At 64.7% G+C, this 55,336-nt stretch carries 58 protein-coding genes (1 of these 58 running past the window's edge); 28 read left to right on the top strand and 30 right to left on the bottom strand.

All coding sequences use genetic code 11. The features are described 5' to 3' along the window. The 3 genes from AB7M16_RS36950 to AB7M16_RS36940 form a co-directional block, all read right to left on the bottom strand. Window positions 1-293: the beginning of a substrate-binding domain-containing protein gene (locus AB7M16_RS36950; protein WP_453947054.1), read on the bottom strand. Its footprint begins 391 nt before the window's first position; 293 of the gene's 684 nt are visible here — the first part of the coding sequence; the start codon lies at window positions 291-293; the stop codon falls past the left edge of the window. 18 nt (window positions 294-311) lie between these two features. Continuing rightward, the gene (locus AB7M16_RS36945; RefSeq protein ID WP_172788564.1) at window positions 312-1,013 is read right to left on the bottom strand and encodes a GrlR family regulatory protein; all 702 of its coding nucleotides are present in this window, start codon (window positions 1,011-1,013) and stop codon (window positions 312-314) included. 195 nt (window positions 1,014-1,208) lie between these two features. After that, window positions 1,209-2,243 (bottom strand): glutamine synthetase beta-grasp domain-containing protein, encoded by a 1,035-nt coding sequence (locus tag AB7M16_RS36940; protein WP_172788501.1) that lies wholly within the window; start codon window positions 2,241-2,243, stop codon window positions 1,209-1,211. A 539-nt stretch (window positions 2,244-2,782) separates the two neighbouring features. On the opposite strand from AB7M16_RS36940, the gene AB7M16_RS36935 reads away from it, so the two are divergent. Beyond that, complete coding sequence (locus AB7M16_RS36935) at window positions 2,783-2,986, top strand: DUF2735 domain-containing protein (protein ID WP_172788500.1); 204 nt, start codon at window positions 2,783-2,785, stop codon at window positions 2,984-2,986. 111 nt (window positions 2,987-3,097) lie between these two features. Here AB7M16_RS36935 and AB7M16_RS36930 read toward each other — a convergent pair whose 3' ends face one another. Further along, window positions 3,098-3,424, bottom strand: coding sequence for an MliC family protein (locus AB7M16_RS36930; protein ID WP_439363228.1), 327 nt, complete (start codon window positions 3,422-3,424; stop codon window positions 3,098-3,100). A 70-nt stretch (window positions 3,425-3,494) separates the two neighbouring features. On the opposite strand from AB7M16_RS36930, the gene AB7M16_RS36925 reads away from it, so the two are divergent. Continuing rightward, a complete protein-coding gene (locus AB7M16_RS36925; protein ID WP_172788498.1) occupies window positions 3,495-4,253 on the top strand; it encodes a tyrosine-protein phosphatase in 759 nt (252 codons plus the stop codon). A gap of 15 nt (window positions 4,254-4,268) precedes the next feature. Here the strand turns inward: AB7M16_RS36925 and AB7M16_RS36920 are convergent, their stop codons facing one another. After that, window positions 4,269-4,988, bottom strand: a complete 720-nt coding sequence (locus AB7M16_RS36920) for an SGNH/GDSL hydrolase family protein (protein ID WP_453947052.1) — start codon at window positions 4,986-4,988, stop codon at window positions 4,269-4,271. A gap of 118 nt (window positions 4,989-5,106) precedes the next feature. Here AB7M16_RS36920 and AB7M16_RS36915 point away from each other — a divergent pair, with 118 nt between their 5' ends. The 3 genes from AB7M16_RS36915 to AB7M16_RS36905 all read left to right on the top strand — a co-directional run bounded on the left by AB7M16_RS36915 (window position 5,107) and on the right by AB7M16_RS36905 (window position 6,966). Continuing rightward, window positions 5,107-5,787 carry an SDR family oxidoreductase gene (locus AB7M16_RS36915; RefSeq protein WP_453947050.1) on the top strand — a complete coding sequence of 227 codons (681 nt, stop codon included), beginning with the start codon at window positions 5,107-5,109 and terminating at the stop codon, window positions 5,785-5,787. Between the two features lie 98 nt (window positions 5,788-5,885). Beyond that, on the top strand, window positions 5,886-6,572 hold the full coding sequence (locus tag AB7M16_RS36910) for a DUF2161 domain-containing phosphodiesterase (RefSeq protein ID WP_172788496.1): 687 nt from the start codon (window positions 5,886-5,888) through the stop codon (window positions 6,570-6,572). Window positions 6,573-6,666: 94 nt separating this feature from the next. Continuing rightward, a complete protein-coding gene (locus tag AB7M16_RS36905; protein ID WP_172788495.1) occupies window positions 6,667-6,966 on the top strand; it encodes a hypothetical protein in 300 nt (99 codons plus the stop codon). Window positions 6,967-7,051: 85 nt separating this feature from the next. On the opposite strand, the gene AB7M16_RS36900 is transcribed toward AB7M16_RS36905, so the two are convergent. From AB7M16_RS36900 to AB7M16_RS36870, 7 genes are all read right to left on the bottom strand, one after another. Next, window positions 7,052-7,657: a GNAT family N-acetyltransferase gene (locus AB7M16_RS36900; RefSeq protein ID WP_172788494.1), complete on the bottom strand. Its 606-nt coding sequence runs from the start codon at window positions 7,655-7,657 to the stop codon at window positions 7,052-7,054. 150 nt (window positions 7,658-7,807) lie between these two features. Further along, window positions 7,808-8,206, bottom strand: a complete 399-nt coding sequence (locus AB7M16_RS36895; protein WP_212257588.1) for a PaaI family thioesterase — start codon at window positions 8,204-8,206, stop codon at window positions 7,808-7,810. A 171-nt stretch (window positions 8,207-8,377) separates the two neighbouring features. Further along, window positions 8,378-9,580, bottom strand: coding sequence for a kynureninase (kynU, locus tag AB7M16_RS36890; RefSeq protein ID WP_453947046.1), 1,203 nt, complete (start codon window positions 9,578-9,580; stop codon window positions 8,378-8,380). Window positions 9,581-9,588: 8 nt separating this feature from the next. Next, entirely contained in the window at window positions 9,589-10,428 is an 840-nt protein-coding gene (gene kynA / locus AB7M16_RS36885) for a tryptophan 2,3-dioxygenase (protein ID WP_172788491.1), read from the bottom strand. A 34-nt stretch (window positions 10,429-10,462) separates the two neighbouring features. Continuing rightward, the gene (locus AB7M16_RS36880; RefSeq protein ID WP_453947044.1) at window positions 10,463-11,272 is read right to left on the bottom strand and encodes an alpha/beta hydrolase; all 810 of its coding nucleotides are present in this window, start codon (window positions 11,270-11,272) and stop codon (window positions 10,463-10,465) included. Window positions 11,273-11,618: 346 nt separating this feature from the next. Continuing rightward, window positions 11,619-12,896 (bottom strand): ArgE/DapE family deacylase, encoded by a 1,278-nt coding sequence (locus tag AB7M16_RS36875; protein ID WP_453947042.1) that lies wholly within the window; start codon window positions 12,894-12,896, stop codon window positions 11,619-11,621. 54 nt (window positions 12,897-12,950) lie between these two features. Further along, on the bottom strand, window positions 12,951-13,676 hold the full coding sequence (locus AB7M16_RS36870) for a pyridoxamine 5'-phosphate oxidase family protein (protein ID WP_453947040.1): 726 nt from the start codon (window positions 13,674-13,676) through the stop codon (window positions 12,951-12,953). 75 nt (window positions 13,677-13,751) lie between these two features. Here AB7M16_RS36870 and pdxR point away from each other — a divergent pair, with 75 nt between their 5' ends. Together pdxR and AB7M16_RS36860 are read left to right on the top strand one after the other, a co-directional pair. After that, window positions 13,752-15,221 carry a MocR-like pyridoxine biosynthesis transcription factor PdxR gene (gene pdxR, locus AB7M16_RS36865; protein WP_453947038.1) on the top strand — a complete coding sequence of 490 codons (1,470 nt, stop codon included), beginning with the start codon at window positions 13,752-13,754 and terminating at the stop codon, window positions 15,219-15,221. A 66-nt stretch (window positions 15,222-15,287) separates the two neighbouring features. Beyond that, window positions 15,288-15,533 (top strand): DUF6719 family protein, encoded by a 246-nt coding sequence (locus AB7M16_RS36860; protein WP_172788486.1) that lies wholly within the window; start codon window positions 15,288-15,290, stop codon window positions 15,531-15,533. Window positions 15,534-15,545: 12 nt separating this feature from the next. Here AB7M16_RS36860 and AB7M16_RS36855 read toward each other — a convergent pair whose 3' ends face one another. Beyond that, window positions 15,546-15,908, bottom strand: a complete 363-nt coding sequence (locus AB7M16_RS36855; protein WP_025035902.1) for a hypothetical protein — start codon at window positions 15,906-15,908, stop codon at window positions 15,546-15,548. A 31-nt stretch (window positions 15,909-15,939) separates the two neighbouring features. Further along, window positions 15,940-16,101, bottom strand: coding sequence for a hypothetical protein (locus tag AB7M16_RS36850; RefSeq protein WP_453947035.1), 162 nt, complete (start codon window positions 16,099-16,101; stop codon window positions 15,940-15,942). Between the two features lie 413 nt (window positions 16,102-16,514). Here AB7M16_RS36850 and AB7M16_RS36845 point away from each other — a divergent pair, with 413 nt between their 5' ends. Further along, entirely contained in the window at window positions 16,515-16,727 is a 213-nt protein-coding gene (locus AB7M16_RS36845; RefSeq protein WP_453947033.1) for a hypothetical protein, read from the top strand. Between the two features lie 10 nt (window positions 16,728-16,737). Here AB7M16_RS36845 and AB7M16_RS36840 read toward each other — a convergent pair whose 3' ends face one another. Then, window positions 16,738-17,286: a CreA family protein gene (locus AB7M16_RS36840; protein WP_172788483.1), complete on the bottom strand. Its 549-nt coding sequence runs from the start codon at window positions 17,284-17,286 to the stop codon at window positions 16,738-16,740. 209 nt (window positions 17,287-17,495) lie between these two features. Between AB7M16_RS36840 and AB7M16_RS36835 the strand changes: the two genes are divergently transcribed. The 4 genes from AB7M16_RS36835 to AB7M16_RS36820 all read left to right on the top strand — a co-directional run bounded on the left by AB7M16_RS36835 (window position 17,496) and on the right by AB7M16_RS36820 (window position 21,463). Beyond that, on the top strand, window positions 17,496-19,058 hold the full coding sequence (locus AB7M16_RS36835) for a L,D-transpeptidase (protein ID WP_453947031.1): 1,563 nt from the start codon (window positions 17,496-17,498) through the stop codon (window positions 19,056-19,058). Window positions 19,059-19,148: 90 nt separating this feature from the next. Next, window positions 19,149-19,718, top strand: coding sequence for a glutathione peroxidase (locus AB7M16_RS36830; RefSeq protein ID WP_453947029.1), 570 nt, complete (start codon window positions 19,149-19,151; stop codon window positions 19,716-19,718). A 166-nt stretch (window positions 19,719-19,884) separates the two neighbouring features. Beyond that, entirely contained in the window at window positions 19,885-20,904 is a 1,020-nt protein-coding gene (locus AB7M16_RS36825; RefSeq protein ID WP_453947027.1) for a polysaccharide deacetylase family protein, read from the top strand. A gap of 7 nt (window positions 20,905-20,911) precedes the next feature. Next, on the top strand, window positions 20,912-21,463 hold the full coding sequence (locus AB7M16_RS36820; protein WP_172788479.1) for a dihydrofolate reductase: 552 nt from the start codon (window positions 20,912-20,914) through the stop codon (window positions 21,461-21,463). 205 nt (window positions 21,464-21,668) lie between these two features. Here the strand turns inward: AB7M16_RS36820 and AB7M16_RS36815 are convergent, their stop codons facing one another. Together AB7M16_RS36815 and AB7M16_RS36810 are read right to left on the bottom strand one after the other, a co-directional pair. Continuing rightward, window positions 21,669-22,121, bottom strand: a complete 453-nt coding sequence (locus AB7M16_RS36815) for a DoxX family membrane protein (protein WP_271508241.1) — start codon at window positions 22,119-22,121, stop codon at window positions 21,669-21,671. 356 nt (window positions 22,122-22,477) lie between these two features. Further along, a complete protein-coding gene (locus AB7M16_RS36810; protein WP_172788477.1) occupies window positions 22,478-24,787 on the bottom strand; it encodes an NADP-dependent malic enzyme in 2,310 nt (769 codons plus the stop codon). 246 nt (window positions 24,788-25,033) lie between these two features. Here AB7M16_RS36810 and AB7M16_RS36805 point away from each other — a divergent pair, with 246 nt between their 5' ends. Further along, window positions 25,034-27,007, top strand: coding sequence for a hypothetical protein (locus tag AB7M16_RS36805; RefSeq protein ID WP_453947024.1), 1,974 nt, complete (start codon window positions 25,034-25,036; stop codon window positions 27,005-27,007). Window positions 27,008-27,187: 180 nt separating this feature from the next. On the opposite strand, the gene aspS is transcribed toward AB7M16_RS36805, so the two are convergent. Next, a complete protein-coding gene (aspS, locus tag AB7M16_RS36800; RefSeq protein ID WP_453947022.1) occupies window positions 27,188-28,960 on the bottom strand; it encodes an aspartate--tRNA ligase in 1,773 nt (590 codons plus the stop codon). A gap of 197 nt (window positions 28,961-29,157) precedes the next feature. On the opposite strand from aspS, the gene AB7M16_RS36795 reads away from it, so the two are divergent. Beyond that, window positions 29,158-30,630, top strand: coding sequence for a protein adenylyltransferase SelO (locus tag AB7M16_RS36795; RefSeq protein WP_453947021.1), 1,473 nt, complete (start codon window positions 29,158-29,160; stop codon window positions 30,628-30,630). 117 nt (window positions 30,631-30,747) lie between these two features. On the opposite strand, the gene AB7M16_RS36790 is transcribed toward AB7M16_RS36795, so the two are convergent. Beyond that, window positions 30,748-31,281 (bottom strand): REP-associated tyrosine transposase, encoded by a 534-nt coding sequence (locus AB7M16_RS36790; RefSeq protein ID WP_453947019.1) that lies wholly within the window; start codon window positions 31,279-31,281, stop codon window positions 30,748-30,750. A 191-nt stretch (window positions 31,282-31,472) separates the two neighbouring features. On the opposite strand from AB7M16_RS36790, the gene AB7M16_RS36785 reads away from it, so the two are divergent. The 4 genes from AB7M16_RS36785 to AB7M16_RS36770 are packed head-to-tail and all read left to right on the top strand — an operon-like array spanning window position 31,473 to window position 35,488. Then, a complete protein-coding gene (locus AB7M16_RS36785; protein ID WP_453947018.1) occupies window positions 31,473-32,324 on the top strand; it encodes a phosphodiesterase in 852 nt (283 codons plus the stop codon). Between the two features lies 1 nt (window position 32,325). Beyond that, complete coding sequence (locus AB7M16_RS36780) at window positions 32,326-33,276, top strand: carbohydrate ABC transporter permease (protein WP_453947016.1); 951 nt, start codon at window positions 32,326-32,328, stop codon at window positions 33,274-33,276. After that, window positions 33,273-34,142, top strand: a complete 870-nt coding sequence (locus AB7M16_RS36775; RefSeq protein WP_453947014.1) for a carbohydrate ABC transporter permease — start codon at window positions 33,273-33,275, stop codon at window positions 34,140-34,142. The genes AB7M16_RS36780 and AB7M16_RS36775 overlap by 4 nt, the downstream gene beginning before the upstream one ends. An 11-nt stretch (window positions 34,143-34,153) precedes the next feature. Beyond that, window positions 34,154-35,488, top strand: a complete 1,335-nt coding sequence (locus AB7M16_RS36770) for an ABC transporter substrate-binding protein (protein WP_453947012.1) — start codon at window positions 34,154-34,156, stop codon at window positions 35,486-35,488. A 131-nt stretch (window positions 35,489-35,619) separates the two neighbouring features. On the opposite strand, the gene AB7M16_RS36765 is transcribed toward AB7M16_RS36770, so the two are convergent. Further along, the gene (locus tag AB7M16_RS36765; protein ID WP_453947011.1) at window positions 35,620-36,609 is read right to left on the bottom strand and encodes a zinc-dependent alcohol dehydrogenase family protein; all 990 of its coding nucleotides are present in this window, start codon (window positions 36,607-36,609) and stop codon (window positions 35,620-35,622) included. Window positions 36,610-36,712: 103 nt separating this feature from the next. Here AB7M16_RS36765 and AB7M16_RS36760 point away from each other — a divergent pair, with 103 nt between their 5' ends. Together AB7M16_RS36760 and rnd are read left to right on the top strand one after the other, a co-directional pair. Continuing rightward, window positions 36,713-37,612 carry a LysR family transcriptional regulator gene (locus AB7M16_RS36760; protein ID WP_453947010.1) on the top strand — a complete coding sequence of 300 codons (900 nt, stop codon included), beginning with the start codon at window positions 36,713-36,715 and terminating at the stop codon, window positions 37,610-37,612. Between the two features lie 354 nt (window positions 37,613-37,966). Then, window positions 37,967-39,115 carry a ribonuclease D gene (rnd, locus tag AB7M16_RS36755; protein WP_439363244.1) on the top strand — a complete coding sequence of 383 codons (1,149 nt, stop codon included), beginning with the start codon at window positions 37,967-37,969 and terminating at the stop codon, window positions 39,113-39,115. A 118-nt stretch (window positions 39,116-39,233) separates the two neighbouring features. On the opposite strand, the gene AB7M16_RS36750 is transcribed toward rnd, so the two are convergent. The 5 genes from AB7M16_RS36750 to AB7M16_RS36730 form a co-directional block, all read right to left on the bottom strand. After that, the gene (locus AB7M16_RS36750; protein WP_453947007.1) at window positions 39,234-40,616 is read right to left on the bottom strand and encodes an aspartate aminotransferase family protein; all 1,383 of its coding nucleotides are present in this window, start codon (window positions 40,614-40,616) and stop codon (window positions 39,234-39,236) included. A gap of 197 nt (window positions 40,617-40,813) precedes the next feature. Next, window positions 40,814-40,984: a hypothetical protein gene (locus AB7M16_RS36745; protein WP_453947006.1), complete on the bottom strand. Its 171-nt coding sequence runs from the start codon at window positions 40,982-40,984 to the stop codon at window positions 40,814-40,816. A gap of 30 nt (window positions 40,985-41,014) precedes the next feature. Continuing rightward, a complete protein-coding gene (locus tag AB7M16_RS36740; RefSeq protein ID WP_453947003.1) occupies window positions 41,015-41,578 on the bottom strand; it encodes an isochorismatase family protein in 564 nt (187 codons plus the stop codon). A 25-nt stretch (window positions 41,579-41,603) separates the two neighbouring features. Beyond that, on the bottom strand, window positions 41,604-42,224 hold the full coding sequence (locus AB7M16_RS36735; protein WP_172786488.1) for a GNAT family N-acetyltransferase: 621 nt from the start codon (window positions 42,222-42,224) through the stop codon (window positions 41,604-41,606). Next, window positions 42,211-42,828, bottom strand: coding sequence for a hypothetical protein (locus tag AB7M16_RS36730; RefSeq protein ID WP_453947000.1), 618 nt, complete (start codon window positions 42,826-42,828; stop codon window positions 42,211-42,213). The genes AB7M16_RS36735 and AB7M16_RS36730 overlap by 14 nt, the downstream gene beginning before the upstream one ends. Window positions 42,829-42,899: 71 nt before the next feature. Between AB7M16_RS36730 and AB7M16_RS36725 the strand changes: the two genes are divergently transcribed. Continuing rightward, window positions 42,900-43,940: a LysR family transcriptional regulator gene (locus AB7M16_RS36725; protein WP_212257564.1), complete on the top strand. Its 1,041-nt coding sequence runs from the start codon at window positions 42,900-42,902 to the stop codon at window positions 43,938-43,940. An 18-nt stretch (window positions 43,941-43,958) separates the two neighbouring features. Here AB7M16_RS36725 and AB7M16_RS36720 read toward each other — a convergent pair whose 3' ends face one another. Beyond that, window positions 43,959-45,116 (bottom strand): autotransporter outer membrane beta-barrel domain-containing protein, encoded by a 1,158-nt coding sequence (locus AB7M16_RS36720; RefSeq protein ID WP_453946998.1) that lies wholly within the window; start codon window positions 45,114-45,116, stop codon window positions 43,959-43,961. 378 nt (window positions 45,117-45,494) lie between these two features. Here AB7M16_RS36720 and AB7M16_RS36715 point away from each other — a divergent pair, with 378 nt between their 5' ends. Next, window positions 45,495-45,701, top strand: a complete 207-nt coding sequence (locus AB7M16_RS36715) for a cold-shock protein (RefSeq protein ID WP_024338088.1) — start codon at window positions 45,495-45,497, stop codon at window positions 45,699-45,701. A 220-nt stretch (window positions 45,702-45,921) separates the two neighbouring features. On the opposite strand, the gene purN is transcribed toward AB7M16_RS36715, so the two are convergent. Further along, window positions 45,922-46,575, bottom strand: a complete 654-nt coding sequence (gene purN / locus AB7M16_RS36710) for a phosphoribosylglycinamide formyltransferase (protein ID WP_439363248.1) — start codon at window positions 46,573-46,575, stop codon at window positions 45,922-45,924. After that, the gene (gene purM / locus AB7M16_RS36705) at window positions 46,575-47,648 is read right to left on the bottom strand and encodes a phosphoribosylformylglycinamidine cyclo-ligase (RefSeq protein WP_172786483.1); all 1,074 of its coding nucleotides are present in this window, start codon (window positions 47,646-47,648) and stop codon (window positions 46,575-46,577) included. Before purM ends, purN begins: the two co-directional genes overlap by 1 nt. A gap of 155 nt (window positions 47,649-47,803) precedes the next feature. Here purM and AB7M16_RS36700 point away from each other — a divergent pair, with 155 nt between their 5' ends. From AB7M16_RS36700 to ppx, 4 genes are all read left to right on the top strand, one after another. Then, complete coding sequence (locus tag AB7M16_RS36700; protein WP_172786482.1) at window positions 47,804-48,346, top strand: CDP-alcohol phosphatidyltransferase family protein; 543 nt, start codon at window positions 47,804-47,806, stop codon at window positions 48,344-48,346. 91 nt (window positions 48,347-48,437) lie between these two features. Further along, the gene (locus tag AB7M16_RS36695) at window positions 48,438-49,115 is read left to right on the top strand and encodes a chromosomal replication initiator DnaA (protein ID WP_439400698.1); all 678 of its coding nucleotides are present in this window, start codon (window positions 48,438-48,440) and stop codon (window positions 49,113-49,115) included. A gap of 144 nt (window positions 49,116-49,259) precedes the next feature. Continuing rightward, window positions 49,260-51,449 (top strand): RNA degradosome polyphosphate kinase, encoded by a 2,190-nt coding sequence (locus AB7M16_RS36690; RefSeq protein WP_172786517.1) that lies wholly within the window; start codon window positions 49,260-49,262, stop codon window positions 51,447-51,449. Between the two features lie 15 nt (window positions 51,450-51,464). Continuing rightward, window positions 51,465-52,967 carry an exopolyphosphatase gene (gene ppx / locus AB7M16_RS36685; protein WP_172786480.1) on the top strand — a complete coding sequence of 501 codons (1,503 nt, stop codon included), beginning with the start codon at window positions 51,465-51,467 and terminating at the stop codon, window positions 52,965-52,967. 61 nt (window positions 52,968-53,028) lie between these two features. Here ppx and AB7M16_RS36680 read toward each other — a convergent pair whose 3' ends face one another. Together AB7M16_RS36680 and ndk are read right to left on the bottom strand one after the other, a co-directional pair. After that, window positions 53,029-53,889: a TerC family protein gene (locus AB7M16_RS36680; protein ID WP_453946995.1), complete on the bottom strand. Its 861-nt coding sequence runs from the start codon at window positions 53,887-53,889 to the stop codon at window positions 53,029-53,031. A gap of 41 nt (window positions 53,890-53,930) precedes the next feature. Continuing rightward, window positions 53,931-54,353 (bottom strand): nucleoside-diphosphate kinase, encoded by a 423-nt coding sequence (gene ndk / locus AB7M16_RS36675; RefSeq protein WP_025035862.1) that lies wholly within the window; start codon window positions 54,351-54,353, stop codon window positions 53,931-53,933. A gap of 315 nt (window positions 54,354-54,668) precedes the next feature. On the opposite strand from ndk, the gene AB7M16_RS36670 reads away from it, so the two are divergent. After that, entirely contained in the window at window positions 54,669-54,923 is a 255-nt protein-coding gene (locus tag AB7M16_RS36670; RefSeq protein ID WP_172786478.1) for a sulfur globule protein precursor, read from the top strand. 213 nt (window positions 54,924-55,136) lie between these two features. Beyond that, window positions 55,137-55,310, top strand: coding sequence for a hypothetical protein (locus tag AB7M16_RS36665; RefSeq protein ID WP_172786477.1), 174 nt, complete (start codon window positions 55,137-55,139; stop codon window positions 55,308-55,310). Window positions 55,311-55,336 lie beyond the last annotated feature (26 nt).

The following is a 55,336-nucleotide window of genomic DNA, read 5'->3' as shown; positions in this document are numbered from 1 at the left end:
TTGGCGACGTCGGGGTGCGCTTGCCCTGCCCGCACGGCGATGCCGACGAAGGAGCGCGCCAGATCCGCTGCGCTCGCGGCGACCACTTGGCCTTCGCCGATCATCTCGTCGAGGCCTTCGCGGGTGAGGATGACAAGGTCGGCGGCCTCGCCCGCGCGCAACCGCTTGAGCAGCGCCAGCGTCGGCGCGAAATCGGCATCGACATGGATGCCGCTGATGGCCTCGAAGGCGGTGGACAGGCTTCGCATCGCGCCCATCAGGCCGAGCGTCGAGAGCATGCGGACATTTTCCATTGATAGCTCCAGACGCGATCAGGCGCGATGCATCAGCTTGAGCGCAGCGGTCAGGCGCAAGGATCGCTTGCCGGCCAGCGCCGCTGCCTCCAGCACCGCCTGCTCGGCGTCGTAGCTGCCGGAGAAGCCGATGCCGACCTCGTGGCCGCCGAAGATCGGATCGTCCTTGGCCGGCGTGTGCTCCTGGTTGAGGATCTGGCCCTTCCAGCGGCCCTTCGCGGCGGTGTAGCTGCCGAGATAGTAGAAAGCCGCATCGCCGCCGAGGATGCGGCCCTGGTTGAGCAGCATCACCCCGGTGAGCCCGCCGTCGAGGCCGTCGAGCATGCGCAGGTGGATGGAGTAAAGACCGTCGCTGATGCCGGCTTCGCCGACGCCGCCCGCGATCGGCACCTCCTCCTCGGTGATCGGCGTCATCAGCGACTGGAACGGCACGCCCGGCAGCTCCTTGAGCTCGCCCTTGAAGCGATAGAGATCGCCGTCGGCCCAGCCCTTCGCGATCAGGGTCGCATCGTCGGTGCCGGCCATGGCGCGGTAGCTCGGATCGGGATTGTGGCGGACGGTCTTGATGACGACGTCGACGCCGCTGTCGGTCTTCTCGTAGCTGCCGATATGGGCGAAAGCCGAATTGCCGCCGAGCATCTTGCCGTTGCCGGCATGCATGACGCTGCGGCCGACGGAATCGCCGAGCTGAAATCTCACCTTGTAGAAGCCTTCAAACACCAGCCGTGTCCCCGGCTCTGCGCGCATCCGGACGCACTCTATCCCGCTTTCGGCGGCGATGGACAAGTTTCGCGGCGCCGGGGCCGACAGGCAGAGGAACAGCTGTCATCACAATGCAAAAATCCGCCGGAGCTTGTCGCTCCGGCGGATTGAATGCCAACCCGGGCCAGCCCCCCAGCCCGGGCCGGGAGGATCTTAGGCCGCGGCCTTTTTGTCGGTCGGCACGGACGAGATCGTCTTCAGGATCTGCGAAGCGATCTGGTAGGGGTCGCCTTGCGAGTTCGGACGGCGGTCTTCCAGATAGCCCTTGTAGCCGTTGTTGACGAAGGAGTGCGGAACACGGATCGAAGCGCCGCGATCGGCAACGCCGTAGCTGAACTTGTTCCACGGCGCGGTCTCGTGCTTGCCGGTCAGACGCTTGTCGTTGTCCGGGCCGTAGACGGCGATGTGGTCCATCAGGTTCTTCTCGAAGGCGGCCATCAGCGCCTCGAAATACTCCTTGCCGCCGACTTCGCGCATATAGGCGGTCGAGAAGTTGGCGTGCATGCCCGAGCCGTTCCAGTCGGTATCGCCGAGCGGCTTGCAGTGGAATTCGATGTCGATGCCGTACTTCTCGGTCAGGCGCAGCATCAGGTAGCGGGCCATCCACATCTGGTCGGCAGCGGTCTTGGAGCCCTTGCCGAAGATCTGGAATTCCCACTGGCCCTTGGCGACTTCCGCGTTGATGCCTTCATGGTTGATGCCGGCGGCCAAGCAGAGGTCGAGATGCTCTTCGACGATCTTGCGGGCGACGTCGCCCACATTCGAGAAGCCGACGCCGGTGTAGTACGGGCCCTGCGGCGCGGGATAGCCCGATGTCGGGAAGCCGAGCGGACGGCCGTCCTTGTAGAAGAAATACTCCTGCTCGAAGCCGAACCAGGCGCCGGCGTCGTCGAGGATGGTGGCGCGCTTGTTGGAGGCGTGCGGGGTCTTGCCATCGGGCATCATGACTTCGCACATCACCAGCACGCCGTTGGTGCGCGCACCGTCCGGGAACACGGCGACCGGCTTCAGCACGCAATCGGAGCTGTGGCCTTCGGCCTGCTGGGTCGAGGAGCCGTCGAAGCCCCAGAGCGGAAGCTGCTCGAGCGTCGGGAACGACGCGAATTCCTTGATCTGAGTTTTGCCGCGCAAATTCGGAGTCGGCGTATATCCGTCGAGCCAGATGTACTCGAGCTTGTACTTGGTCATTGAGCCTCTCTGTAGATGATGCGAAAGGTTGGGGGCCTGGCGGCCCCCGCACGTTTTGTACCCGGCCATCATCGGCCGGCCCTTCCCAAGCATTTAGCGTGCCAAAAGGCCGCAGAACGGGCTGTTTTCCACTGCTTCCGGCTCCTCCTCGCCGCGGGCGAGGCCTCCACGGCACCGTGCGTCATAGCCGCGCACCTTGACGTGAAGCTGCACTGCAAAAATCCCGCGGAAAACGCCCGATTCAGAAGCAGCTGACACCGCCCCGCGCGTTGCCGATGAAACGCGCATCAACGTCCGGTAACTTTCGCAAACTCCCCCACCCCTCCCCAGCAACCTTCGGAATGGCCCACGCGTTGGTCAGCGGCAGCGTGCCTTGGAGGATGCAGAAGGCTGCCTGCCTACAAATTGGGCGGAAACTGATTTCCTTTTCAGCACTTTCCAATCCGGGACGAGGGGCCGATATGGGGATTCCAGTAACCACAATCGAACGAGTCGGGCGCACCATGGAGGCCAAGGCGCTTCGACCAAGGAGAATCGCAATGATGAACAATGGTCTGAGTCACGGATCTGCAAAGATCTATCAATTCCCCGTCGGCGGCCGTGCGGCCCTCGCCGGACGCCGCTATGGCGAGACCCGCTTTCCCGCCGATCAGGCTTCGCTGCCAGCGAACGTCTCGATCTGCAGCGATAGCTGGTACCACCAGGACGCGGTCGACGAAGCCAAGCCCAAATGGGAACGCTGATGCCAGCTGCTGGTCCGACAGTGCCAGGCTCTCGCAACCGGCCGGCGACAGTTTGAACAAGGGTCGAAACAACGGCGTTTCGGCCCTTTTCGATTCCAGGCGGCCCCCGGGCTAGATCCCGGACTTTTCGACCACCGCGCAGGCGGTAACCGGCCGTTTCAGATGCTTGACCGTAGCGGGGCCGGTCTTGGGAATCCTCAGCGCAACTCCCGCCCCCGAATAGCGCGCCCCCGAAACCGCCAGCCGCTTGGCGAGCGCGACCGGCTCGCCGTCGATCTGGAGAAAGGCGCGCTTGTCGCCGTCATAAAACCCGACGATGAACTGCGTACCATCGGCGCAGCGATAGGTTTGGAAGGTCTGCGCATCGGCCTGCCGCCCACCGAGCATTCCGCCCGCCAGCATGCTGACCGTCAAAACAATGGCCTTGTGCCGGCCCATGATCGCCCCCTGTAATAGACCGCAAGATGCCGAACGTGCATCCGGTGGAACCATAACCCAAGCTGATCCCATGCAAGACTCCTCCCTCAAGGACTCCCCTGCCCGTCATCTCGCCCTCCAGGGTGCCAGCAATTTCCGCGACCTCGGTGGCTACCCGACCGCCGATGGCCGCACCACGCGCTGGCGGCACATTTTCCGCTCCAACCATCTCGGCCAACTCACCGCGGCCGACGTCGAGATCGTCCGCGCGCTCGGCGTGCGCAGCGCCTTCGATTTCCGCGGTGTCGAGGAGCGCGCGGCCGGCATCTGCGTCGTGAACGAGATCACGGTGCATTCGCTGCCGATCGAGCCGACCGTCGTGGCCGCGCTGCGCGCCGAGCTCGCGAAGGGCACGCTGACCGCGGCCGTGGCGCTCGAGCTCATGCGCGAGTCCTACCGCAACTATGTCCGCCACAACACCCACAGCTACCGCGCGCTGTTCGGCCATCTGCTGGAAGACCGCGCGCCGCTCGTGATCCACTGCACCGCCGGCAAGGACCGCACCGGTTTTGCCAGCGCGCTGATCCTGCATGCGCTGGGCGTGGCGGACGATGTCATTGCGGACGATTACCTCTTGACCAACCGGCACTACAAGCGCGACCCGTCGAACGCCTCCGATCTGCCCGCCGATGTCCTTGACGCGATCGGCAGCGTCGAGGCCTCTTACCTGGCGGCCGCTTTCGAAGCGGTCGGCAGCGAATATGGCGATCTCGAAACCTATTTGCGCGACGGGCTCAAGCTCGGCACGGCAGAGCGCACCGCACTGAAGGAGCGTTATCTGCAGGCGTGACCCGCGGCGGTAGCCTCAGGCCATCGGCCCGAGGGCTTTGATGATGGCATTCTTGAGCGCCAAGGAAACTTGTTGGGTGCTCCAATCGTTCTGGTGCAGCTTGTCGGGATCACTCGTGTCGATCAATTGATCGAACGAGACATTGTTCTGCACGTGCCAGTGCCGCATCAGCGACCAACGCCGAAACAAATTCACACTTGCCTCATTGGCAGCTTCGCGGATCAGCCGGACCATCTTGTCAGCGAGCTCGGCGCGGTCATCCCAAAGCATCTTCGTCACGTATTGCGGATCGATCACCAGAACCTCGAAGCCGCGAGCGTGTAATTGCGCCAGGCCCTTCCTGATGTCCCCGGCAACGATATCCACGTCATACTTGTCGTTATGAAAGACCGCGTTGGTTCCGACCTGCCAGATGACCAATGCCGGATCATCACGAAAAATATCGACATCGAAGCGTCCAAGCTCTTCGGTTGCCTCTTCGCCGCCCTTGCCCCGGTTCAGGACGTCAATCCGGATGTCCGGCCGCGGCACCACATCCTTGAAATACTGCCGCAAATACATCTCCAGCCTATAGGGATACGGGACGACGTCGGCTCGTCCGGCTGTTGACGACGAGCCCATGGCGACGATGCGCACTGGTCCCTTGTCTCCCAACGCCTGTCGGAGCCGCATCAGCGGATATGTCAGGTCGACGATCGCAGCGGGAAATTCGACGGCTGGCAAATTGTCAGACATGAAATGACCTCCTCAACGATCTAAAGTTGCATTTGTAGCTCAGTCTTGATGTTGCCGCCATTGCAAGCGCAATCCACCCCGCGCAATAGTCAGTGAAGGATAACGATGGAGAGCAATCGTGCAGGGGAAAGTAGTTGTCGTGACTGGCGCGCTCGGCGCACTCGGCAGAGTCGTCGCGGAGATGGCACGGTCCCGCGGCGCGCGGATTGCCGGGATCGATCATGCGCCCTCGCAATTGTCAGAGACGCCCCAACGCATCGTGATGGGCGGTGTCGACCTGTCCGACGCGGGGCAAGCGAAGAATGCCGTCGATGCGGCGGCGAAGCATTTCGGCCGACTCGACGCGCTGATCAACATCGCCGGCGGCTTCGCCTTCGAGACCGTCGGCGACGGCGACATCGCGACGTGGCAGCGCATGCACGCGCTGAACGTCCTGACGGCGCTCAACGCCTCGCGCGCGGCGCTGCCGCACCTTGCCAAGTCCCCGGCCGGCCGCATCGTCAATATCGGCGCCATGGGCGCACTGGAGGCCGGCAGCGGCATGGGCCCCTATGCTGCGTCGAAAGCCGGCGTGCATCGCCTGACCGAGGCTCTCGCCAACGAGTGGAAGGGCAAGGTTACCGTCAATGCCGTGCTGCCCTCGATAATCGACACAGCGGCCAACCGCGCCGACATGCCGAAGGCGGACTTTTCCAAATGGGTGACGCCACAGGAACTCGCAGAGGTGATCCTGTTCCTCGCCAGCGATGCCGCCAGCGGCGTCACCGGGGCCCTGGTCCCGGTCGGCGGCCGGGTCTAATCGCGTTCCGATCCGACAGTTAGAGACATCGGCTCCGATTCAATAGGGGCCGAGAAGGCTCTAGACTGTCTGCAACTGATTCTCCGATCGGACGTCCCTTGGAAACCGCGCTTTACCTCCCCGTCAAACGCTTCCTCGAAGAGCTCGGCTTCACGGTCAAGGGCGAGATCGGCGGCTGCGATCTCGTCGGCCTCAGCGCCGGCGATCCACCCGTCGTGGTGATCGGCGAGCTCAAGCTTGCCTTCAATCTCGAGCTGATCCTGCAGGCGGTCGATCGCGCGCCGGCCGGCGACGAGGTCTGGATCGCAGCGAAGATGTCCGCGCGCGGCAAGGGGCGCGAGAGCGATGCGCGCTATCGCAATCTCTGCCGCCGCCTCGGCTTCGGCATGCTTGGCGTGACCGATCGCGGCCAGGTCGAAGTGCTGGTGAAGCCGCCGACCGCGGCACCGCGCCGCGAGCCGAAGGTGCGCTCGCGTCTGGTTGCCGAGCATCAGCGCCGCCAGGGCGATCCCGTGCTTGGCGGCAGCACCCGCGCACCGATCATGACGGCCTATCGCCAGCAGGCGCTGGCCTGCGCGGCGGCGCTTGCCGAGGGGCCGAAACAGGTGCGCGCGCTGCGCGAACGCTGCCCCGATGCCGGCAAGATCTTGCTTAACAATGTGTATGGCTGGTTCGAACGCGCTGAGCGGGGAATCTACCGGCTCACCGAAGCCGGACACGCCGCCCTGAAGCGTTGGCCCCAGCAACGGGTGGAGGTCGGCGCAGGTGCTGCGTCACCGCTGTGACACCAGACCGGTGCATAGCTGAGATGCCACACCGATTCCATATTGCAATGCAACATTGGCAGCACTAGGTATCCGGCATCGAAATGAGGCCGTTATGAGCGCAGACTGGAATACCAAATATGGCACACGGCGCGTGCGCCACGATCCTCCGACCCTCGACGAGGCGATCTTCGCTGCGATCGGCATCACCGACGACCAGGCGCAGCAGGCCGAGATCGCCGCAGCCTTGATGGGGATGCCGCTCGACGTCGTCCAGGCCGAGGTGAAGAAGCAGGCCCGCGCCAACAGCCGCATCACGGCGACGCGCGTGATCGCCGGCGAACAGGGCGCGCAGCGCTCCGTGGTGGTCGAACGCCGCGTTGTCCGCCGCTTCGGCGCCGCCACACGCAGCTGAGCATCCATTTCATCTCATCGCACGGAACACGAAAGCGGACCGGCCTGGCCGGTCCGCTTTGTGATTCCTGTGCGCAATTTCCGGGCTATGCAGCCCGATTGCCGTACATGCTCGAGATCAGCTTCCAGCACGTGCTGTTGAAGCTGAGAAGAGCGCGTCCGGCCGTGAACGGCGAGGCCGCCAGATCGGCAAGCTCGGCCTCGGGCGTCTTGGCGAGGTCGATCGTGCCGGTCGATTCGCCGTGGCGGAAAGCCAGATGGGCCCCGAACTTCCTGGCGAGCGCCCGCATCGCGTGATTCTCGGCACCCGTCGTGATGCGCAGCCGCTTGTAGCCCTTCCAGCGCGCCTCCGCGATCAGGCGGCGGAACAGCACGGTGCCGACGCCCTGGCGGCGCGCGGAGGCTTCCACGCTGAAAGCGACCTCCGGCAAGGAATCGTCCTCCGGGGGATGCAGCTCAGCCGCACCGCGCACCACGCCGTCGACCATATAGGCAACGATCACGGTGCCGTCCTCGGCGCAGCGGGCGGCGTAGCGCTCGATGAAGCTGTCGTCGAGAAAGCCGTTGAAACGGTCGTGCCGGCTGGCGGCATCGAGCCTCAGCAGGTGATCGCGCAGGAGCGGCAATTCTTCCTGCTGGATCAAGGTCCGTACATAGCCGGGAACGGTACGGACGGTGTCTTCAAGTACCACGTCAGAAACTCCTCTTGGTGTCCCTCGAGGAGGCGTTCGAATCCCTAGGCCCCCAATATTGTGCATCGCACCATGATTTTCAAGACGGGAACCTGCCCAAGATTCGGGCGCCAACGCGATTAATTCGTTAATAAAATCAAAATGCTGTAGTCACAGTACCAGCTGCGTCTGGGTCACCACCGCAACCAGCTTGCCGTCCTCGGTTTCCAGCCGGGTGGTCCAGACCTGGGTCCGCCGGCCCCGGTGCACCGGGGTGGCAGTAGCGATGATTGTGGCCCCCTCCTTTGCCCCGCCGATGAAATTGGTTTTGCTCTCCAGCGTGGTCGTCCCCTTGGCGTCCTCGGGCAGATTGATCACGGTCGCCGCCGCGCCGACGGAATCGGCCAGCGCCATCACGGCCCCGCCGTGGATGGTGTGGTGCAGCGTGCAGAGATCGGCCCGGACGGTCATCCGCGCCACTACGCGGTCCTTCTCCGCCTCGACAAACTCGACGCCCTTGAGCTCGGCGAACGGCATCTTCATCGCTTTAAGTTTCTCGAGCGGCGTCATCGGAACTGCTCCCAATTGGTTGTTGGTTCAGCGTGAATTGCCCCGCGCGGCGAAGCAATGACGTCCGAGGTAATGGCGGTGCTGACGTCCTCACGCAATGCCATACTCTCGTGTCCCGGACGCGCAGCAACGCGAAGCGTTGCTGCGCTGCGTCCGGGGCACTAGACCGCCTCACGTCACCGCGTTCACCACCTGGTACTCCGGCCGTCGCCACACTTCCCCTGAAATCACCTCTTCGATGATCTCCGCCGCCCGGATGATCTCATTCTCTCCGACATAGAGCGGCGTCAGGCCGAACCGCATGATGTCAGGCGCGCGGAAATCGCCGATGACACCACGGGCGATCAGGGCCTGCATCGCGGCGTAGCCGCCGTCGAAGGCGAACGAGACTTGCGAGCCGCGGCGCTCATGATCGCGCGGGGTGACGAGCTTGAGCTGCGGACAATGGCGCTCGACTTCACTGATCAGGAGATCACCCAGCGCCAGCGAACGCGCACGAACCTCCGCGATATCGACTTTGTCCCAGATATCGAGCGAGGCCTCCAGCGCCGCCATGGCGAGCACCGGAGGGGTGCCAACGCGCATGCGTTCGACGCCGCCCGCGGCCGCATAGGCTAGCTCGAACGCAAACGGTTTTGCGTGGCCCATCCACCCCGACAGAGCGGCGCGAGCGCTGTCGGCATGACGCGGCGCGACGTAGAGGAAGGCCGGCGCTCCGGGACCCGCGTTGAGATACTTGTAGGTACACCCCGCGGCGAAATCGGCGCCGCTCCCGGCGAGATCGACCGGCAGCGCGCCGGCGGAATGGGCGAGATCCCAGACGGTGACGATGCCGAGCGCGTGCGCTCTCGCGGTGAGCTTTGCCATGTCGTGGCGACGGCCGGTGCGGTAGTCGACCTCGGTGATGTACAGAACGGCGATCTCGTCGGACAACGCACCCTCGATCTCCTCAGGTGCCACCAGACGCAATTGATGGCCGCGCCCAAGCGTCGCGATCAGGCCCTCGGCCATGTAGAGGTCGGTCGGGAAGTTGCCGGTGTCCGACAGGACGATCTTGCGGGACGGGGTCATGTCGAGCGCGGCGGCGAGAGCCTGATAGACCTTCAGGGACAGCGTGTCTCCGACCATCACCGAGCCGGCCTCCGCCCCGATCAGCCGCGCGATGCGATCGCCGACATGGCGCGGCTGGACATACCAGCCTGCGGTGTTCCAGGCGCGGATCAGCTCGTTGCCCCACTCCTCGGTGATCACGCGGTTGACGCGCTCGGCAACGCCCAGCGGCAGCGCACCGAGCGAATTGCCGTCGAGATAGATCAGGCCGTCAGGCAGATGGAACAACGCTTTGGTGTCGTCGTAGACGCGAAGCCTGGTCATGGACATCCCTACAGAATCGTACGCACGCGCCAGAGCTCGGGAAACAGCTCGACCTCGAGCATGCGTTTCAGATAGCTCACGCCGCCGGTGCCGCCGGTGCCGCGCTTGAAGCCGATGACGCGCTCGACCGTGGTGACGTGGTTGAAGCGCCAGCGCCGGAAATAGTCCTCGAAATCGACCAGCTTCTCGGCCAGCTCGTAGAGCATCCAGTGCGTCTCCGGCGCCTCGTAGACGATACGCCAGGCCTGCAGCACGCCTTCGTTGAAGCTGTGCGTCTCGCGAACGTCGCGCGCCAGCACCGCCGCAGGCATCTTGAGCCCGTTGCGGTCGGCGAGCCGCAGCACCTCGTCATAGAGGCTTGGCGTCGCGAGCTCGGCTTCGAGCAGCTTGACCGTCTCGGCATCGTGCGCGTGCGGCTTCAGCATGGCGTGGTTGCGGTTGCCGAGCAGGAATTCGATCAGCCGGTACTGGCGTGACTGGAACCCCGAGGATTGACCGAGCTGCGAGCGGAAGCGGGTATACTCGCTGGGCGTCATGGTCCGGAGTACGTCCCAGGCGTTGTTGAGCTGCTCGAAGATGCGCGACATCCGCGCCAGCATCTTCATCGCGGGGGCAACCTCGTCTTTGGCGATCGCGCGGCGAGCAGCGCTGAGCTCGTGGATGGCGAGCCGCATCCACAACTCCGTGGTCTGATGCTGGATGATGAACAGCATCTCGTCATGCGCCTCCGACAGCGGGTGCTGCGCGCCAAGAATCGCATCCAGCGCAAGGTAGTCGCCATAGGACATGCGCCGGGCGAAATCGGTCTCGGCGCCTTCGCTTGCAGGATCGTAATCGCGGGACGTCATGGCGGGTCCTTTCGATCGATCTTCCTGGCTTTGCTCAGTCGAGGCCGATCAGGCGGGCAGTGATTGGCGAGGACGGGTCCTTCAGCCCGTCAATCACGGTAAAATGGTTGAGACCGGGATCGATGACGAGGTGCGTCGGCACGTCGAAGCCGGTCCAGATATTGGCCATCAGATCGGACTGGCGGATGAATTCGGGCCGCTCGCTGCCGCCGACCCAGGCCGTTACGGGCGAATGCCCCCGCGGCAGATGCAGCGCCGCGCTTTCGAGGCTCGCCTCCTCCATGGTCATGCGCAGCGTGTCGTTCATCTTCGTCTTGAGCAGCGGACGCAGATCATGCAGGCCGCTGATCGAGAGCGTGCCGGCGATGCGGTTGTAGACGGCGGCCTCGAGACGGCTGTCGTCGCACAGCATGCGCGTGACGAGATGGCCGCCGGCGGAATGGCCGGCGAGCCGGATCGGCCCCGAGACCAGCGATGCCGCTTTGGCGATCGCGGTGGTGATTTCCGCGGTGATATCGGAGATGCGGGCAGCCGGCGCCAGCGTGTAGCTCGGCAGCGCCACCGCCCAGCCATGATGCCGCGCACCTTCGGCGAGGTCGGTCCAGGCCGACTTGTCGAAGCGCATCCAGTAGCCGCCATGAACGAAGACGACCAGACCCTTGCTATCGCCGTCAGGCAGGATCAGGTCGAGCTTTTGGCGCTCGCCGGCGCCGTAGGCGATGTCGGGACGAAATTCCTTCAGCCCGGCGCGGTAGGCCGACGCCCGCTCCGCCCACAGCGCCGGCATCTTGTCCGAGCCCGGGATATGGGCCGAATTGGCGTAAGCGTCATCCCAATCGCGCATCGTTGCTCCCGAGGACTGGTCCAACGAACCGGACGCCAGTCTGCCACCGGGACGCCCGCTATCCTAGTCTTTCTTTTAAGCTTAAAGGAGTTGGCGAGGCCCGTGTTTCGGGCACAGGGCGGCAAGATGGTTCTCCTCACCCTGAGGAGCTGCGAAGCGGCGTCTCGAAGGGCGAGGCCACCGGCCGTGCCTTCACCCTTCGAGACGCTTGCTCCGCAAGCTCCTCACCCTGAGGACCTAACCGCCGTTCCGTCATTGTGAGGAGCACAGCGACGAAGCAATCCAGGCTGCCGCCGCCGAGAGATGCTGGATTGCTTCGCTGCGCTCGCAATGACGGCGGAGAGGCCTACGCCTTCTCCAGCCCGCACCATTCCGCGATGAACAGCGCCATCGCCTTGGTCGCCTTCTTCAATGAATCCAGATCGACGAACTCGTTGAAGCCGTGCATCTCGCCTCCGCTGGCGCCAAAGCAGAGGCTCGGGATGCCGTGGTTGAGGCCGTAGAAGCGCGTGTCGGTCAGTGCCGTGAAGACGAGATCCTCTGGCGTGCCGCCATAGACCCCGTTGAAGGCCTTGCCGAACGCAGCCTCAGGCTCCCTAGCGTTGGTCAGCTCATAGCCTTCCGACAGGAAGCCGGACCACTCGACCTGCGGCGGATTGTTGGCGAGGAAGCGGTGGTTGCGCGAAGCGGCGGCGACGCAGGCCATGATCTCCTTCTGGTGATCGGCGATCGACCAGCCCGGCAACACCGCAATCCGGCAGTCGACATCGCACCAGGCCGGCACGCTGGAGGCCCAGTCGCCGCCCTTGATGACGCCGGCGTTGAAGTTAACGGGATGGTCGATCGTCTTGAAGTGACGGTCGGCCTTGGCGCGCTCGTTCCATTCGATCTCGAGCTTCTGCAGCGCCTGGATCAGGTGATACGCCGCCATGATGGCGTTCGCGCCGGAGCCTGCGAAGGCGACGTGGGTCGGGTGTCCCTTCACGCGGAGGCGAAACCAGATCACGCCAACCTGCGATCGCACCATCTTGCCGCCGGTCGGCTCCGGAATGAAGCAGGCGTCCGCGCGATAGCCGCGCTGCAGGGTGGACAGTGCGCCGACGCCGGTGCTCTCCTCCTCGATCACCGATTGAAAATGGATCCGCGCCGTCGGCCTGAAGCCAGCCGCCTTGATCGCGTCCAGCGCATAGAGCGCACCGATCGTCCCGGACTTCATGTCGCAGGCACCGCGGCCGAACATCTTGCCGTCCTTGATGACCGGCGAGAATGGCGGCGTATCCCACAATTCGAGCGGACCCGCCGGCACCACGTCGCAGTGCCCTTGCAGGATCAGCGACTTGCCGCCATTGGTTCGCGGGCGGTAAGTGCCCACCACGGATCGCGCCTTCGAGAAGTCGTGCTCGATCGGGCCGAAGCCGCGCAGATCTTTCAAATCCTCGACATCGATATGCCAGTCGTCGACCTCGTAGCCGCGTTCGCGCAGGAGATCGCCGATCATGTCCTGGCAGGGTCCCTCCGCCCCGCGGGTCGAAGGGATCGCGACGAAATCGCTTGTAGTTGCAAGCTGAGCTTCGAAGCCGTTGTCGACGGCGTCAAGAATCCTCTGCTGCGTTTCGGCATTCATTCGGGCGACTCCAGACATTCCAATGATCCCAAGGAGCGCGCAAACTAGCCGATTTCAGCCGTTCGGGTACTCCAGAAAATATGCATCCCGCAATGCATCTTCGAGCAGCCGGCCTTCGGAATAGCCGTTCAGCGTCGCAGGCCGGCTCACACCATCGAGCAGGCGCGGACACGGTTCCGGGGCGCCGAGCACGGTGCGGACCGGAATGCGCTCCGCATAGATCGGCAACGCATAGTCCTCATCGTCGTCGGCGACACCCTTGCTCCGGATCTTGGCCGAAGCTTCCTCGATTTCCATTGCGATGAACGACGTTGCCTTGATTTCCTGTGTGGTGCTCTGTCGCAGGCCGGCGGTGCGATCCGGGAAGAAGCGATCGACCATCGCGATCACCGCCCGCTCCTTCTCATCGGGGTCGGTGACGAGATAGGCCGTGCCGAACGCCATGACGGCGCGGTAGTCGGCGGAATGGTTGAAGCCGCAGCGCGCCAGCACGAGGCTGTCGAGATGGGCGACCGTCAGGCAGACGCGCTCGCCCCTGCTCTGGTTGCGCAGCATGCGGCTGGCGCTCGATCCGTGCCAGTAGAGCTTGGTGCCCTGCCGCCAGAAGAAGGTCGGCGTGCAATAGGGCTGGCCGTCGATCGCGTAGGAGACGTGGCACAGCATCGAGGAATCCAGGATGCGATGAACCGTGTCGTGATCATAGAATCCGCGGTCGTGCCGGCGCTTCACCTGGTTGCGTGCCGATGTCGGATAGGAAGTCGAGGTCTCGGTCTGGTTCACGGCCGCTCCTGCTCGGATAGAAGAAAATCCGGAGCAGTTGTAGCGGCGCATTTGGTCTGCGATAGTTCCAATTCCATGCAAAAAATTCCGACCAATTCATCCTCCCGAGCCAAGCCCGAGCTTCCGCTCGACCTCGCCGGCCCTCATGTCACGGCCGGCGCATCCGCCGCGCACCGGCTCTATCAGGCGCTGTGCGACATGATCGTCTCCGGTCTGGTCAAGCCGGGCGAGCCGCTGCCGCCGTCGCGGATGCTGGCCAGGCAGACCGGCTTCCGCCGCAACGCCGTCGTCACCGCCTATGAGCGCCTGATCGCCGACGGCTTTGCCGACGCAACGGTCGGCTCCGGAACGTTCGTCGCGGCGCGTATCCCCCAGCGCGCCGCCGAGCCCAACAAGCCGAAGGTAGTTCTCGAAGCGCCAAAGCAGGGCGCGTTTGCGCTCGGCTGTACCCATATCGACGAACGCGCCGTGCAGCGCTTTCGCGCTTTCGTCGGCCGCCGCATGCGCGCATTCGGATCGGAGCACCTGCATTATGGCGACCCTCGCGGCAGCCGCGAGCTGCGTGTGGCGATCGCCGACCATCTGTTGTCCGCGCGCGGATTGCGTTGCGATCCCGACCAGATCATGTTGACCTCTGGCACGCTCCACGCGCTGCGCATCGTGCTGAGCGCGATCCTGAAATCCAGCGACCAGGTCTGGTGCGAGGACCCGGGCTATCCCGCCGCCCGAAAAACCATCGCCCATTGCGGCTATCGCACCGTGCCTGTCCAGGTGGACGAGCACGGGATGCGCGTCGCCAAAGGCCGGATCGCGGCGCCGTCCGCACGTGCGGCCTACGTCACGCCATCGCACCAGTTTCCGCTTGGCGTGCAGATGTCGATGCCGCGGCGGCTCGAGCTTCTGGACTGGGCGAAGCAGGCCGGCGCATTCGTGCTCGAGGACGATTACGACAGCGAGTTCCGCTATGACGGCGCGCCGCTGATGTCGCTCGCCGGCATCGATCGCCTCCAGCGCGTGATCTATCTCGGCACGTTTGCCAAGACGCTGTTTCCGGGCCTGCGCATCGGCTATTGCGCCCTGCCCGAACGTCTGATCGCAGACGTGACGGCAGCGCGCGCGGCGCTTGACCGATTTCCCGGCACACTGATGGAGGGCGCGGTGGCGGACATGCTCAATTCCGGCGCCTTCGCCGCGAACCTGAAACGCGTGCGAAAACTGTATCGCGAGGCGCGCGACGTGCTCGCCGAGACGCTGGAAGTCGCATCCGACGGCGCGCTTTCGGTGCCGGTGCCCTCACAGGGCCTGCATCTTGTCGCCCGGTTCGATCCTGCCGTCGATCCGGCGGTCGCTGCGCATGCCAAGCAGGCGGCCGGCGCCGAAGGCTGGCTATTGGCCGACACCTATTCGCGCGGGCGTCCCCTCCCCGGCTTCGTGCTGGGATTTTCCGGACATCCCATGCCACAGCTCGTGGCCTCCGCCGAACGTCTCGCAAGGGAATCGCGCGCGGCATTGGGCGCAAGGGGAAAATCGGCCCGCCGCGCGTGACGAAGCTTCACTATCAGAATCGCCCGCCGCTCCCTAGATTGCGGCATCGATCCGGGACCTCACATCATGCCCCTGCGCCACGCGACCTGCCTTTCGTTGCTGATCGCCATCGCGCTTGCCTCGACCGCAAGCGCCGCCACCATCGGACGCGAGCAGGACATCGGCGATCTCAAGCTCGGCCAGCGTGTGCTCGTGGATGACGGAACCTGCCCCGCCGGCCAGGTCAGGGAAGTCCGCGGCGCGAAGATGACCGATAAGGGAGTCTCGCGCACGAGCTCCTGCGTGCCGCGGCACGGACCGAAAACGAAGTGAGGATCCGGAAAGCTATTTCGCCGGATCGAACATGCACTGTAGCGTCGGTTTGGCGATCTTGGTGAAGGTCGGGCCGATCTCGCTCTGCTTGGAGGCCGGCACCCAATCGGTCTCGATGGTGGGCACGCCGGTCTCGCTGATGCCCCGCAGCAGCGCTTCGCGCAGATCGCGATCCTCGACGGCCGCGGCGGCGTGATCGTGCAGGCAGCCACAGACCTCCTCCGGATGCTCCCAGCGGCCGAGCATGCGCGGCGCGCACTGGCGAACGAATTCGCCGCGCGGATCGGGTAGCCTGGAAGGTGAGCGGACCTGCGCCTGAACGGAGCTGATCGTCAGAAGGGACACGAACGCTGCGGCGCAGAGACGAAGCAACATGATGGGCTATGCCGGCTGTTGTTGTGTGCGGTCAGAAGCGCGCAGCGATCATGAGCTGAGCGGCCGGAACCGCAACGGGCGAGCCGCTGTACTGGAAGGTGCCGACACCGGGGAGATTGCCATCGGGCGCACCCGCCAATGAGGGGCCGGCGAGAACGAGACCGAAAGCAAGGATGAAGCTGAGCGCGCGCATGATGTTTGTTCCAATTCGCTGGCCGGCGGTGCGCCGTCGTCGTTATGAGCCTGATAACCATGGGCGGTTTCGCGCGTGATGCGCCAAAAGCTGAAAATGGTTTCGTCTTCGTGAGAATTGTTTCGTCCCGGGCGCGGCGACGAAACAAATCTCGGAAAATGCCAGTTATTTCAGACAGGTCTCACGGCAGGTCAAAGTCGCCCGCTAAGTTCCGGTGCCGGTACGGATATGCGCCCCGCGCAGCTGTCGTCATGCCGCCGCCGCGCGCGCTTCACACGCATTTTACGTTTTTCTGGTGAAAGGACGGGCAAAAGAAGGCTGGATCCTGTTGAACCGGGGTTGGTTCAACGACGACCCAAGCCATCGAAACCGAGACGCCCGGATCATCGGGCGCATTCACGTGAGGGATGGCCATGATGGCGGGAAATCGCGCAACGCCGCGCGATGAAAATCCACCGACGGATCGCGGAGATCAACCAATCATTCGCGGCAGCGCCGGCGCAATGGCGCTGCAATCGAACCGGGGCTTCGAGGCGGCGCCGCAGACATTTGTGCGGCTGACCGGGTCGCGGCTTGCTGCGCCGCGCGATCGCCACCGGGTGAACGCGACCGCGTCACAGGAGTGAACGACGCGCGTCACTGCGTGAAGAACTCGCCGCACTTCTGGACGTTTGCGTCCGCCGGTCCCCAAGGCATGATCGGCACGGTCGAGGTCGAGTTCTTGGGCGAGCCTTCGATCAGCTTGTCCGAATAGACCATGTAGACCAGCACGTTGCGTTTGGTGTCGCAGCCGCGCACGATCTGCATCTTCTTGAAGAACAGCGACCGGCGCTGGCGGAACATGTCGTCGCCCTGCTCCATCTTGTGCTTGAACTTGATCGGACCGACCTGGCGACAGGCCAGCGAGATATCCGAGACCTCCTCGGCGAGCCCGAGCCAGCCCTTGAAGCCGCCCTTCTCCGGCACCGTGAAATGACAGGCGACGCCCTCGACCTCGGGATCGTCGAGACCATAGGTCGCGAGCTTGTCATTCGGGCTCACCCATTTGAACACGGTGGAGCGGCGGAAGATCAGATCGGGCTCATCGGCCGCGGATGCCGACGCCGTTGGCGCGATCAAAGCCAGGAGGAATAAAGCGAGGGCTTTCAAGCGGATGCTGGAAAGACCGGGGAAACGAGATGACATGAAGGTCTCCGGTAACAAGTCCCCGCAATGTAGGAACGCAAACGGCGGTCAGGAAGGCGGCGGAGGGGCGGACGCGGCCGCCGTTTACCGCTCCGTGAGGCTTTTTTGCTACGCCTTGAACAAAAGTAGCTGATGGCAGAACCGCGCTGCTGGTGAACGCGTATCCCCTTTGCGAAGACTAACGTCTGATTTGGATTATGGATTCGAGGATGAACAGCGTGAACGGGTCGGGTTCTTCTGCCAAGCCGGTACGGCTGTGGCAGGTCGCCATTTTGACGGCGGCGGGCGCGATCGGCGCGACCAGCCAGGCAGACGCAGCATTTTACTATTGGACCGACTATTCCGACGGGTCCTACTACGCCCGGCAGGAGCGACTTCCCGAAATACCGCGCCAGAAGCCGCAAAAGCGCGGCGCCGCAAGCAAGAAGGAAGTCGTCGAGAAGGAAGCCGGCACCAAGCCGCAAGGCCCGCTCGTCATCGTCGTCTCGATCGAGCGGCAGAAGGTGACGGTCTACGACAAGACCGGCGTGTTCGCGGAATCACCGGTGTCGACGGGCATGAAGGGCCACTCGACGCCGATGGGCGTGTTCAGCGTCATCCAGAAGCACAAATTCCATCATTCCAACATCTATAGCGGCGCGCCGATGCCGTACATGCAGCGGATCACCTGGTCCGGCGTCGCGATGCATGCCGGCGTGCTGCCGGGCTATCCGGCCTCGCATGGCTGCATCCGCATGCCCATGGCGTTCGCGATGAAGATGTGGAACTGGACCAGGATGGGCGCGCGCGTGATCGTGGCGCCCGGCCAGATGTCGCCGCAAAGCTTCTCCCATCCCCTGCTCGCCTCCATGCGCGTGCCGCCGCAGCCCGCCGCGAGCCTCGCGCCGCAGACCAATGTCGCCGACAAGGCCGATAAAGGCACGGCCGAAGCCAAGCCGGTCGAGACCAAGACGGCCAGCGCCGAGAGCGTGCTCGAGTTGCGCACCTCCGTCGGCCACGCCGTGTTGTCGGACGTGACCACCGGCAATGCGGCTGCGCACGAGGAAGCCGCCGCACCGGCCGCCGAGGTCAAGACGGCCGAAGCATCCGAAGCGGCCAAGCCCCAATCGGAAGAATCGGCCAAGCCGGCGAGCAACGACAAGCCCGCCGACAAGGTCGAGACCGTCAAGACCGAGCCGGCCAAGACCGAGGCGGTGGACTCCGCGAAGACGCCCAATCAGGCCAATGCACCGGCGCTCGCCGCCGCACCCGATGCGAAGAAGGACGAGGGCCGCGTTGCCGATCCTGCGGCGGCGGCGAAGACGGACGCGCCCAAGCGGGCCGGCCAGATTGCCGTCTTCATCAGCCGCAAGGATTCCAAGCTCTATGTGCGGCAGAATTTTGCGCCGCTGTTCGAGGTGCCCGTCACGATTGCCGCGAGCGACCGGCCGCTCGGCACGCATGTCTTCACCGCCGAACTCGACAAGGCCGATGCCAACGCGCTGCGCTGGTCGGTGGTGTCACTGCCCGTCTCCGCCCGTTCCGCGGCGCGCGAGGACGACAGCCGCTTAGCGCGCCGCCAGCGCGGCGCAGCCGTGATCCCCGTTGCCGCAAAACCGGTGGTGACGCCGGACAGCCCGGCTGAAGCCCTCGACCGCATCTCGGTCCCCACCGAGACGATGGCGAAGATCAACGAGATGCTGACGTCAGGCGGCTCAATCATCGTTTCCGACCAGGGCATCAACCAGGGCGAGACCGGCGAAGGCACCGACTTCATCGTCCGCCTGTACTAGCCCGCACGCAGCGCTCGATAACGCGGTGTTGACGCGTGAGGTCGCAGTGGCGGAGTAATCTGCCCTCGGATCGTCTCGGGGGACGCCGTCATGATGAATCGCAGGACCGTGCTGAGCGTCACGCTTGCAGGCGCATTCGCGCCTGTCACGCGCGCCCTCGCTGATGGCGGGATGAGCCGGGTCTCGGCCTACGCATTCTCCTTTCCCGCTTTGTCAGGCGACGACATCCGCCTCGCAGCGTTCACCGGCAAACCGCTGCTGGTGGTGAACACGGCCTCGCTCTGTGGCTACACACCGCAATATGCCGGTTTGCAGGAGGTCTGGAACGAGTTTCGCGGGCGGGGGCTGACCGTGATCGGCGTGCCCTCCAACGATTTCGGTGGCCAGGAGCCCGGCGGTACCAGCGAAATCACGCAGACCGCGCACCACCAATATGGTGTTACCTTCCCGATCACGGCCAAGGCGGCGGTGGTCGGTGCGAGAGCGCATCCCTTTTACAAATGGGCCGCCGAGGCTCGACCAAAGGAAGTTCCGCGCTGGAACTTCCACAAGTATCTGATTGGCCGCGACGGCTATATCGCCGAGGTGTTTCCATCCGCCGTCGAGCCGGCCGACACGCGGATCAAGACTGCCATTGCCAGAACCCTGGCCGACACGTGACGCAGGTGCACGCCATCCGGTTGGGCACAATTGCGGTGGGACATCAAACAGCCGTTGCAATGGCGATGGCCCACCATCTAGGCTAGGATGAGTTTGGGGCAGGACGGTTTTGGCCGCAGGCGAAAAGCCGCGGCGGAACAACGGGATCAATCTCGAGGACAACACCATGCGTGTGGCGGCAGGACTGATTTTAGCAGGTGCGATGTCGGTGGCGATGACCGGCGCCGCATGGTCGCAGACGCCGGCCGCGAAGCCCGCAGCCGCAGCGCAAGCCGCGCCGGCGGCAACACCAGCTGCAACTTCCCCTGCAGCTCCAGCGCCCGCAGCAGCGGCTGCGGCGCCAGCGGGCTTCGTCAATCCGCCCCCGCCGAAACAGGCGCCGCAGCCGGCCCGCGCGGCCTGCAACACACCGGGCGCGCTCGGCGTCGCCCGCACCGTCGAGATCGACACCACGGGTGGTCCCGGCTTCGGCTTCGAGCATTTCAAGGAGCTCGACTTCCTGCGCGACAAGGAGGTGGTGCTGACCTTCGACGACGGCCCCTGGCCGAAGAACACGCCCGCCGTGCTGAAGGCACTCGCGGACGAATGCACCACCGGAATCTTCTTCACGATCGGCAAGCACGCGACCTACGAGCCGGAGATCCTGAAGCAGGTCTACGCAGCCGGGCACACCGTCGGCGCCCACACCTGGTCGCACGCCAACCTCAACAACAAGAAGCTCAACGACGCGCAGCGCAAGGACGAGATCGAGAAGGGCTTTGCGGCGGTGAAGTGGGCGCTCGGCGGCATCTCGCCTGCGCCGTTCTTCCGCTTCCCGGCACTGCAGCATCCGCCGGAGATGGTCACCTATCTCGGCAACCGCAATGTCGGCATCTTCTCCTGTGACATCGACTCGTTCGACTTCAAGGCCTCCAAGCCCGAGAAGGTGGTCGAGACCGTGATGAAGAAGCTCGAGACCAGGGGCAAGGGCATCGTCCTGATGCACGATTTCCAGAAGCACACCGCGGAGGCGCTGCCCGAGCTGCTCAAGCGGCTGAAGGCCGGCGGTTACAAGGTGGTGGCGATGCGCGCCAAGTTCCCGGTCTCGACGCTGCCGGAATACGACCAGGAGCTGCTCAAGGACATCAAGCTGCCGACGGTGAGCCAGCGCCCGGTCAATTCCGTGGTGACGACCGTTTCCGAATAGAAGGCCATTGTCTTTCCGCTTCGAAGGCTACGTCATCGTCTCGGCGGACGGCATGCTTGCCGACGCCGGTCGCGTCATGCCCGACAGCCTGAAGTTCGAAGGCGACAAGCTGTTCTTCGAGCAGGCGCTGGATCGCGCCGCGCTGATCGTGCACGGCCGCAACTCGCACGAGCAGCAGCCGAATTCGGCCAAGCGCAAGCGGCTGATCCTGACCCGCAAGATCAGGGACCTCACCGTCGATCCGGAGATGCCGAACGCGACGCTGTGGAATCCGGCGCATGCGAGCTTCGAACAGGCCTGCGCCTTCGCCGACGTCGCCTCCGGCATGGTCGCCATCATCGGCGGCCCGGTCGTGTTCGACATGTTCATGGACCGCTACGACACGTTCTGGCTGTCGGAGGCGCCGCATGTGCGGCTGCCCGGCGGCGAAGGTTGCTTCGTCGGCGTGCCCCAGCGGACGCCGCATGACGTACTGGCTGCGCACGGGATGAAGCCGGGCGCGCCGTACCTTCTCGACGCGGCGCATGAGGTGACCGTGACCCCGTGGCGGCCGGGTTAGCCTCTCGGCATGACCGACGTCGCTCACACCGAAGGCTCCGATTCAAACTGGCAAAACAACCCCATGCACAGTACCGGCAATAGAATACCATTGCGTACCTTGCTGCTTTCTTATGCGGAATCAGCCGAGCCGCCGCCCCCCACCATATCGAGACCGCCTGCAGCGCCACACCCGCGCCGCGCGCCGCCGAGAGCGGATTTGACCGCTAGACGTCGCCATAGGCCGCTTCGGCCGGACGCGTGGTGCGGCCGTAGCCGATGATCATGCAGAGCGCGCCGATGATCGACAGGTTCTTGAGCGCGTCGACCAGCATCTTGGCGTTGTCGGGAGCCGCCATGTTCCAGAAATCGTAGAACAGGACGGTCGCGACGGCGACGTAGACGATCAGCAGCATGGCAAAGAAACGCGCGCCGAAATTCAGCGCGATCATCAGCCCTGCGATGATCTCGAGCCCGCCGATCGCGATCGCCAAAAGCTGCGGCGTCGTCATGGCGGTCGCCGTCTCGATCTGCTTGGCGTAGGGCGCGATGACGTCGGGCACCACGAGCTTGGCGGCGATGACGTCGGCGGTCGCCTGCATGGCAAAGAGCTTGGTCGCGCCCGTGTAGATGAACAGCACGGCGAACAGAATTCGCCCGAAAGTCACGAACGCTGGCATGATCGGCCTCTTGGCAAAGCGCTACCGCACGGAACGCTTAAGTCGATTATGAAGAGTCCGTTTGGGCTTTTCAAACGGGGAAATGGCGAGCTGAAAGGAATTCAAAGGTGGCGGTTTCTTCCCTTCTCCCCTTGCGGGAGAAGGTGGCTCGCCGCGAAGCGGCGAGACGGATGAGGGGTATCTATCAGCATGGGGAAACTCGCGAGATTCGGACTCGCGGAAACAACCCCTCATCCGGCGCCATAGCCGAAGCTTCGCTTCGGCATCCTTGAGAACGGCGGCCGAAGGCCGCCTATGCCACCTTCTCCCGCAAGGGGAGAAGGGATTGCACCTCCAGCGCCGTGAGAGCCAGGCCCTTACGTGAACAACGTCGGCTGCTGACGCGAGGCGCGTTCCTGCGCTTCCACCACGGCGACTGCGGTCATGTTGAGGATGCCGCGCGCCGTTACCGAGGGGGTGAGGATGTGCGCGGGGCGCGCCGGGCCGACCAGGATCGGGCCGACGGGCAGCGCGTCCGCCAGCGACTTGATCATCTGATAGGCGACGTTGGCGGTGTCCAGGGTCGGCATGATCAGGATGTTGGCCTCGCCCTCGAGCTTGGAGTGCGGCAGCACCATTCGTCGCGCAGTGGCGGAGAGCGCGGTGTCGCCCTGCATCTCGCCGTCGGCTTCGATCTCCGGATGCTTCTCTCTCAAGAGCTGCGTCGCCCGCCGCATCTTGCGCGAGGATTCGGTGTCGTAGCTGCCGAAATCCGAATGCGAGACGAAGGCGATCTTGGGCTTGATGGTGAAGCGCTGCACGTGGACCGCGGCGAGCGAGGCGATCTCGGCGAGCTCCTCCGCGCTTGGGTTGGGACGAACCTGCGTGTCGGCGATGAAGAAGGCGCCCTTGCTGGTGATCAGCAGCGCCAGCGCCGCGTAGTCGCTGATCCCCGGCGAGAAGCCGACGATCTCGCGGACGTGGCGCAGATGGCTCATATAGCGGCCCTCGACGCCGCAGAGCATCGCGTCCGCCTCGCCGCGCGTCACCGCAAGCGCCGCGATGACCGTATTGTTGGTGCGAACCACCGTGCGCGCCGCATCCGGCGTCACGCCACGGCGGCCGGCGACCTCGACATAGGATTGCACGTAGGAGCGGTAGCGCGGATCGTCCTCGGGATTGACCAGGTCGAAATCCTTGCCCGCCCTGATCGAGAGGCCGAAGCGCTTGAGGCGCGCCTCCACGACCGAAGGACGGCCGACCAGGATCGGCCGCGCCAGCTTCTCCTCCAGCACGACTTGCGTGGCGCGCAGCACGCGCTCGTCCTCGCCTTCGGCATAGATCACGCGCACCGGCTGGGTCTTGGCCTTGGCGAACATCGGCTTCATGACGAGGCCGGAGCGGAAGGCGAAGCGCTCGAGCAGCGCCCTGTACTCGTCGAAATTGGTGATGGGCCGCGTCGCGACGCCCGATTCCATCGCCGCCTTCGCCACGGCCGGCGCGATGCGCAGGATCAGGCGCGGGTCAAACGGGCTCGGGATCAGCGAGCCCGGACCAAAGCCCTGCGTCTCGCCGGTGTCGAAGCCCTGCGCGACGGCATCCGACGGCGCCTCGCGCGCGAGCTGCGCGATGGCCTCGACGGCGGCGTGCTTCATCTCCTCGTTGATCGCGGTGGCGCCGACGTCGAGCGCCCCGCGGAAGATGAAGGGAAAGCAGAGGACGTTGTTGACCTGGTTCGGGTAGTCCGAGCGTCCGGTGCAGATCATGGCGTCGGGCCGCGCCTTGCGCGCCTCTTCCGGCATGATCTCCGGTGTCGGATTGGCGAGCGCCATGATCAGCGGCTTGTCGCCCATCGCCTTGGCCATCTCCGGCTTGAGCACGCCGGGTGCCGAGAGTCCGATGAAGATGTCGGCGCCGCCGATGACGTCGGCGAGCGTGCGCTTGTCTGTCTTCTGCGCATAGACCGCCTTCCAGCGGTCCATCGAGGTGTTGCGCCCTTCATGCACGAGGCCGTCGATGTCGCAGACCCAGATGTTCTTGCGCTGCGCGCCCATCGAGACCAGCAGGTTCAACGTCGCGATCGCGGCGGCCCCTGCCCCCGAGGCCACGATCTTGACATCGGACAATTTCTTGCCGTTCAGCCTCAGACCATTTGTGATGGCGGCGGCAACGATGATGGCCGTGCCGTGCTGGTCGTCGTGGAAGACCGGAATCTTCATGCGCTCCTTCAGGCGCGCTTCGATCTCGAAGCATTCCGGTCCGCGGATGTCCTCCAGATTGATGCCGCCGAAGGTCGGTTCGAGCGCGGCCACGGTCTCGACCACGCGGTCGATGGTGTCGGCGGCGATCTCGATGTCGAACACGTCGATGCCGGCGAATTTCTTGAACAGGACCGCCTTGCCTTCCATCACCGGCTTGGAGGCCAGCGGGCCGATATTGCCGAGGCCGAGCACCGCGGTGCCGTTGGAAACCACGGCAACAAGGTTGGCGCGGGTGGTCAGCGTCGCGGCTTCAGCCGGGTTCTTGGCGATCTCGGTGCAGGCCGCGGCGACGCCCGGCGAATAGGCCAGCGCGAGGTCGCGCTGGTTGGCAAGCGGCTTGCTTGCCTGGATCTCGAGCTTTCCAGGGCGCGGCAGACGATGGTAGGCGAGCGCCGCCTGGTGGAGATCATCAGAATAGGACGACATGCGGTGTCTCGCCTCGCGTTACCGGCCTCAAAATGCATGATCCGGGGCCGCTGTCCAAGCGAACCGTTTTTCCGGGTCATGGAAGGGCGATGAAGCACGCCGGGCGCCTCGGTGGCAACATCCGATTGCGCCCCCATCAACAGGGCGCGCCGTCAAATATTTGAAAAGCATAGCTTTCCCTGGACCGCGCGACTTTTTCTGAATATGGCAGGTTGCGCGGTGCAAAATGAGCAACTGGAGCTGGGAATGAAGCGAATCCTGATCGGCCTGATCGTGGCAGCCGTGCTCGGCGCCGGCGGATGGTTTGGCTTCAACCTCTATGTCGAACATCGGGCAACCAGCGAGGTCGAGGCGGCGTTCGAGCAGATCCGCTCGGGCGGCGGCAAGGCCAGCCATGGCAAGATCACCTTCGAGCTCGCGACCCGGACGCTGACGATCGAGGACATCGCCATCACCCCCGCCGGCCAGCCGCAAGCGCAGATCAAGATTACCGGCATCAAGGGTACCGGCGTTCGCCTGATCGACGATACCAGCTTCTCGGCCGACATCATCGAGGTCGGCGGTTTCGAAGTCGCCCTGGACCAGGTCGGCGCCGCGAAGCTGAAGGCATCCTACAAGATCCCGCAGCTCACTCTGCGGGACTATGCCGGCCCCATTCGCGGCGGCAATCCGCCGACGGACCGCTCCCTGATCGACATTTATCGCTATGTGCTCGAACAATACGCGAGCATCACGGCATCATCCGTCACGGCTCCGACGCTGACGATGACCTTCGACGCGAGCGGCAGTGCCGCCGGAAGCGGCGAAATTGCCTATTCCGGGCTGGCGGTCCAGACTCTCAGGCGCGGCAAGATAGAGGCGATGAAGGCCGATCGCGCCGTCTTCACCATCGACGTGCCGCAGCCGGGCAAGCAGGACAAGCTGACCGGCGACCTCTCCAACATCATCGTCAACGATTTCGACGCGACCGCGGTCGCCGCGGCGCTCGACCCGCAGAAGGCCGGCGACGACAGCCATCACCGCATCTACCGGCAGATTTCGGCCGGCCGTTATGTGCTCAAATCGACCCAGGGCCTGCGGATGGAGATCGACGGGATCAATTTCGAGGACATCGCGGTGCAGCCCTCCAAATTCCGGCCGGCCGAGATCGTTGCGCTCGTGCCGACGGACCGGTCGGTCGTCGCGACCGCCGCGCAATCGCGCGAGATGATGGAGAAGCTCGCCGGATTCTATGAGGGTCTTCGCATTGGTCGGATCGAAATCGGCGCGACGTCGATGGGCCTTCCACAGGGAACGGCCAGGATCAAGGCGGTCAGATATAACGACGGCGAATTCGCAGTCGAAGGCGTCGACACGCCGTCTCCGCAAGGGCAGTTCAAGATGGAGCGCTTCGCGCTGAGATCGTTCAGCGCGGCAAACCTGATGCGCTGGGCGGCCGGCCTCAGCAAGCACGGTCAGCCGCCCTCGCCCGATCAGATGCTGGGCCTGTTCCGGGTGCTCGAAGGCGCCGAGATCAAGGGCGTGGTGGCTCCCCATAACAACGCGCGGCAGCCCATCACCATCGACACGATCAGCATGAACTGGGGCCAGCTGGTCGGATCGATCCCGAGCAGGGCCAGTCTGGTCGTGAAGATGGTCACGCCGACCGATCCCGCCAATCCGGCGCTGCAGCCGCTGATCGTGGCAGGCGTGGACAAGCTCGCGATCGACCTCGATCTCGGCGCGGCCTGGACGGAATCGTCGGGCGCGTTCGCGCTCGCCCCCGCCACGCTCGATCTCGGCAACCTCGCCAAGGCGCAGCTGAGCGTGGCCCTTGCCAAGGTGCCGCGCGACCTCTTCACCACGACGGACCCGTCCGAGGCTATGGAGCAGTTGGCGCAGGTCGAGACCGGCGCCATCGAGCTCTCCTTGCGCGATCGCGGCGTGGTCGATCTGGTCGTGGCCCAGTTCGCGCGCATGCAGAATGTCAGCCGCGACGCCGCGCGCAGCGCCATCGTCGAGATGATCCGGGCCCAGGGCGAGAAGATCGCGGCCTCCAATCTCGATGCCAAGGTCGCGGTTGATGCACTCGCCGGTTTCGTCGAGACCTCGGGGCAAACACTGAGCATCAGGCTGATACCGCTCGGCAAGCTGCCGGTGCTTCAGCTGGTCGATGTCCTCGACCACGAACCGATCATCGCGCTGGCGCAGTTCAGGATCGAGGCCTCGACGGGGCTGTAGGAGAGAAGCGCAGTTCTCTCCCCGTCATTGCGAGCGCAGCGAAGCAATCCAGAGTCCCTCCGCGGAAAGATTCTGGATTGCTTCGCTGCGCTCGCAATGACGATGTGGAGAGGGCGTGGCCTCTCCCTGCATCCGCCTTCGCTGAAGCTTCGGCGGGACAAGCAGGGAGAGGTAAGAGCTTCACTTCTGCGGCAGGTTCACCCGGATGTGCAGCTCGCGGAGCTGCTTCGTCGTCGCTTCCGACGGTGCGCCCATCAAGAGGTCCATGGCCTGCTGGTTCATCGGGAACAGCGAGATCTCGCGCAGATTGGTGGTGCCGCAGAGCAGCATCACGATGCGGTCGACGCCCGCGGCCATGCCGCCATGTGGCGGCGCGCCGTACTGGAAGGCGCGGTACATGCCGCCGAAACGCTCGACCACTTCCTGCTCGCCGTAACCTACGATCTCGAACGCCTTCACCATGGCTTCGGGCACATGGTTGCGGATGCCGCCCGAGGCGATCTCGTAGCCGTTGCAGGTGATGTCGTACTGGAACGCCTTGATGGTCAGCGGATCCTGGCCCTTCAGCGCATCGAGGCCGCCCTGCGGCATCGAGAACGGGTTGTGCGAGAAATCGACCTTCTTGTCGTCCTCGTTGTACTCGTACATCGGGAAATCGACGATCCAGGCGAGCTCGAACCGCTCCTTGTCAGTGAGATTCAACTCCTCGCCGACCTTGTTGCGGGCAAGGCCTGAGAACTTCCAGAACTTGTCGGGATCGCCGGCGACGAAAAAGGCCGCATCGCCTTCCTTGACGCCGAGCTGCGCGCGGATCGCGGCGGTGCGCTCGGGCCCGATATTGTTCGCGAGCGGGCCGGCGCCCTCGCCGCCTTCACGCCACATGATGTAGCCGAGGCCGGGCTGGCCCTCGCCTTGCGCCCACGAGTTCATGCGGTCGCAGAAGGCGCGGCTGCCGCCGCCCGGCGCCGGGATCGCCCAGACCTGGTTCTTGGGATCTTCGAGCATGCGCGCGAACACCTTGAAGCCGGAGCCACGGAAGTGCTCGGAGACGTCCTGCATCTCGATGGGGTTGCGCAAATCAGGCTTGTCGCTGCCGTATTTGCGCAGCGCCTCGGCGAACGGAATGCGGCGCCAGCCCTTGGTGACGGGCTTGCCCTTGGCAAACTCTTCAAAGACGCCCGTGATCACCGGCTCCATCGCCGCAAAGACGTCTTCCTGCGTGACGAAGCTCATCTCGACGTCGAGCTGGTAGAACTCGCCGGGCAGACGGTCGGCGCGCGGGTCCTCGTCGCGGAAGCAGGGCGCGATCTGGAAGTAGCGGTCGAAGCCCGACATCATCAGCAGCTGCTTGTACTGCTGCGGCGCCTGCGGCAGCGCGTAGAACTTGCCGGGATGGATGCGCGACGGCACCAGGAAGTCGCGTGCGCCCTCCGGCGAGGACGCGGTCAGGATCGGGGTGTTGAACTCGAAGAAGCCCTGCCCCTCCATGCGCCGGCGCATCGACTTGATGATCTCGACGCGGGTCATGATGTTCTGGTGCAGCTTCTCACGACGCAGGTCGAGGAAGCGGTACTTCAGACGGATGTCTTCGGGATATTCCTGGTCGCCGAACACAGGCAGCGGCAGGTCGCCGGCCGGGCCCAGCACCTCGATCTCGCTGATGTAGACCTCGACCTTGCCGGTCGGCAGATCGTCATTGTCGGTGCCTTCCGGGCGGCGGCGGACCTTGCCGTCCATCTTGACCACGAATTCCGAGCGCAGCTTTTCGGCCAGCGAGAACGCCGGCGAGTCCGGATCGACCACGCACTGGGTCAGGCCGTAATGGTCGCGCAAATCGATGAACAGCACGCCGCCATGGTCGCGGACGCGATGGACCCAGCCGGAGAGGCGGATGGTCTCGCCGATGTTGCTCTCGCGGAGCGCGCCGCATGTATGTGACCGGTAGCGATGCATGGTCGTCCCAAAATCGATGTCTGAAGGAAGCGAATCGGACGGCCCGTGATGGCCGGTCCGAAGTTGCGGCAGGGTTTACCCCGGGAGGACGGGGGCGGCAACCAAGGGAACGCCCTGTTTTGGACCTCAGGGGCCCATTTTTGGCTTATCGGGCTCAGAGCCTTTGCCGATGCCCGTTCCAGCCCTATCTTGAGGTCATGACGGTGCATTTCCCCTTTCAGAACTCCTATTCGGCGCTGCCGGAGAACTTCTTCGCGCGCGTTGCGCCGACCCCGGTCGCCGCCCCCCGGTTGATCAAGCTGAACCGGCCGCTGGCGGTCCAGCTCGGTCTTGATCCCGATCTGCTGGAGACCCCTGATGGTGCCGAGATCCTGGCCGGAAAGACGGTTCCCGCCGGAGCGGATCCCATTGCCATGGCCTATGCCGGGCACCAGTTCGGGCATTTCGTGCCGCAGCTCGGCGACGGCCGCGCCATCCTGCTCGGCGAGGTCATCGACAAGGACGGCGTCCGCCGCGACATCCAGCTCAAGGGCTCGGGCCCCACCCCGTTCTCCCGCCGCGGCGACGGCCGCGCGGCGCTCGGCCCAGTCCTGCGCGAATACATCGTCAGCGAGGCCATGTACGCGCTCGGCATTCCGACCACGCGCTCGCTCGCCGCCGTCGTCACCGGCGAGCACGTCATCCGCGAGACCGCACTGCCCGGCGCGGTGCTGACCCGCGTCGCCGCCAGCCACATCCGCGTCGGCACCTTCCAGTTCTTCGCCGTCCGCCGCGACACCGAGGCGATCCGCCGGCTCGCCGATCACGTCATCGCGCGCCACTATCCGGACCTGCTGCATGCGGAGCGGCCCTATCACGACCTGCTCGCCGCAGTCGTCGCGCGCCAGGCCGAGCTCATCGCGCGCTGGCTGCTGGTCGGCTTCATCCATGGCGTGATGAACACCGACAACAGCTCGATCTCGGGCGAGACCATCGACTACGGGCCTTGCGCTTTCATGGACGCCTACAACCCGGCGCAGGTCTTTTCCTCGATCGACGAGATGGGCCGCTACGCCTATGCCAACCAGCCGCGCATCGGCCTGTGGAATCTGACGCGACTCGCCGAATGCCTGCTGCCGCTGTTTTCGGACGAGCAGGAGAAGGCGGTCGCCGAAGCCCAGGACATCCTCGGCGCGTTCTCCGATCAGTTCAGCGCCGCCTATCAGGCCGGCCTGCGCAAAAAGGTCGGCCTGTTCACCGAGCGTGACGGCGACGAAGCGCTGATCCAGGACCTGCTGGATGCCATGGCCAAGAACCAGGCCGACTTCACCCTCACCTTCCGCAAGCTGGGTGATGCCGCCGGTGATGAGGCTGCGGACGTGCGCGCGCAGTTCATGGAGCCCGCAGCCTTCGACGAATGGGCCGGCCGCTGGCGCGCGCGCATCGCGCTGGAACAGCAAGGCGCCGCCGAGCGGCAAGCGGCCATGCACGCGGTCAATCCCATGTTCATCCCGCGCAACCACCGCGTCGAGGCCGTGATCCAGGCCGCCGTGAACGACGACGATTACGCGCCGTTCGAGGAATTGGTGAAGGTGCTGGCGAGGCCCTACGAGGATCAGCCAGAGTATGCGGCCTACGCCGATCCGCCGCTGCCGGACCAGCGGGTGCTGCAGACGTTCTGCGGGACGTAGCGACAAACTCGGTGCGTAGGGTGGATTAGCCGAAGGCGTAATCCACCACATTCCCACCGAGCAGAAAGTGAAGAGGTGGATTACGCTTCACTAATCCACCCTACAGACTGACGCTGATCATGCCCTCTCACCGAACTCGCCTGCGATCCTGACGTCCCCGCCCCAATCCTCCGGAAACAATCCCGCCCGCACGTCGCGATGAAACGACGAGTACGGCCAGTCGCAAACCTTCGACACGTGCCCGTGCTTGACGGGATTGTAGTAGCAATACTCGACATGGCGCGCGTAGTCGGTCTCGTCACGGATCAGATGCTCCCAAAAGCGGCGTTGCCAGATACCGCGCTCGTTTCGCGCGACACGGACTACGCTCCGACGCTCATTGGCCGGTAGGGCTTTCGCAAATCGTGCCTTGATCAACCGCCAACGCACAGAAAAATTGGCATCGCCCGGCGGCAGCTTCCAGATCGCGTGCAGATGATCCGGCAAGACCACAAAAGCACCGATCTCGAAAGGATAGCTCCGTCGGGTTTCGGCGACTGCGTCCCGCAAGCTCTCGATCTCCTCGGTCAAAAGAGATTTCCGCCGATCAAGCAAGTTCACGGTGAAGAACCAGCGTCCTCCGGGGATGAATGCGCGGCGATAGTCAGGCATCAACCATCGATAGCACAACTTGAGGTTGGCTCACAGTGGTGGATTACGCCTTCGGCTAATCCACCCTACGACACGGGCGCTTGTGGACACGGGAACCGCTGTCATCAAACTGAAACACACGCGCTCTAACGGGCTGGCAGCGCCGTCTTGCCGGAGGCGCCATCCTTCAACCGTCCCGACTCAGGCGCGCCATGCCCTTCAAGTTCATCCACCTCACCGACACGCACCTCGCGAACCCCGGCTTGACGCTCTACGGGCTCGATCCGCGCGCCCGGCTGGATGCGGCGATTGCCGACATCAACAAGCACCAGTCCGACGCTGCGTTCGCCGTCGTGACCGGCGACCTCACCCATTGGGGCGAGGCTGAGTCCTACGCCAACTTCGCCGAGGCGATGGCGGCGCTGAAGATTCCCTACATCGCGATGGTCGGCAATCACGACAAGCGCCTCATCTGCCTCGACGCGCTGAAGGCCGCGCCGCGCGATGCCAACGGCTTCGTGCAGGGCACGCGCACCACCGAGCATGGCCTGTTCGTCTTCCTGGACACGCTGGACGAGACCAGCCATGCCGGCGAGATGTGCGCAAAGCGCCTCGGCTGGCTGGCGAATACGCTCGCGGCCGCCCCCGCCGAGCAAGAATTCGTCGTGTTCATGCACCATCCGCCCTTCCCGGTCGGCGTCCACGCCATGGACGAAATCGCGCTGAAGCAGAGCGCCGAATTCGCCGAGGTGATAGCGCCCTATCGCGCGCGCATCCGCCATCTCTTCTTCGGCCATGTGCACCGGCCGATCTTCGGCAGCTACGGCAAGATCCCGTTCTCGACGTTGCGCGGCACCAACCACCAGGTCTGGTTCGAGCTCGACGTTGCGGCCAGCGAGCATCTCGCCAGCCACGAGCCGCCGGCCTATGGCGTCGTGCTGATCGACGACGAGAACCTGGTCGTGCACAGCCACGATTTCCTCGACGAAAGTCTGCGCTTCCCCTTCGAACCACCGGCAGGAGTGGACGGCCGCGACTATGCACTCAATTTCCCGGCGCGATGAGATGAGCCTCGCTGAACCCGCGGCTCTCCCGGTCGCGACGTCGGCGGCACCGCGTCTCAACGTCCTGAAGCGGTTCACGGAGCGCTTCAAGACCTCGCTGCCGGCCTATCTGCTGCTGTTGCCCTCGCTGGTCTTCCTCGCGCTGTTCACCTATGGCGCGATGGGACGCGTCCTCATCGACGCGCTCTATCAGCGCGCGAGCCCGAAGGCGCCGGTGCGTTTCGTCGGCCTCGACAATATCAGCGCCGTGCTCGCCGACCCCGCCTTCACCGGCGCCGTCGTCAACAATTTGATCTACGCCGTCGGCACGGCGGTGCCGAGCATCGCGCTTGCGCTGTTGTTCGCGCTGGCGCTGTCACGCACCCACGCCGTGACCAGCGCACTGCGCGCCGCGCTGTTCCTGCCGGTGCTGATCCCGATGGTCGCGGCCTCCGCGCTGTTCCTGTTCATCTTCCTGCCCAATGTCGGCCTGCTCGATTATTACATCGGCCGGCTGCTGCCGGTGCTGCCGAACTGGCTCGGCGACCCCGACATCGCGCTCACCGCGATCATGGTCATCACGATCTGGAAGAATGCCGGCTATTACATGCTGTTTTTCCTCGCCGGCCTTCAGGCCGTGCCCGAGGATGTGATGGAGGCGGCGCATCTCGATGGCGCCGGGCCTTACATGCGCCTGCGCCACATCATCCTGCCGGAGCTCAAGCCCACCTTCCTGTTCGTCACCGTCATCGCCACGCTGAATGCGGTGACGCAGGTCGACCACGTCTTCGTCATGACCCAGGGCGGGCCGTCCAACGCGACCAACCTCGTGCTGTTCTACATCTACCAGCAGGCGGTCGAGCATTACGACATCGGCAAGGCCTCGGCGGCGACGCTGCTGACGCTCGCCGCGCTGATGGGTCTCACCGCGCTCTCCTTCCGCACGATGGCCAACCGCGAGGGCGGGCCATGAAGCTGATCGACAGGCTCTACAAGGACGCCCCGCTCGCCACCCGCGGCGAGATCACGCCCAAGCTCGGCTTCCTCCTGACCGTGCTGCTCGCGATCGTCTGGCTCATCCCGTTCCTGTGGATGGGCGTTGCGACGCTGCGCCCGGCCTCCGACGGCATCAACACGATGGCCGAACTGATGCCGAGTCTGAAGCCGACGCTCGACAATATCAGGGATGCCTGGGAAATCGGCGATTTCCCGCGCTACACGATCAACACCACGATCATCTGCACCGGCATCCTCCTGGTGCAGTTCGTCACGATCACGCTGGCCGGCTTTGCCTTCGCGCGCCTGGAATTCGCCGGCAAGACGCTGATCTTCTATTTGTTCCTGATGCAGCTGATGCTGGTGCCGGTGCTGCTGATCGTGCCGAACCTGTCGCTGGTGGCGCAGCTCGGGCTCTATGACACGCTCACCGGCGTGATGATGCCGTTCTTCGCCTCGGCCTTCGGCACCTTCCTGATGCGCCAGGCGTTCGAAGCCATTCCGACCGAACTGGAAGACGCCGCCCTGATCGACGGCGCCGGCCTGTTCCAGCGCATCCGCCACATCTACGTGCCGCTGTCGATGCCGAGCTTCTCGGCCTTCGCCATCATCTCCGTGACCAGCCACTGGAACGACTTCCTGTGGCCGCTGATGGTGATCAATTCGCCGGACAAGCGGCCGCTCACGGTCGGCCTCTCCGTCTTCACCAAGACCGCCGAAGGCACGCAGGCCTGGGGCACCATCGCCGCGGGCACGCTGATGGTGATCGCGCCGCTGCTCGTCGCCTTCCTGATCTTCCAGAAACGCTTCATCAGCTCTTTCGTCACCTCAGGCATCAAATAGGAGATTTTCCGATGCTGTTCTCCCGCAGGATCGTGCTTGGCCTCGCCATGGCCGGCTCAATGGCAGGCCCCCTCGCCTTTCCGGCTCTCGCCGGCGAAGGTCCGACCGAGGTCGACCTGTTCTTCCCCGTCCCCGTCGACGGCAAGCTCGCCCGCGACATGGGCACCTTGATCAAGGAGTTCAACGAGACCCATCCCGACGTCAAGGCGACCGCGGTCTACACCGGCTCCTACGACGACACGCTGATCAAGACGCGCGCCGCGATCAAGGCCGGCAAGCCGCCGGCAGCCGTGATCATGTCGGCGAACTTCCTGCTCGACATGCAGATCGAGAACGAGCTCACCAACCTCGATGCGCTGATCAAGGCGGACGGCATCACCAAGGAGCAGTTCCTCGGCCGGTTCTTCCCGGCGCTGCAAGGCAACGCGGTGATCAACCGCTCGGTCTACGGCGTGCCCTTCCACAATTCGACGCCGCTGCTCTACATCAACGCCGACAAGGCCAAGGAAGCCGGCCTTGATCCGAGCAAGCCGCCGCAGACCTGGGCCGAGCTCACCGACTGGGCCAAGAAGCTGACCAAGCGCGAGGGCGACAAGGTGACCCAATGGGGCATCGCGATCCCCTGCGCCTACGACTATTGCGGCTGGATGATGGAAACGCTCACCATGAGCAATGGCGGGCGCTACTACAACGAGGAGTTCGGCGGCGAGGTCTATTACGACACGCCCTCGATGCTGGGCGCGCTCTCCTGGTGGAACGACCTGATCTATAAGCACAAGGTGCATACGCCCGGCGCCACGCCCGGCCCTGCCGTCAGCACCTCCTTCATCTCGGGCAATGCCGCGATGATGATGCTGTCGACGGGCTCGCTCACCTACGTGCGCGACAACGCCAAGTTCGCCTACAAGGTCGCCTTCATCCCGCGCAACGTCCGCAACGCGGTGCCGATCGGCGGCGCCTCGCTGATCATGCCGGCCGGCTTAGAGGCCGAGAAGCAGAAGGCCGCGTGGACGCTGATCAAGTGGATGACCTCGCCGGAGAAGAGCGGCTGGTGGAGCCGCGCCACCGGCTATTTCGCACCCAACATGGCCGCCTACAAGACGCCCGAGATGGTCGAATTCCTGGGCAAGAACCCCGACGCCAAGACCGCCGTCGAGCAGCTCGACGTCGCAAAGCCGTGGTTTGCGACCTACAAGACCGTCCCGGTGCGCAAGAATCTCGAGGACGAGGTGATGCTGGTCCTCAACGGCAAGAAGCAGCCGAAGGAGGCCCTCGCCGCCGCCCAGAAGGCCGCCGACGAGACGCTGAAGCCGTACAACGCGGAGACGTCGCTGAAGCTGCCCTGATCGTCGTAGGGTGGGTTAGCTGCGCGAAAGCGCGAAGCGCAGTTCGCGCAGCGTAACCCACCTCTTCCGCATCTGCGGATATGGACAGCGGTGGATTACGCCTTCGGCTAATCCACCCTACGGTCCCCTCATCAGATCGTCACCACGATTTTGCCGAACTGATCGTTCGACTCCAGGAAGCGATGCGCTTCGACGATGTCCTCGAACCGGAACGTCCTGGCGATGACCGGCTGCAACGTGCGATCCGACAGCCCGTCGAGAATGAACGCCTTTGCCTGCGCAAGGCGCACGGGATCGCGGATGATCTCGTGTACGAGGTAGCCGCGCAACACCAGGCTCTTGGTCAACACGTTGAGAAGCGGAAACGGCGTCGGCTCGGGACTCAATCCGCCGTATTCGATCAGGATTCCGCCCGGCGACATCGCCGCGGTCAGCGGCTCGAACGCGGGACCGCCGACGGCGTCGAAGACGACGCGGACCCCGTTTGATCCGGCGATCGCCTCCAGCCGCGCCCGAATATCGTCTTCGTCCGAGGCGACGACATGGGCAGCGCCGGCATCGCGCAAAGGCCCACTCTTGGCCGAGGTCCGTGTCAGCGCGACCGCCGTCGCGCCGACCCGGTTCGCAATCTGAATGGCCGCGATTCCGACGCTGCTGGATGCCGCGGTGATGGCAACGACGTCGCCTCGGCCAAGTCGGGCGATATCAACCAAAGCGCCGTAGGCCGTCAGATACTGCATCCACACGGCAGCCGCCGTTTCGAAGCCGAGCTCCGGCGGATGTTTCACGACGAGTTCGGCCGGAAACGTCGCGAGCTCGGCATAGGCCGGCCATCGCACCATCGACAGAGGCGGCACGATGCTCACGACATCTCCTGGCACAAAGCTGGTCACATCATCCCCGACCGCTTCGACGATGCCTGTCGCCTCCAGGCCCAGCCCCGACGGAAAAGTCGCACGCTCGATATAGGTCCCCCTTCGCAACAGGGCCTCGGCGCGGTTGAGGCCGAGTGCCCTGATCCTAATCTGCACCTCGCCCGATGCCGGCGGCGGGACATCGACGGTCTCGATGCGCAGCACGTCGGGACCACCATGGTGATGAAAGCGAACGGCGCGGGCCATGGATGCACTCCAAAACAGTTGAACCGAATGGAGCTATGCCGGTCCGCGCGAAAGGAATAAATCGCTCAAACAACTGAACAGTCGAAACCAGGAGTTTTCAATCATGGACCGCCTGACCAGCATGGCCGTGTTCGTCAGGGCCGTCGACCTCGGCTCTTTCGCGGCCGCGGCCGACGCCCTGGAGATGTCGGGGCCGATGGTGGGCAAGCACGTCCGTTTCCTCGAAGAACGCCTCGGTGCACGGCTCCTCAACCGCACCACGCGGCGCCAGAGCCTGACCGACGCCGGCCAGGCCTATTACGAACGCTGCCGCGCGGTGCTGAGCGAGGCCGAAGCCGCAGATAGCGTCGTTGCCGACCAGTTGTCGGAGCCGCGCGGCCGACTGCGTGTGACCATGCCGGCCCTGCTGGGACGGCACTGCATCGCGCCCTTGTTGATGAGGCTGGCGCGGAAACATTCGCATCTCAAGCTCGACCTCTCGTTCGGCGATCCGATCGCCGACATCGTCGAAGCCGGCTACGATCTGGCAATCCGGACCGGCGATCTCGACGACCAGTCCGGTCTGATCGCGCGGCGCATCGCAAGCCAGCGCATGGTGGTGTGTGGCGCGCGGTCGTATTTGCGCACGAGCGGCAAGCCGAAATCGCTCGACGATCTCGCCAACCATCAAGCGATCATCTATCGCGGCTCGGGGCGTGTCCGGCCGTGGCTGTTTCCGCAGGAGGGCGGCATTCCGCGCGAGATCATGCCATCGGGCCGGCTGAGGTTCGACGATCTGGAGGCGATTGCCGATGCCGCGGCGCAAGGCATGGGCCTCGCGTGGCTACCCTATTGGCTGGTCCGCGAGCGCCTCGATACTGGTGCGCTCGTCAGTCTCTTCAGCAGTCAGCCGCAATTCCTCTACGAGTGCCACGCGCTCTGGCCGCGCTCGCCCCGGCTGCCGCCGAAGGTGCGCGCGGCCGTGGACATGCTCGCGGCCGGCCTGCCGAAGCTGATGGCGTGACCATGGCTGCGGCGCGCCATTAACTCCCCGTCCACCATCCGCCCCCGGCCCGCCGCCGGTAACCATCGCAATTAACAGACCCTCAACGCAGCCCCGACAAATCTATCCATGTTTCTGGAGATTTCGCCGTGGATCTGTTGGTTTTCGAGTTCCTGGGACTGGCGCTGGTCGCCATGTGCGTGATCGTGGTGGCGCTGCCCTGCGCGCGAAAACCCTCGCAGCGGGTCCGTTACGAATAGGAATTTGGTCGGAAAGGGTCGATTCCGGCCCGATGCAAGGCTCGAATTCGCTTAGAGCCCCTTGACATCACAGCACTTTCGGCAGAACGGCTGTATTCAGTGTCATGGGCCGTTCATGGATTTGATTACCACCACCGCTGACCTCGCGGCTGCCTGCAGCCGGCTGGCCAAGCACTCCGTCATCACAGTCGATACCGAGTTCCTGCGCGAGACCACTTATTACCCGCTGCTGTGCGTGGTGCAGATGGCCAGCGCCGAGGAAGCCGTGGTCATCGACGCCCTGGCCGAGGGGATCGATCTCAAGCCGTTCTTCGAGCTGATGGGCAACGAGGGCGTGCTGAAGGTGTTTCACGCCGCCCGCCAGGACATCGAGATCATCTGGCACCAGGCGGGCATCATCCCGCATCCGGTGTTCGACACCCAGGTGGCTGCGATGGTGCTCGGCTACGGCGACAGCATCGCCTATGACGCGCTGGTCGAGAAGGTCACCGGCCACCGCCCGGACAAGACCCACCGCTTCACCGACTGGTCGCGCCGGCCGCTGACCAAGGAGCAGATGCATTACGCGGTGTCCGACGTCACCCATTTGCGCGACGTCTTCGCCGCGCTCGACGCCGATCTGAAGAAACGCCGCCGCAGCGAATGGGTCTCCATCGAGATGGAGGTCCTGACCTCGCCCCGCACCTATGACTTCCACCCCGAGCGCGCCTGGGAACGGCTGAAGACGCGGGTCCGCAAACCCAAGGACCTCGCGGTGCTGATGGAGGTCGCGGCGTGGCGCGAGCAGGAGGCGCAGAGCCGCGACGTGCCGCGCGGCCGCGTGCTGCGCGACGAAGCCGTCACCGACATCGCGACCCACGCGCCGACCACGCTGGAGAAGCTCGCGCATCTGCGCTCGGTGCCGAAGGGGTTCGAGAAGTCCAAATGGGGCGCGGACATCATCGCCGCGGTCGAGCGTGGGCTCGCGCGGGACTTCACGAAGCTGCCCAAGCTGGAGAAACCGCGCAACAATTCCAACGGCGCGGCCATCGTCGAGCTTTTGAAGGTGCTCTTGCGGATGACCGCCGAACGCCACGCAGTCGCAAGCAAGGTGATCGCGACCGTCGACGATCTCGAAGAGATCGCGGCGGACGATGAGGCCGACGTCCCCGCCTTGCGCGGCTGGCGCCGCGAGCTGTTCGGCGACGCCGCCTTGAAGCTCAAGCGCGGCGAGCTGGCGCTGGCGATCGAGAAGGGCCGCGTGATCGGGGTGCAGCGGGCGTAGGCGGCCGCTGTTTCCACAGCGTCATTGCGAGCGCAGCGAAGCAATCCAGAATCTTTCCGCAGTGGCAGTCTGGATTGCTTCGTCGCAAGGGCTCCTCGCAATGACGGGGAGAGAGCCCCTACGCCGGCGTCAGCTTCGCCACTTCGCTCTTCATGTCGTTCAGCACGCCTGAGATCGCGGTGACCAGCTCGTCGATCTGAGCCTTGGTCGTGATCAGCGGCGGGCAGATGGCGATGGCATCGAGCATGTTGCGCGAGATCACGCCGCGCTCCTGGAGCATGCGGCTGGCGATGCCGCCGACGGCGCCCGGCGTGCTGGCGGCGGTCTTGCGCCCCTTGTCGAGCACGAGCTCGAGCGCGGCGATCATGCCGACGCCGCGGACCTCGCCGACCAACGGGTGGCTCGTAAGCTCACGCAAGCGGCCCTGCATATAGGCGCCGAGCTCGGCCGCGTGCGCGACCAGGCCGCGCTCCTCGATGATCTTGAGGTTTTCCAGCGCAATCGCCGAGCCGACCGGATGGCCGCCGGCGGTGAAGCCGTGGCCGAGCACGCCGATCTTGTTGCTCTCGTCCGCGATCGGCTCGAACATGCGGTCGTTCAGGATGATCGCCGACAGCGGGAAATAGCTCGAGGTGATCTGCTTGGAGACCACCATCGCGTCCGGCTCGATGCCGTAAGTCTCGCAGCCGAACATCTTGCCGGTACGGCCGAAGCCGCAGATTACCTCGTCGGCGACCAGGAGAATGTCGTACTTCTTCAGCACCTTCTGGATCTTGTCCCAGTAGGTCGCCGGCGGCACGACGACGCCGCCCGCCCCCATCACCGGCTCGCCGAAGAAGGCCGCGATCGTATCCGGCCCCTCCTTCTGGATCAGCGCGTCGAGCTCCTCGGCCCGGCGCGTGGCGAAGGCTTCCTCGCTCTCGCCGGGGGCACCGTCCTTATAAAAGTGCGGCGAGCCTGTATGCAGGATGTTCGGCAGCGGCAGGTCGAAGGAGCGGTGGTTGTTCGGCAGGCCCGTCAGGCTGGCGGATGCGATGGTGACGCCGTGATAGGCACGCAGGCGGCTGATCACCTTCTTGCGCTGGGGCTGGCCAAGCGCATTGGAGCGATAGGCGATCAGCTTCAACACCGTGTCGTTCGCTTCCGAGCCGGAATTGGTGAAGAACACCTTGCTCATCGGTACAGGCGCGAGCGCGACCAGCTTCTCGGCGAGGTCGATCGAGGGACCGTGCGATTTGGCGGAGAAGGTGTGGTAGAACGGCAGCGCCTGCATCTGCTTGTACGCCGCCTCGACCAGCCGCTTCTCGTTGAAGCCGAGCCCGACGCTCCACAGGCCCGCCATCGCTTCGAAATAGCGCTTGCCCGACACGTCGAAGACATAGGGCCCCTCGCCGCGCTCGATCACCAGGGGACCGGCCTGCTGATGGGTGCGCGCATTGGTGTAGGGATGGAGCTGATAGGCTACATCCCGGGCCTCTTGCGAATTGGGCAGCATGGACATTTGCGAAGATCCTTGAAAGCGTCACGCCGCCGGCTCGGCCGGCGTCATCACTCGATGGCAAGTGCTTGTCTTAAGTACGTGGCTATTGCCACGACGCGAAACTTGCAACGCCAATTCGTCGGCGGCAAGCGCTCAGCAGGGATGCACAAAGCCGCACATGACGGCACCACGGATCGCAGAAGCCGGCCGGGCAGCTTTCACGCCGCGCCGTCGTCGTCCCCTTCGTCGGTGGCGGCAACGGCTTCCCTCACCTCCATCAGCGCCATCGAGAGCAAGTAGACCGTCGTGGGCAGCCCCAGCCTGCGCGCCTTCTCGGCGGCATGCGACAGATCGCTCACCAGCTCCTTGAGCTCGTCTCCCCGCGACAATTCTCAACCCCATCGACCGGCCGCGGCCGCCTACACCGCGACGGCGCCGCTGGTTTTGATCAGTTCGGCGCTGGACTGGATTGTAGCAAAATTCGCGATGACATTCACTACCGCTTGCCGGTAGGCGGCGGCATCGTCCGTGCCCGGCTGCCGGCAAGCCACGGCGTCATTGATCACATGGTAGCGATGGCTGCGGTGAAACCCCTCGACGGCGGTGGCCAGGATGGTCTCGTCCAGGGAAAAGCCGACCAGAATGCAGCGCATGGCGCCGATAGCGGACATGTGGCCGACAAACCGCGACGAGCTGTAGGCGGACGGCAGCGGGTGCTCGAACGTCATCTCGCCCGGCCGTGGCCTGGCCTCTGCGATCCAATCGGTCAGCCTGGATGACGGATTGAACCAGGCCGCCTGCGCGATGCGCTTCAGATGCATCACCGGCCACAGATTGCTGCGCCACAGCGTCAGAAGTTCCAGGCAGCGCGCCATCGTCGCATCGCCGTCACGGATGACGTGGCGGCGGCCGGGGGTCAGGTATTCGACCTGAAGATCCGCACAGACCAGGATCGGCGGATCATCGTGCATGGAAACCAGCATCGTGTTGCGCGCAGCTGCACCTATTTCAGCGGTCGGCGAGAGCGAGGTCCCGCAGCGGTGAGGTCACTGCCCGCCCGGCCGACGCATCGAGCACGCCAGGCCGGTCCCAATCGCCCTCGGGACGGATGATCACATAGGGATCGCTGTCGAGCGTGATGGCGTCCGGGCCCGGCTCGACCTCCAGCAGCATCTCCGTGTAGGAGAAATCCGAGAAGGTGATCTTGCGGTTGTGACCGAGCGGCTTGGCGCCAAAATGGGCCCAGAAATCGACCAGCCGGTCCTGCGCCTGGCCGTAGATCTTGCGAAAGCCCTTGCGCTTCACATAATCGACGCTGGCCTGCACCAGCTTGAAGGAGACGCGGGAGCGCCGATATTGGTGACGCACCGCAAGCCGCTCCACCTTGGCGAAATCGCCGAAGAAGCGCACCCGCAGGCAGCCCGCAGGCTCGTTGCCGACGAAGCCGATGAAATGCGCGGCGACCATGTCGTTGCCGTCGAACTCCTCCTCGAACGGACAATCCTGCTCGGCGAGATAGACCGCCGAGCGGATGGCGGTCACCAGCATGAGATCGCTTGGGTCGCGCGCGAGGCGGATGGTGATGGCGCGGGAACAGGGCGTGGCGACAGGAATCCTAGTACCGTGCATCTGCAAAGCTCCTTGATTGGATGATCGCACCCGGCATGCGCAGCGGCCGTCGATGCCAGGGCCGCTCGTAGCACCAAAGGTCGGGTTGAAAGCTCGGAACAGGTGCAAAGCCTGTCGCCTTCATGATGTCGCGTCCAGCCACCGTTGACGGCTGCGCATAGCAGTCCGCACTGCGAAACCTTATCTGCCGCAGATGCGCCGCGGCTTTGCCGAGACCGGCGATGCCGCGGCCCGTCGCCGCGATCGCCCAAATGTAGATGGCGGCGACGTCGTCGTCCGCCGCTGCGAGATAGCGCGTCTCCGGCGCAGTGAGGCAAATCTCGTCGAGCAGCAGCGCGTCGTGTCCGCGATCATTGAGGAACAGGAACGCCATGCCGCCGACGAGCTTGCCTTTGCGGCTGAATGTCAGGATGCTCTGGGGATCGAAAAGGTAATATTTGGCAAGCTCCGCCGTCCCGATCTGCACGCCCGGCACCAGCCGGTGCGCCATCTCCGAAAGCGCCTCAATTTCGGAAAATTGCGCACAGCGGACGTCGATGTCCGGGCTCAGAGGCAGGGCATCGAAATCGTGTCTTGCGGCAAACGAGCCCCTTTCCATACTCATATCACGCCTCTATCGTTCAAGGCTTTCATGCCCCGCTATGACGACGAGCTTAGCGGTTGGGGATCAGGAGTATGCAGCAGTTATTGCACCGGGGTGCTGCGATGATGCAGCACCGTGAAGAAGCCCTGGGCACGTCCTGGGATGATTTGAAGCTGTTTTTAGCGTGCGCAAAATATAAAAGTTTTCGGAATGCCGCCGAAGAGCTCGGCCTCACCTCCACAACGCTGATGCGCCGCGTCGACCGGCTCGAGGAGAGCATCGGCTGCAAGCTGTTCCTGCGCGACCAGAGCGGGCTTACGCTCAGCGATGAAGGCAACGCGATGATTGCCGACGTCACGCATATGGAGCGTCACGCCTTCAACGTCTTCCGCCGCGCCGCCCGGACATCGAACGACACCTCGGGCACCGTGCGCGTCGCCGTGACGGAAGGCCCCGGCAATTTCTGGATCCTGCCGCGGCTGATCGATTTCCAGAAGACCTACCGCAAGATCACCGTCGATCTGCGCTGCGCAATGGAGCAGGCCGACGTCGCGCGGCTCGAATCCGACATCGCAATCCAGCTCGAGCCGCCGACCAATCCGGATCTGATCGTCGCCAAGCTCGGCCGCCTTCATATCTATCCCTTCGTCTCCAAGGAATATGAAAGCCTCTACGGCGTGCCGGCAACGCTCGCCGAATTGAACAACCACCGCATCATCAAGCAGAGCGCGCCGCAGGTCGACGACGGCGCCTATGCCCGCGTGCTCGGGCTGAAGTCGCTCGAGGGCATCGTCGGGATCAAGACCAATTCGTCGGTGGGCGTGCTCTATGCGGTGGAGCGCGGCGCCGGCATCGGCTTCCTGCCGACGGTGTCGACTGCGCTCGGCGCGCCGCTCGTTGCCGTCGACCTCGGCGTCAGCCACCACGCCGATCTCTGGCTCACCTATCACAAGGAGTTTCGCACCTCCGAGCGCCACAAGATCGTGGTCGACTGGCTGAAGAAGATCTTCGATCCCAGGACCTATCCCTGCTTCCGCGACGAGTTCATCCATCCGAACGCGCTGGTGCCGATGATGACGGCGGCGCGCGAGGGCTTTGGCTTAACCGGATATGTGGCGACGGCGCCGACCTGAACGCAGGCGAGCGTCAGCTCACCATTTGTATTCGAAGCCGATTGTGCCCTGGTGCGAGGTGAGCTCGTTGCGGAACTTGCCGTCGTAATTGACGTAGAGCCGAGCCACGTTGGTCAGGCTGAGCGAAGCCGAGGCACCGGCATCCGCGCCGTAACGGCTCTCGCCGATGCCGGGAACGATGATGTTCTGGGCGCCCAGGCTGACCTGGATGGATCCCAGGTCCTGGTGGAAATTGTCGACGAACTTGCCGTAGGCCGAGAGGTCCAGGATCTTCTGGTCGATAATGAAGTAGCGGCCGATCTCCGCCCCGATCATGATGCGCGCGCGCGAGAGCGCCGTCGCGCCGACGTTGAGCGGGTCGAGCCCGCCGGACTCACTGAACGCGGCGCTGGTGGCGCGCACATATTCCAGCGCGCCCTTCGGCACGATGCGCATCTGGTCCTTGGTCCAGTAATAGCTGATCTCGGTCAGCGCGCCGTCGACGGCGGCGCGATAGCCCGCGGTCGCAAGGCCAAGGCCGGTGTCGCGGCTGGAATGGACCTTGCCGAAGCCGTGCACCACCGCAAAGGCCCAGGTCCACGGGCCCCTGTCGACCGAGCCGCTGAACCCGAGCTGGGTCAGGTCGAGCGTTGCGGATTGCAGCGCCAGCGGCACGTCGATGTCGGTGTGGCTGTGGTCGACCGAGAATCCGATGTTGACGCCGGGTGCGAGCCGCGCGCCGAAACCGGCGACGCCGCCAAAGGTCTTGCGCTTGTCGCCGACGAAATCGCCTTGCGCATCGGTCCGGACCGAGAGGCCGTAGCCCTCGAACCAGGTGCGGTAGCGGGGATCTTCCGTGCCCGCCGAGGCACCGCCGCCGCCCGGATTGGTGCGGAACGCCCGGTTGACGCCGCCGGATGCCTGGTTGCCGAGCCGCTCCAGAAAGCCCGAGCCGAGATTGAGCGCGCTGTTGCCGGCTGACCGATCCTGATTGGTCGAGGTCGGCGACGGAATCGGCGTTGGAGACGGCGTGGGCGTCGGGGTGGGTGTCGGCGTCGGGCTTTGCGCGAAGCTGGGGCTCACCGCCGCCATGGTCACGACCAGCGCAAACGCCATCGCAAGCGCAGCGGCGATCCGGCGGACGCGGTCCAGCCCGATCGTCTGCCGTGTCCCGGAGAGCTGCGCGGCGCAGCGCATGACCATGAATCCCGTAGCGAAGTGGCGGCGCGCAAAAATGCAACACGGTCTGCGGCGCTAGCGGCGATTTGTGCCGAACTGCCACGAGGGGTCAACCGGTCGGCGCATGACGGCCAAGGCTATTGCACTGATTGTGGTTCTGCTGCCACAGGTCGCAAATTGCGCTTGAAGGCAGCTGGCCTGGTCTTGAAATCCTCGCGCGGCTTGCTAGGCGACGATTTTCATGTTGCAATATCGGTCACAATCGGAATTGGCCGCTTGGCTGTGCGTTTCGCGACATTGCGCCTCAAGACTCGAACAGACTTCCGCAAGACCGTTTGTGGCGTGGCACGCGAAAAGCGGCCGCGTCTTTTTTATATCTAGTGGAGGAGACGAGCGATGCCGCAAAAGGGCACCGTCAAATGGTTCAACCCGACCAAGGGCTATGGGTTCATCAAGCCGAACGGCGGCGACAAGGACGTGTTCGTCCACATCTCCGCGGTCGAGCGTGCCGGACTCTCCACCCTCAACGAGAACCAGGTGGTTGAATTCGACCTCGTGGAGAACCGCGGCAAGTCGTCCGCGGAGAACCTCAAGGTTTCCTGATGTCTCTCGCGGCAAGCGAGCGATCATGACGTTGCCCCCGGCTCTGCCGGGGGATCTTGTTTGGGGGCTCGCCCGTTGCGCGTAGGTTCATGGTTCGGCTCGCACGCGCCACATATTCCGTCATTGCGAGCGAAGCGAAGCAATCCAGAATCTTTCCGCGGAGCGATTCTGGATTGCTTCGTCGCAAGAGCTCCTCGCAATGACGGGACGGGGCGGCTCTTCAGCGCACCACCGGCGCAACCAAGAAATTCTCCGACGCCGCGCTTCCCGCCGTCTTGCAGACATCGCCCTCGATCCGGACCTTGCCGGTCGCGAGCAGCCGCAGCGCCTCGGGATAGATGCGGTGCTCGACCTCGAGGATTCGCTCGGACAGCGTCTCCGCGGTGTCGTGGTCGCTGACGGGAACCGCGCCCTGCATCACGATCGGGCCGGCATCGGTCTCGGGGATGACGAAGTGCACCGTCGCGCCGGACAGCTTGACGCCCGCGCGCAGGGCCTGGCCGTGCGGGTCGAGGCCGGGGAACGACGGCAGCAGCGAGGGATGGATGTTGAGCATCCGCCCATACCAGGCTTTTGTGAACTCGGCCGTGAACAGGCGCATGAAGCCGCCCAGACAAATCAGCTCGATGCCGTGCTTGTCGAGCGCGGCCTGCAGCACCTTCTCGAAGCCGGCGCGGTCCTTGCCGAACGGCTTGCTCTCGATCACCTCCGTGGTCACGCCGCCCGCCCGGGCACGTTCGAGGCCGAGCGCATCGGCCTTGTTGGAGATGACGAGCGATATCTCCGCCGGAAAATCGGCGGCAGCGGCTGCCCTGATCAAGGCGGCCATGTTGGAGCCGCGCCCGGAAATCAGGATGGCGACGCGGCGCTTCATCACAGCGCCATGTCGAGATGGCCGTTATAGACGACGCGGTGCTCGCCCTCGGCCGGAATCACGGTGCCGAGCTGCGCCACGGTCTCGCCGGCGTCGGTGAAGACCTCGATCACCTTGTCGACCTTGTCGGGCTCGACGATCGCGATCATGCCGATGCCGCAATTGAAGGTGCGCAGCATTTCCAGCTCGGCAATGCCGGCCTGCGCGGCCAGCCATTTGAACACCGGCAGCACCGGCAGGCGTGCCAGATCGATGCCGACGCCGAGGTGCTTGGGCAGCACGCGCGGGATGTTGTCGGTGAAGCCGCCGCCCGTGATGTGGGCGAGCCCCTTCACCGCGCCGGTCTCCCGGATAACGCGCAGGCAGGATTTGACGTACAGCCTGGTCGGCGTCAGCAGCGCGCCGCCGAGCGTCATCACCGGCGCGAACGGCGCCTGCGCCTCGAAGCTGAGGCCCGACTGCTCGACGATCTTGCGGACCAGCGAGAAGCCGTTGGAATGCACGCCGGACGAAGCGAGACCGATCACGGCATCGCCCGCGGCGATGTCCTTTCGCGGCAACAACGTACCGCGCTCGGCGGCGCCGACGGCAAAGCCGCCGAGGTCGTAGTCGCCGTCCTTGTAGAGGCCGGGCATCTCGGCGGTTTCCCCGCCGATCAGCGCGCAGCCGGATTCGCGGCATCCTTCTGCAACGCCTGCGACGATCGCCGCAGTGGCCTCGGGGTCGAGCTTGCCGCAGGCGAAATAGTCCAGGAAAAACAGCGGCTCGGCGCCCTGCACCACGAGGTCGTTGACGCTCATGGCGACGAGGTCGATGCCGATGCCGCCATGCAGCCCGGTCTCGATCGCGATCTTGACCTTGGTCCCGACGCCGTCGGTCGCGGCCACGAGGACCGGATCCTTGAAGCCGGCCGCCTTGAGGTCGAACAGGCCGCCGAAGCCGCCGATCTCGGCATCGGCGCCCGGCCGTGCGGTGGCGCGCACCATCGGCTTGATCAGGTCGACCAGGCGGTTGCCCGCGTCGATATCGACGCCTGAATCGGCGTAAGTGAGGCCGTTTTTGCGGTCGGTCATGCCCGATTTCCAGTGGGTTTGCGGCTGGTTACGTCGAATTCCGGGGACGCGCAATGGCTCGCATGGCGCTCCCCGCTATACTATGTAGACATATCAACCGGTTCAGCCTGCAACGGGCCGGATTTGAGATCAGAACCGGTGCCGGGAAGCGCTGCGTGAGTATTCCGAACATCATTACCCTGGGCCGCATCATGCTGGTCCCGATCATCGTCTGGGCCATCGTATCGAGCCAAATGGAGGTCGCGTTCGCCGTCTTCCTCATCGCCGGCATCAGCGATGCCGTGGACGGGTTCTTGGCCAAGCGTTTCAACATGACGAGCGAGCTGGGCGCCCTGCTCGATCCGCTCGCCGACAAGGCGCTGCTGGTCTCGATCTACATGGCGCTCGGCATCTGGGGCGCGATCCCGCGCTGGATCGTGATCCTGGTGGTCTCGCGCGACATCATGATCGTCGCCGCCGTGATCGTGTCCTGGCTGTTCGACCGGCCGGTCGAGATGAAGCCGTCGAAAGTGTCCAAGCTCAACACGGTCGCGCAAGTGGCGTTCGCAGCCCTGGTGCTGGCGGCGCTTGCCTTCGGCTTCAAGCCCGCGCCCTATGATATCATCCTGATGGGTCTCGTCACGGTCCTCACGCTCTCCTCCGTGTCGCTCTATCTCGTCGAGTGGCTGCGGCACATGAGCACGATCGAGGCCAAATGAAAGTGGAAGCGGCCTCGTAAAGGCCATCTCCGCTCGATCAAATCGAATTCTCTTCGAACCGGCCGGCGCGCCGGCATGGAGCAAAGCAAGCGTGGCAGGCCGCGTTCATCCCCGACAATTGGCGTTTGCACTTCCGCATGCGGAGAGCCTCAGCCGGGACAACTTCCTCGAAGGCCCCGCCAACGCGGCCGGTCTCGGCCTGATCGACAGCTGGCCGGAATGGCCGAACCGGATCATGTGGCTGGCGGGCCCGGAGGGCAGCGGCAAGAGCCATCTCGCCGCGATCTGGGCCGAGGACGCTGGCGCCCGTTCGACCACCGCCAATGCGCTGACCGCGGCGGCCGTGCCCGGCGCGCTCGCCACCGGCGCGCTGGTGGTCGAGGATCTCAAGGCTGGGGACTTCGACGAGCGCGCCCTGTTTCACCTGATGAATCTCGCCCGCGAGGACGGCGCCTACGTCCTCTTCACCGGGCGCGAGGCACCGGCCGCGCTTCAGATCGAGCTGCGCGACCTGCGCTCGCGCCTGCGCGCCGTTCCGGTGGTCACGCTGCTGCCGCCCGACGACCAGCTGTTCCGCGGCCTCATCGTCAAGTTCTGCGCCGACCGCCAGCTGAATGTGGACGAGAGCGTGGTCGGCTATCTCGCCACCCGCCTGGAACGGTCCTCGGCCGCCGCCCGCCGGGCCATCGAGCTGCTCGACAGCGAAGCCCTGCGGCTCGGCCGTCCCGTCACCCGGGCACTGGCCGCCGAGCTGCTCCGGGACGCCTGACCGGCTCGCAGGCCTCCCTGAAGCCCGCTTGACGCGGGGCGGCGGCGGAACATCAATGTCATCGAAACGTCATCGCTCTAACACATGCTCCCGCCGATTTTGCGCTTAAGTCGCAATTGGGTGAACTGGATGGACCGACTTCTAATGGACTCTGCGCAAGCTCTTGAAACCAAAGAGAAAGCCCCGGAAACCGAGGGCCTCCCGGCCATCGCGTCCAGCCCCGAGCGGTTCATCAACCGCGAGCTGTCCTGGCTGCATTTCAACCGCCGCGTCCTGGAGGAATCGGTCAACCCCAGTCACCCCGTGCTGGAGCGGGTGCGATTCCTGTCGATTTCGGCGAATAACCTCGACGAGTTCTTCATGGTCCGCGTTGCCGGCATCAAGGCCCAGGTGCGCGAGGGCATTGCCGAACGCAGCCCCGACGGCCTGACGCCGTCCGAGCAGCTCGCGCTGATCAACCGCACCGTCTCCCAGCTCGCCTCCGACCAGCAGGCGATCTGGCGCGACCTGCGCGGCACGCTGGCCGATGTCGGCATCGTGCTGGTCGACGGCAAGGACGTCACCAAGGCTGAACGGACCTGGATCGAGGACTACTTCCTCAACAACGTGTTCCCGCTGCTGACGCCGCTGGCGATCGATCCGGCCCACCCCTTCCCGTTCATTCCGAGCCTCGGCTTCACCATCGCGCTGCACCTCACGCGCGCCGCCGACGGCAAGCAGATGAACGCGCTGATCCGCATGCCCGGCAAGATCGACCGCTTCATCCGCCTACCGGCGGAGGGCACGGTGCGCCTGATCTCGCTGGAACAGGCCACTGCCCTGTTCATCAATCGCCTGTTCCCCGGCTACAATCTGCACGGCCATGGCGCCTTCCGGATCATTCGCGACTCCGAGCTCGAAATCGAGGAAGAGGCCGAAGACCTCGTCCGCCTGTTCGAGACCGCGCTGAAGCGCCGCCGCCGCGGATCGGTGATCCGGCTCGAGATCGACGCCAAGATGCCGGAGGAGCTGCGCAGCTTCGTGCAGCACGCGCTCTCGGCCGCCGACGACGAGGTGTTCCTGGTCGACGGCGTGCAGGCGATGAACGAGCTCTCGCAGCTGACCCGGCTCGACCGCCCCGACCTCGAATTCACCCCTTACGTGCCGCGCCATCCCGAACGCGTGCGCGAGCATGGCGGCGACATCTTTGCCGCGATCCGGCAGAAGGACCTGATCGTCCATCATCCCTATGAGTCGTTCGACGTCGTCGTGCAGTTCCTGCAGCAGGCCACGCGCGACCCCGATGTCGTCGCGATCAAGCAGACCCTCTACCGCACCTCCAACAACTCACCGATCGTGCGCGCGCTCGCCGAAGCGGCCGAAGCCGGCAAATCCGTCACTGCACTGATCGAGCTGAAAGCGCGGTTCGACGAGGAAGCCAACATCCGCTGGGCGCGCGATCTCGAACGCGCCGGCGTGCAGGTCGTCTACGGCTTCCTCGAACTGAAGACGCACGCAAAGCTCTCGATGGTGGTGCGCCGCGAGGGCGGCAGCCTGACGACCTACGTCCACACCGGCACCGGCAACTATCACCCGGTCACCGCGCGCATCTACACCGACCTTTCCTACTTCACCTCGGACCCGACCATCGGCCGCGATGCCGCGCGCGTGTTCAATTTCATCACCGGCTATGCCGCGCCGAGCGATCTGGAAAAGATGGCCGTGTCGCCGCTGACCTTGCGCAAGCGCATCATCGAGCACATCCAGGGCGAGACCGCGCATGCGCGGCACGGCCGTCCGGGCGCGGTCTGGATGAAGATGAATGCGCTGGTCGACCCCGACATCATCGATGCGCTCTACGAGGCGTCCCAGGCCGGCGTCCAGGTTGAGCTCGTGGTGCGAGGTATCTGCTGCCTCAGGCCCGGCATTCCCGGCCTGTCGGAGAACATCCGCGTCAAGTCGATCATCGGCCGTTTCCTGGAACATGGCCGAATCTACTGCTTCGGCATGGGCCAGGGCCTGCCGAGCGCGAAAGCGGCTGTGTATATCTCCTCTGCCGACATGATGCCGCGAAACCTCGACCGCCGCGTCGAGGTGCTGTGTCCGCTGCAAAATCCGACGGTGCATCAGCAGGTTCTCGAACAGATCATGGTCGCGAACCTGAAGGACAATGAGCAGAGCTGGCAGTTGTTGCCGGATGGGTCTTCAACGCGTATGAAGACCGCGAAGGGCGAGGAGCCTTTCAACGTCCACAACTACTTCATGACGAATCCGAGTCTGTCTGGCCGTGGAAAGTCGCTCAAGGAATCCTCGCCGCGTCGTCTCACGCGCCGGAACGAACGCCATCAATCCTGATCGGGGATTTGCGACGTGAAGCGGCCGCGCAAGCGCGGCTCGAGCGTCGCGGTTATCGACATCGGCTCCAACTCGGTCCGCCTCGTCGTCTACGAGGCGCTGGCGCGCAGCCTCATCCCGATCTTCAACGAGAAGACGCTGTGCGGCCTCGGACGCGAGGTGCAGAGCACGGGCCTGCTTGCGCCCGACGCCGTCGACAAGGCGCTGACCTCGCTGAAACGGTTTCGCGCGCTCTGCCGGGTGATGCAGGTCGGACGCGTGTTCGCGATCGCGACTGCGGCGTGCCGCGACGCCTCCAACGGTCCCGATTTCATCGCCAAGGCCGAGCGCATCTGCGCGGTGAAGATCGAGATCCTGTCGGGCCCGCGGGAGGCGCGGCTCTCGGCGCTCGGCGTGATCTCCGGCATCCACCTCCCCGACGGCATCGTCGGCGACCTCGGCGGCGGCTCGCTCGAGCTGATCGACGTGCGCAGGAACGCGGTGCGCAGCGGCGTGACGTTGCCGCTCGGCGGTCTCGCGCTCCAGGATCTCGCGCACAAATCGCTCAAGCGTGCCGATCGCATCGTGCGCGAGGAGATCGACGAGGTGCCGCAGCTGACTGCAGGCCGCGGCCGCACCTTCTACGCCGTCGGCGGCACCTGGCGCGCGCTCGCGCGCATCCACATCATCCAGAGCGGCTATCCGCTCCAGGTGATGCACGGCTATTCCATCCCGGCTGCTGAAGCGCTCGACTTCTCGCGCCGCCTGCGGCGCCTCGCCGCCGCCAACATGCTTGCCGACATCGAGATCGTCGCCGATGCGCGGCGCCCTCTCCTCACCTATGCGGCGCTGGTGCTCGAGCACATCATCCGGGTCGCAAAACCCAAGACGATCGTGTTCTCGACCTTCGGCGTGCGCGAGGGCCTGTTGCACGAGAAGCTGTCGGAGTCCGAACGGACCAAGGACGGGCTGATCTGCGCGGCCGAGGAGCTGAACCAGCTGCTGTCGCGTTCAGCCAAACACGCGCGGGAGCTGATCGCCTGGACCGACCGCCTGGTGCGCGTCGTCAAGCTGCGCGAGACGGAAGAGGACCGTCGCCTCCGCCACACCGCGTGCCTGCTCTCCGACATCGGCTGGCGCGTGCATCCCGATCATCGCGGCGAACAGACGCTCAGCCTCGTCGTCAACGGCAATTTCGGCGCGATCACCCACACCGAACGCGCCTTCGTCGGCCTGTCGGTGTTCTATCGCTATGCCGGCCTCAGCGAGGAGAACCAGCCGCCGGCCACCATGCAGGAGCTGCTGACGCCGGCGCAACTCGAACGCGCGCGCCTCCTGGGCGCTGCATTCCGCGTCGCGCATCTGATCTCGGCTGCACGTCCCGGCGTGCTGCCCGCCACGCATTTCCGCAGCCAGGGCCGCAAATTGATGCTGGTGTTCGAGCACCGGCTCGGCGACCTCGTCGCCGATCGCGTCGGCAGCCGCTTCCGTCAGCTCGCCCGCCTGATCGGCCGCTCGGGATCGATCGTGCGGCGCTGACAATGGCGGCGAGTGCTCGCCTCTCCCTGCGGGAGAGCTGAACAGCAATCCTCGGAAAACTCTATTCCGCCGAAGCCTTCGCGTGCTGCTCGGAGGATGCCAGCGCGACGGCGGTCAGCCTGCGCCGGCGCCAGATGGTGCCGACCACCAGCACGACGAGGACGCCGAGTGCGGCGCAGAGAAATTCGGGGCCGGCCCCGCCATGGCCGAATTGCGGCGGGATGCGGAATACCCCCAGTATGGCGTCGAGCGAGGCGCCGAACGGGCCCTCGAACAGCGTGTGCAGTCGCGGCGCGACGCCGGGATCGGTCGCGATCACCTCGCCCGAGATCCAGCCGAGCAATGCCGCGCCAGCCCAGACCAGGACCGGCAGCTTTTCCAGCAGCGCCATAATCAGCGCCGCGCCGGCGACGATCAGCGGCACGCTGATGGCAAGGCCGAGGATCAGCAGAGGCACGCTGCCATTGGCCGCGGCGGCGACCGCAATGACGTTGTCGAGACTCATGACGATGTCGGCGACCACGACGATCTGGATCGCCTGCCACAGATGCGCGGCAGCGTCGACGTCGTCATCGTCATCGTGTTCCGGCACCAGGAGCTTGGCCGCGATCACGATCAGCGCAAGGCCGCCGACCAGCTTGAGATACGGCAACTCCATCAGGGTGGCGACGATACCGGTGAAGATGATCCGCAGCATCACCGCTGCGCCGGCACCGAAGATCATGCCCCACAGCCGATGCCGCGGCGAGAGGCCGCGGCACGCGAGCGCGATCACCAGCGCATTGTCGCCGGAGAGCAGGATGTTGATCCAGATGATCTTGCCGACCGCGATCCAGAAGGTCGGCGCAGCCATCTCGTTGCGGAACTGGGTGAAGAATGCCCCGATCGTAGCGGGATCGAAGATCTGCCAGAGCCAGTCCACAATGAGTCCTTTCGCCCGTTGTTTCTAACCTGCCGGCTGGATCAGCCGACGATCTCGTTGCCCGAGAAGAACTGCGCGATCTCGATCGCGGCGGTCTCCGGCGCATCCGAACCGTGCACCGAGTTCTCGCCGATCGACTTGGCGTAGAGCTTGCGCACGGTGCCCTCGGCGGCCTTGGACGGATCGGTCGCGCCCATCACCTCGCGGTACTTGGCGATCGCGCCTTCGCCTTCCAGGACCTGAACCACGACCGGGCCGGAGGTCATGAACGCCACGAGCTCGCCGAAGAAGGGGCGCGCCTTGTGGACGGCGTAGAAGGTCTCGGCCTGCTCCTTGGTCATGCGGATGCGCTTCTGCGCCACGATGCGCAGGCCTGCCTTCTCGATCACGGCATTGACCGCGCCGGTCAGGTTACGCTCGGTCGCGTCGGGCTTGATGATCGAGAACGTGCGTTCGATGGCCATAATATTGTCCTTGGGGAAGAAGGCGGGTGGTTGTCGAGTTGCGGGGCTTATATCGGCGCCTTTGCCGGACGGCAAGCGACCGCCGAAACGGCCTCACAGGCGCTTCGCCGCAGGCGGCCGGCGTCCGATTTCGGCTTGGATGACAACAATTTCACCCAGATGAACCCAATCTGAAACCGCCGTGAGGGTCCGGTTCAGCTTCGCCAGCGTAAGGTGGCTCCATCGAAACCGAAGCCCGATCGTCAGGCGGACCGTTTCGGAGGCCTTTCCATCGACGCGGATTCCCCCGCGCCGGGCAGTTTTGAGGAGATCACCATGTTGAGGAAACTTTCGCTTGCCGCTGTCGCCGCGGTTGCGCTCGGTGCCGCGCTGGCGCCGACCTCGGCCTCCGCTCATTGGCATGGCGGCGGCCCGGGCTGGCATGGCGGTGGCGGCTGGCACGGCGGCTACCGCTGGGGCGGTCCGCGCTACTATGCTCCCGTCTCCTACGGTTATGGCGGCTGCTATGTGCGCCGGCTGGTCCCGACCCCCTGGGGACCCCGCTGGCGGCTGATCAACCGCTGCTACTGAACCCATCAGCACCTTTCGAAGGGTACCTAAGCCCCCCACGGTACCTGCCAAGAGAAGCCCCGGCGCCCCTCGCCGGGGCTTTGCCTTTGAGCGGACAAGGCGCAGCTCATACAATTTTTACGAGAATGTCCGGCATTCCCTACAGCCGGCGAAACCATTTCGCCGGCAATGACTTGGTACCGTGTCTTTACTTCGAGAACACGGAACCTTGCGATGGCTGGGCCTTTTGCCAGTGACAGCGAACAGATCGACCGGCGCACCAGCCGCTCGATTTGCGATGCCGTGGGCGAACGGCTGCAGCAGAGCCTCCGGCCCGAGCCGCGCCTTCCGACCCATCTCGAGCAGCTCCTGAACGAGCTGCGGCGGCGTGAACGCGAGACGCACTGACGGAAAAACGGGTTGCGTTCGACGCG

Source organism: Bradyrhizobium sp. USDA 372 (genome assembly GCF_053629095.1).
This window is presented reverse-complemented; position numbering and strand designations above follow the sequence as displayed.

Coding starts and splice junctions, on each gene's coding strand:
- AB7M16_RS36940 (WP_172788501.1), bottom strand. CDS start 2,243: ATGACCAAGTACAAGCTCGAGTACATCTGGCTCGACGGATATACGCCG.
- AB7M16_RS36935 (WP_172788500.1), top strand. CDS start 2,783: ATGATGAACAATGGTCTGAGTCACGGATCTGCAAAGATCTATCAATTC.
- AB7M16_RS36930 (WP_439363228.1), bottom strand. CDS start 3,424: ATGGGCCGGCACAAGGCCATTGTTTTGACGGTCAGCATGCTGGCGGGC.
- AB7M16_RS36925 (WP_172788498.1), top strand. CDS start 3,495: ATGCAAGACTCCTCCCTCAAGGACTCCCCTGCCCGTCATCTCGCCCTC.
- AB7M16_RS36920 (WP_453947052.1), bottom strand. CDS start 4,988: ATGTCTGACAATTTGCCAGCCGTCGAATTTCCCGCTGCGATCGTCGAC.
- AB7M16_RS36905 (WP_172788495.1), top strand. CDS start 6,667: ATGAGCGCAGACTGGAATACCAAATATGGCACACGGCGCGTGCGCCAC.
- AB7M16_RS36895 (WP_212257588.1), bottom strand. CDS start 8,206: ATGACGCCGCTCGAGAAACTTAAAGCGATGAAGATGCCGTTCGCCGAG.
- kynU (WP_453947046.1), bottom strand. CDS start 9,580: ATGACCAGGCTTCGCGTCTACGACGACACCAAAGCGTTGTTCCATCTG.
- kynA (WP_172788491.1), bottom strand. CDS start 10,428: ATGACGTCCCGCGATTACGATCCTGCAAGCGAAGGCGCCGAGACCGAT.
- AB7M16_RS36880 (WP_453947044.1), bottom strand. CDS start 11,272: ATGCGCGATTGGGATGACGCTTACGCCAATTCGGCCCATATCCCGGGC.
- AB7M16_RS36875 (WP_453947042.1), bottom strand. CDS start 12,896: ATGAATGCCGAAACGCAGCAGAGGATTCTTGACGCCGTCGACAACGGC.
- pdxR (WP_453947038.1), top strand. CDS start 13,752: ATGCAAAAAATTCCGACCAATTCATCCTCCCGAGCCAAGCCCGAGCTT.
- AB7M16_RS36860 (WP_172788486.1), top strand. CDS start 15,288: ATGCCCCTGCGCCACGCGACCTGCCTTTCGTTGCTGATCGCCATCGCG.
- AB7M16_RS36855 (WP_025035902.1), bottom strand. CDS start 15,908: ATGTTGCTTCGTCTCTGCGCCGCAGCGTTCGTGTCCCTTCTGACGATC.
- AB7M16_RS36850 (WP_453947035.1), bottom strand. CDS start 16,101: ATGCGCGCGCTCAGCTTCATCCTTGCTTTCGGTCTCGTTCTCGCCGGC.
- AB7M16_RS36845 (WP_453947033.1), top strand. CDS start 16,515: ATGATGGCGGGAAATCGCGCAACGCCGCGCGATGAAAATCCACCGACG.
- AB7M16_RS36840 (WP_172788483.1), bottom strand. CDS start 17,286: ATGTCATCTCGTTTCCCCGGTCTTTCCAGCATCCGCTTGAAAGCCCTC.
- AB7M16_RS36835 (WP_453947031.1), top strand. CDS start 17,496: ATGAACAGCGTGAACGGGTCGGGTTCTTCTGCCAAGCCGGTACGGCTG.
- AB7M16_RS36830 (WP_453947029.1), top strand. CDS start 19,149: ATGATGAATCGCAGGACCGTGCTGAGCGTCACGCTTGCAGGCGCATTC.
- AB7M16_RS36825 (WP_453947027.1), top strand. CDS start 19,885: ATGCGTGTGGCGGCAGGACTGATTTTAGCAGGTGCGATGTCGGTGGCG.
- AB7M16_RS36815 (WP_271508241.1), bottom strand. CDS start 22,121: ATGCCAGCGTTCGTGACTTTCGGGCGAATTCTGTTCGCCGTGCTGTTC.
- AB7M16_RS36810 (WP_172788477.1), bottom strand. CDS start 24,787: ATGTCGTCCTATTCTGATGATCTCCACCAGGCGGCGCTCGCCTACCAT.
- AB7M16_RS36805 (WP_453947024.1), top strand. CDS start 25,034: ATGAAGCGAATCCTGATCGGCCTGATCGTGGCAGCCGTGCTCGGCGCC.
- aspS (WP_453947022.1), bottom strand. CDS start 28,960: ATGCATCGCTACCGGTCACATACATGCGGCGCGCTCCGCGAGAGCAAC.
- AB7M16_RS36795 (WP_453947021.1), top strand. CDS start 29,158: ATGACGGTGCATTTCCCCTTTCAGAACTCCTATTCGGCGCTGCCGGAG.
- AB7M16_RS36790 (WP_453947019.1), bottom strand. CDS start 31,281: ATGCCTGACTATCGCCGCGCATTCATCCCCGGAGGACGCTGGTTCTTC.
- AB7M16_RS36785 (WP_453947018.1), top strand. CDS start 31,473: ATGCCCTTCAAGTTCATCCACCTCACCGACACGCACCTCGCGAACCCC.
- AB7M16_RS36780 (WP_453947016.1), top strand. CDS start 32,326: ATGAGCCTCGCTGAACCCGCGGCTCTCCCGGTCGCGACGTCGGCGGCA.
- AB7M16_RS36775 (WP_453947014.1), top strand. CDS start 33,273: ATGAAGCTGATCGACAGGCTCTACAAGGACGCCCCGCTCGCCACCCGC.
- AB7M16_RS36770 (WP_453947012.1), top strand. CDS start 34,154: ATGCTGTTCTCCCGCAGGATCGTGCTTGGCCTCGCCATGGCCGGCTCA.
- AB7M16_RS36765 (WP_453947011.1), bottom strand. CDS start 36,609: ATGGCCCGCGCCGTTCGCTTTCATCACCATGGTGGTCCCGACGTGCTG.
- AB7M16_RS36760 (WP_453947010.1), top strand. CDS start 36,713: ATGGACCGCCTGACCAGCATGGCCGTGTTCGTCAGGGCCGTCGACCTC.
- rnd (WP_439363244.1), top strand. CDS start 37,967: ATGGATTTGATTACCACCACCGCTGACCTCGCGGCTGCCTGCAGCCGG.
- AB7M16_RS36750 (WP_453947007.1), bottom strand. CDS start 40,616: ATGTCCATGCTGCCCAATTCGCAAGAGGCCCGGGATGTAGCCTATCAG.
- AB7M16_RS36740 (WP_453947003.1), bottom strand. CDS start 41,578: ATGCTGGTTTCCATGCACGATGATCCGCCGATCCTGGTCTGTGCGGAT.
- AB7M16_RS36735 (WP_172786488.1), bottom strand. CDS start 42,224: ATGCACGGTACTAGGATTCCTGTCGCCACGCCCTGTTCCCGCGCCATC.
- AB7M16_RS36730 (WP_453947000.1), bottom strand. CDS start 42,828: ATGAGTATGGAAAGGGGCTCGTTTGCCGCAAGACACGATTTCGATGCC.
- AB7M16_RS36725 (WP_212257564.1), top strand. CDS start 42,900: ATGCAGCAGTTATTGCACCGGGGTGCTGCGATGATGCAGCACCGTGAA.
- AB7M16_RS36720 (WP_453946998.1), bottom strand. CDS start 45,116: ATGCGCTGCGCCGCGCAGCTCTCCGGGACACGGCAGACGATCGGGCTG.
- AB7M16_RS36715 (WP_024338088.1), top strand. CDS start 45,495: ATGCCGCAAAAGGGCACCGTCAAATGGTTCAACCCGACCAAGGGCTAT.
- purN (WP_439363248.1), bottom strand. CDS start 46,575: ATGAAGCGCCGCGTCGCCATCCTGATTTCCGGGCGCGGCTCCAACATG.
- purM (WP_172786483.1), bottom strand. CDS start 47,648: ATGACCGACCGCAAAAACGGCCTCACTTACGCCGATTCAGGCGTCGAT.
- AB7M16_RS36690 (WP_172786517.1), top strand. CDS start 49,260: ATGGACTCTGCGCAAGCTCTTGAAACCAAAGAGAAAGCCCCGGAAACC.
- ndk (WP_025035862.1), bottom strand. CDS start 54,353: ATGGCCATCGAACGCACGTTCTCGATCATCAAGCCCGACGCGACCGAG.
- AB7M16_RS36670 (WP_172786478.1), top strand. CDS start 54,669: ATGTTGAGGAAACTTTCGCTTGCCGCTGTCGCCGCGGTTGCGCTCGGT.
- AB7M16_RS36665 (WP_172786477.1), top strand. CDS start 55,137: ATGGCTGGGCCTTTTGCCAGTGACAGCGAACAGATCGACCGGCGCACC.